At 63.8% G+C, this 57,671-nt stretch carries 45 protein-coding genes and 1 tRNA gene (1 of these 46 running past the window's edge); 17 read left to right on the top strand and 29 right to left on the bottom strand.

Going from position 1 to position 57,671, the window contains the following annotated elements; all coding sequences use genetic code 11:
* The 5 genes from ACN0X6_RS08805 to ACN0X6_RS08825 form a co-directional block, all read right to left on the bottom strand.
* Positions 1–2,334 (bottom strand): condensation domain-containing protein (locus tag ACN0X6_RS08805; protein WP_417703264.1); only part of this gene is annotated, 2,334 nt, incomplete at its 3' end.
* Positions 2,331–11,990, bottom strand: a complete 9,660-nt coding sequence (locus ACN0X6_RS08810) for an amino acid adenylation domain-containing protein (protein ID WP_417703576.1) — start codon at positions 11,988–11,990, stop codon at positions 2,331–2,333. The genes ACN0X6_RS08805 and ACN0X6_RS08810, both read right to left, overlap by 4 nt.
* Positions 11,991–12,088: 98 nt before the next feature.
* The gene (locus tag ACN0X6_RS08815) at positions 12,089–13,405 is read right to left on the bottom strand and encodes a lysine N(6)-hydroxylase/L-ornithine N(5)-oxygenase family protein (RefSeq protein WP_417703266.1); all 1,317 of its coding nucleotides are present in this window, start codon (positions 13,403–13,405) and stop codon (positions 12,089–12,091) included.
* 183 nt (positions 13,406–13,588) lie between these two features.
* Positions 13,589–15,265 carry a multidrug ABC transporter permease/ATP-binding protein gene (locus ACN0X6_RS08820; RefSeq protein WP_417703268.1) on the bottom strand — a complete coding sequence of 559 codons (1,677 nt, stop codon included), beginning with the start codon at positions 15,263–15,265 and terminating at the stop codon, positions 13,589–13,591.
* Positions 15,266–15,898 carry a sigma-70 family RNA polymerase sigma factor gene (locus tag ACN0X6_RS08825; protein WP_417703270.1) on the bottom strand — a complete coding sequence of 211 codons (633 nt, stop codon included), beginning with the start codon at positions 15,896–15,898 and terminating at the stop codon, positions 15,266–15,268.
* A gap of 37 nt (positions 15,899–15,935) precedes the next feature.
* Between ACN0X6_RS08825 and ACN0X6_RS08830 the strand changes: the two genes are divergently transcribed.
* The 3 genes from ACN0X6_RS08830 (at position 15,936) to ACN0X6_RS08840 (ending at position 17,270) form a co-directional block, all read left to right on the top strand.
* Positions 15,936–16,109 (top strand): hypothetical protein, encoded by a 174-nt coding sequence (locus ACN0X6_RS08830; RefSeq protein ID WP_417703271.1) that lies wholly within the window; start codon positions 15,936–15,938, stop codon positions 16,107–16,109.
* Between the two features lie 295 nt (positions 16,110–16,404).
* The gene (yecR, locus tag ACN0X6_RS08835) at positions 16,405–16,917 is read left to right on the top strand and encodes a YecR family lipoprotein (protein ID WP_417703273.1); all 513 of its coding nucleotides are present in this window, start codon (positions 16,405–16,407) and stop codon (positions 16,915–16,917) included.
* Positions 16,918–17,003: 86 nt separating this feature from the next.
* Entirely contained in the window at positions 17,004–17,270 is a 267-nt protein-coding gene (locus ACN0X6_RS08840; RefSeq protein WP_417703275.1) for a hypothetical protein, read from the top strand.
* Here ACN0X6_RS08840 and ACN0X6_RS08845 read toward each other — a convergent pair.
* The 21 genes from ACN0X6_RS08845 to ACN0X6_RS08945 form a co-directional block, all read right to left on the bottom strand.
* Positions 17,250–18,605, bottom strand: a complete 1,356-nt coding sequence (locus ACN0X6_RS08845) for a phage terminase large subunit (RefSeq protein ID WP_417703276.1) — start codon at positions 18,603–18,605, stop codon at positions 17,250–17,252. The two genes, ACN0X6_RS08840 and ACN0X6_RS08845, sit on opposite strands and share 21 nt — an antisense overlap.
* Positions 18,598–19,026: a hypothetical protein gene (locus ACN0X6_RS08850; protein WP_417703278.1), complete on the bottom strand. Its 429-nt coding sequence runs from the start codon at positions 19,024–19,026 to the stop codon at positions 18,598–18,600. Before ACN0X6_RS08850 ends, ACN0X6_RS08845 begins: the two co-directional genes overlap by 8 nt.
* Positions 19,026–19,646 carry a hypothetical protein gene (locus ACN0X6_RS08855; protein WP_417703279.1) on the bottom strand — a complete coding sequence of 207 codons (621 nt, stop codon included), beginning with the start codon at positions 19,644–19,646 and terminating at the stop codon, positions 19,026–19,028. The genes ACN0X6_RS08850 and ACN0X6_RS08855 overlap by 1 nt, the downstream gene beginning before the upstream one ends.
* The gene (locus ACN0X6_RS08860) at positions 19,643–19,867 is read right to left on the bottom strand and encodes a hypothetical protein (protein ID WP_417703281.1); all 225 of its coding nucleotides are present in this window, start codon (positions 19,865–19,867) and stop codon (positions 19,643–19,645) included. The genes ACN0X6_RS08855 and ACN0X6_RS08860 overlap by 4 nt, the downstream gene beginning before the upstream one ends.
* A gap of 3 nt (positions 19,868–19,870) precedes the next feature.
* Positions 19,871–20,215 carry a hypothetical protein gene (locus tag ACN0X6_RS08865; RefSeq protein ID WP_417703283.1) on the bottom strand — a complete coding sequence of 115 codons (345 nt, stop codon included), beginning with the start codon at positions 20,213–20,215 and terminating at the stop codon, positions 19,871–19,873.
* Positions 20,215–23,139 (bottom strand): phage tail tape measure protein, encoded by a 2,925-nt coding sequence (locus ACN0X6_RS08870; RefSeq protein ID WP_417703285.1) that lies wholly within the window; start codon positions 23,137–23,139, stop codon positions 20,215–20,217. The genes ACN0X6_RS08865 and ACN0X6_RS08870 overlap by 1 nt, the downstream gene beginning before the upstream one ends.
* Positions 23,140–23,152: 13 nt before the next feature.
* Positions 23,153–23,947: a hypothetical protein gene (locus ACN0X6_RS08875; RefSeq protein ID WP_417703287.1), complete on the bottom strand. Its 795-nt coding sequence runs from the start codon at positions 23,945–23,947 to the stop codon at positions 23,153–23,155.
* Positions 23,944–24,117: a hypothetical protein gene (locus tag ACN0X6_RS08880; protein ID WP_276486872.1), complete on the bottom strand. Its 174-nt coding sequence runs from the start codon at positions 24,115–24,117 to the stop codon at positions 23,944–23,946. Before ACN0X6_RS08880 ends, ACN0X6_RS08875 begins: the two co-directional genes overlap by 4 nt.
* Before the next feature lie 96 nt (positions 24,118–24,213).
* On the bottom strand, positions 24,214–24,504 hold the full coding sequence (locus ACN0X6_RS08885) for a hypothetical protein (protein ID WP_417703289.1): 291 nt from the start codon (positions 24,502–24,504) through the stop codon (positions 24,214–24,216).
* Positions 24,504–25,736, bottom strand: a complete 1,233-nt coding sequence (locus ACN0X6_RS08890) for an AAA family ATPase (protein ID WP_417703290.1) — start codon at positions 25,734–25,736, stop codon at positions 24,504–24,506. Before ACN0X6_RS08890 ends, ACN0X6_RS08885 begins: the two co-directional genes overlap by 1 nt.
* Positions 25,733–26,113 carry a virulence-associated protein E gene (locus ACN0X6_RS08895; RefSeq protein WP_417703292.1) on the bottom strand — a complete coding sequence of 127 codons (381 nt, stop codon included), beginning with the start codon at positions 26,111–26,113 and terminating at the stop codon, positions 25,733–25,735. The genes ACN0X6_RS08890 and ACN0X6_RS08895 overlap by 4 nt, the downstream gene beginning before the upstream one ends.
* Complete coding sequence (locus tag ACN0X6_RS08900; RefSeq protein WP_179527753.1) at positions 26,097–26,378, bottom strand: hypothetical protein; 282 nt, start codon at positions 26,376–26,378, stop codon at positions 26,097–26,099. Before ACN0X6_RS08900 ends, ACN0X6_RS08895 begins: the two co-directional genes overlap by 17 nt.
* 5 nt (positions 26,379–26,383) lie before the next feature.
* A complete protein-coding gene (locus tag ACN0X6_RS08905) occupies positions 26,384–26,686 on the bottom strand; it encodes a DUF3077 domain-containing protein (protein ID WP_417703293.1) in 303 nt (100 codons plus the stop codon).
* On the bottom strand, positions 26,683–27,009 hold the full coding sequence (locus tag ACN0X6_RS08910) for a hypothetical protein (protein WP_417703295.1): 327 nt from the start codon (positions 27,007–27,009) through the stop codon (positions 26,683–26,685). Before ACN0X6_RS08910 ends, ACN0X6_RS08905 begins: the two co-directional genes overlap by 4 nt.
* Entirely contained in the window at positions 27,006–27,455 is a 450-nt protein-coding gene (locus ACN0X6_RS08915; protein ID WP_417703297.1) for a hypothetical protein, read from the bottom strand. Before ACN0X6_RS08915 ends, ACN0X6_RS08910 begins: the two co-directional genes overlap by 4 nt.
* Positions 27,452–27,682: a helix-turn-helix transcriptional regulator gene (locus ACN0X6_RS08920; RefSeq protein WP_417703299.1), complete on the bottom strand. Its 231-nt coding sequence runs from the start codon at positions 27,680–27,682 to the stop codon at positions 27,452–27,454. Before ACN0X6_RS08920 ends, ACN0X6_RS08915 begins: the two co-directional genes overlap by 4 nt.
* 96 nt (positions 27,683–27,778) lie before the next feature.
* Positions 27,779–28,324, bottom strand: a complete 546-nt coding sequence (locus tag ACN0X6_RS08925) for a hypothetical protein (RefSeq protein WP_417703301.1) — start codon at positions 28,322–28,324, stop codon at positions 27,779–27,781.
* On the bottom strand, positions 28,321–29,634 hold the full coding sequence (locus ACN0X6_RS08930) for a tyrosine-type recombinase/integrase (RefSeq protein ID WP_417703303.1): 1,314 nt from the start codon (positions 29,632–29,634) through the stop codon (positions 28,321–28,323). The genes ACN0X6_RS08925 and ACN0X6_RS08930 overlap by 4 nt, the downstream gene beginning before the upstream one ends.
* Before the next feature lie 161 nt (positions 29,635–29,795).
* A tRNA-Arg gene (locus tag ACN0X6_RS08935) sits at positions 29,796–29,870 on the bottom strand.
* Positions 29,871–30,090: 220 nt separating this feature from the next.
* Complete coding sequence (locus ACN0X6_RS08940; RefSeq protein ID WP_417703305.1) at positions 30,091–31,203, bottom strand: Leu/Phe/Val dehydrogenase; 1,113 nt, start codon at positions 31,201–31,203, stop codon at positions 30,091–30,093.
* Between the two features lie 80 nt (positions 31,204–31,283).
* Entirely contained in the window at positions 31,284–34,751 is a 3,468-nt protein-coding gene (locus ACN0X6_RS08945) for an indolepyruvate ferredoxin oxidoreductase family protein (protein ID WP_417703307.1), read from the bottom strand.
* A gap of 198 nt (positions 34,752–34,949) precedes the next feature.
* Here ACN0X6_RS08945 and ACN0X6_RS08950 point away from each other — a divergent pair, with 198 nt between their 5' ends.
* On the top strand, positions 34,950–35,417 hold the full coding sequence (locus tag ACN0X6_RS08950) for an Lrp/AsnC family transcriptional regulator (protein ID WP_160017566.1): 468 nt from the start codon (positions 34,950–34,952) through the stop codon (positions 35,415–35,417).
* 164 nt (positions 35,418–35,581) lie between these two features.
* Here the strand turns inward: ACN0X6_RS08950 and ACN0X6_RS08955 are convergent, their stop codons facing one another.
* Positions 35,582–36,538, bottom strand: a complete 957-nt coding sequence (locus tag ACN0X6_RS08955; protein WP_417703310.1) for a DMT family transporter — start codon at positions 36,536–36,538, stop codon at positions 35,582–35,584.
* A gap of 279 nt (positions 36,539–36,817) precedes the next feature.
* Here ACN0X6_RS08955 and ACN0X6_RS08960 point away from each other — a divergent pair, with 279 nt between their 5' ends.
* Complete coding sequence (locus ACN0X6_RS08960; RefSeq protein ID WP_417703312.1) at positions 36,818–37,078, top strand: DUF6316 family protein; 261 nt, start codon at positions 36,818–36,820, stop codon at positions 37,076–37,078.
* 11 nt (positions 37,079–37,089) lie between these two features.
* Here ACN0X6_RS08960 and ACN0X6_RS08965 read toward each other — a convergent pair whose 3' ends face one another.
* Both ACN0X6_RS08965 and metE read right to left on the bottom strand, forming a co-directional pair.
* Positions 37,090–38,079 carry an alpha/beta fold hydrolase gene (locus tag ACN0X6_RS08965; protein WP_417703313.1) on the bottom strand — a complete coding sequence of 330 codons (990 nt, stop codon included), beginning with the start codon at positions 38,077–38,079 and terminating at the stop codon, positions 37,090–37,092.
* Between the two features lie 197 nt (positions 38,080–38,276).
* Positions 38,277–40,580 carry a 5-methyltetrahydropteroyltriglutamate--homocysteine S-methyltransferase gene (metE, locus tag ACN0X6_RS08970; protein ID WP_417703315.1) on the bottom strand — a complete coding sequence of 768 codons (2,304 nt, stop codon included), beginning with the start codon at positions 40,578–40,580 and terminating at the stop codon, positions 38,277–38,279.
* Between the two features lie 168 nt (positions 40,581–40,748).
* Here metE and metR point away from each other — a divergent pair, with 168 nt between their 5' ends.
* The 12 genes from metR to ACN0X6_RS09030 form a co-directional block, all read left to right on the top strand.
* Positions 40,749–41,666, top strand: a complete 918-nt coding sequence (metR, locus tag ACN0X6_RS08975; RefSeq protein WP_417703317.1) for a transcriptional regulator MetR — start codon at positions 40,749–40,751, stop codon at positions 41,664–41,666.
* A 204-nt stretch (positions 41,667–41,870) separates the two neighbouring features.
* A complete protein-coding gene (locus ACN0X6_RS08980; RefSeq protein ID WP_417703319.1) occupies positions 41,871–42,527 on the top strand; it encodes a TetR/AcrR family transcriptional regulator in 657 nt (218 codons plus the stop codon).
* 6 nt (positions 42,528–42,533) lie between these two features.
* Positions 42,534–43,616 carry an efflux RND transporter periplasmic adaptor subunit gene (locus tag ACN0X6_RS08985; RefSeq protein ID WP_417703321.1) on the top strand — a complete coding sequence of 361 codons (1,083 nt, stop codon included), beginning with the start codon at positions 42,534–42,536 and terminating at the stop codon, positions 43,614–43,616.
* 1 nt (position 43,617) lies between these two features.
* Complete coding sequence (locus ACN0X6_RS08990; RefSeq protein ID WP_417703322.1) at positions 43,618–46,773, top strand: efflux RND transporter permease subunit; 3,156 nt, start codon at positions 43,618–43,620, stop codon at positions 46,771–46,773.
* Positions 46,774–47,574: 801 nt separating this feature from the next.
* A complete protein-coding gene (algD, locus tag ACN0X6_RS08995; protein WP_160017557.1) occupies positions 47,575–48,885 on the top strand; it encodes a GDP-mannose 6-dehydrogenase in 1,311 nt (436 codons plus the stop codon).
* A gap of 113 nt (positions 48,886–48,998) precedes the next feature.
* A complete protein-coding gene (locus ACN0X6_RS09000) occupies positions 48,999–50,423 on the top strand; it encodes a mannose-1-phosphate guanylyltransferase/mannose-6-phosphate isomerase (protein WP_417703325.1) in 1,425 nt (474 codons plus the stop codon).
* Positions 50,424–50,484: 61 nt separating this feature from the next.
* Entirely contained in the window at positions 50,485–52,005 is a 1,521-nt protein-coding gene (locus ACN0X6_RS09005; RefSeq protein WP_192981893.1) for a glycosyltransferase, read from the top strand.
* Between the two features lie 17 nt (positions 52,006–52,022).
* Positions 52,023–53,168 (top strand): PilZ domain-containing protein, encoded by a 1,146-nt coding sequence (locus tag ACN0X6_RS09010; protein WP_417703327.1) that lies wholly within the window; start codon positions 52,023–52,025, stop codon positions 53,166–53,168.
* Positions 53,169–53,175: 7 nt separating this feature from the next.
* Positions 53,176–54,651 (top strand): sel1 repeat family protein, encoded by a 1,476-nt coding sequence (locus tag ACN0X6_RS09015; protein ID WP_417703328.1) that lies wholly within the window; start codon positions 53,176–53,178, stop codon positions 54,649–54,651.
* Positions 54,648–56,039 carry an alginate export family protein gene (locus tag ACN0X6_RS09020; RefSeq protein ID WP_417703330.1) on the top strand — a complete coding sequence of 464 codons (1,392 nt, stop codon included), beginning with the start codon at positions 54,648–54,650 and terminating at the stop codon, positions 56,037–56,039. The genes ACN0X6_RS09015 and ACN0X6_RS09020 overlap by 4 nt, the downstream gene beginning before the upstream one ends.
* Positions 56,040–56,056: 17 nt before the next feature.
* Positions 56,057–57,490: an MBOAT family O-acyltransferase gene (locus tag ACN0X6_RS09025; protein ID WP_417703332.1), complete on the top strand. Its 1,434-nt coding sequence runs from the start codon at positions 56,057–56,059 to the stop codon at positions 57,488–57,490.
* A 10-nt stretch (positions 57,491–57,500) separates the two neighbouring features.
* On the top strand, positions 57,501–57,671 hold the start of the coding sequence (locus tag ACN0X6_RS09030; protein WP_417703333.1) for an alginate O-acetyltransferase. 933 nt of this gene lie beyond the right edge of the window; the window shows 171 of its 1,104 coding nt (coding positions 1–171); the start codon lies at positions 57,501–57,503; its stop codon lies beyond the right edge, outside the window.

Here is a 57,671-nt window from a genome sequence, read left to right on the forward strand (position 1 = left end):
GCCGGCCAGTTCCGCCGGCAACGCTTCGCCACTGCAGACGATGTGGCGCAGGCTGTCGCAGCCGTGCAAGTCACCATGACCGACAAAGGCCGCCAGCATCGAGGGCACGAAGTGCAAGGTGCTGATGCGCTCGCGCTCGATCAGCTCGACCAGCTTGGCCGGGTCGCGGTGATCGCCCGGTTGCGCCATCACCAGGCGCGCACCGCTGATCAATGGCCAGAAGAACTCCCACACCGACACGTCGAAGCTGAACGGGGTTTTCTGCAGCACCCGGTCTTCAGCCGTGAGCTGGTAAGCCTCCTGCATCCAGGCCAGGCGGTTGTACAGCGCCGCATGGCTGTTGCCGGCGCCCTTGGGCTTGCCGGTGGAGCCGGAGGTGTAGATCAGGTAGGCCAGCTGCTCGGGGTGAATGTCCACCTCGGGCGCGGTCTGCGGCTCTTGAGAAAGATCCAGATGATCGAGGTTGAGCACCTGCACACCGCCCACCTGCGGCAGGCTGTCGATCACCGCGTCGTGGCTCAGCAGCAGGCTGACGCCGGCGTCGTCGAGCATGTAGCGCAGGCGTTCGGCCGGGTACTCCGGGTCCATCGGCACATAGGCGCCGCCGGCCTTGAGGATGGCGTACAGCGCTACCACCATCTCCACCGAACGCAGCGCCGCCACACCCACCAGGCTGTCGCGGTTCACGCCAAGTTTTTGCAGATGGTGAGCCAGCTGGTTGGCGCGCAGGTCCAGCTCGGCGTAGCTCAGACGCTGCTCGCCGCACACCAGGGCGATGGCCTGCGGCTGCGCCCGCACGCGCCGTTCGAACTGACGATGCACCGGCTCGACCGCGCCGTAATCGACGCGGGTAGCATTGAAGCTGGTCAGCGCCAGACGATCCTGATCATCGTCCAGGCGGTGCTCGCCGATGGCCAGTTGCGGTTGTTCCAGCAGCTGCTCCAGCAGGCGGATGAAGCGCTGGTGCAGACGCTCCACCGTGGCGGCTTCGAACAGGTCCAGAGCGTAGTTCCAGTTGCCGGCCAGCGCTTCGCCCGGGCCTTCCCAGGTGTGCAGCGCCAGATCGAACTGGGCGCTGCCGCTGTCCAGGGCGATCAGCTCGGCACGCAGGTCGGCGGTCAGTTGCAGGCTGTCCTGCGGGCGCTGCTGATGGTTGTAGAGCACCTGGAACAGCGGGTTATGGCTGAGACTGCGCTCGGGCGCCAGCGCCTCGACCAGTTGCTCGAAAGGCAGCGCCTGGTGCGCCTGTGCACCCTGCGCCGTGCGCAGCACCTGCGCCAGCAGCTGCTCGAAACTCTGCTCGCTGCTCAGCTCGCTGCGCAGCACCTGGGTGTTGACGAAGAAGCCGATCAGCCCCTGGGTTTCGCTCTGCGTACGCCCGGCGATGGGCACGCCGACGCGCAGGTCGCGCTGCCCGCTGGTGCGTTGCAACAGCACCTTGTAGGCCGCCAGCAACACGGTGAAAGGCGTGCAGCCCTGTTGCCGGGCCAGCTCGCGCACGCGCGCCGCCAGCGCGGGCTCCACGCGAAAGGCCAGGCGCGCGCCACGAAAGCTCTGCTGCGCCGGGCGCGGATGGTCGCAGGGCAGCTCCAGCAACGGCTGCTCGTCGCCCAGTTGTTCGCGCCAGTAGGCCAGTTGCCGCTCGCCTTCGCCGGCATCCAGGCAGGCGCGCTGCCACAGGGCATGGTCGGCGTAACTCAGCGGCAGCTCGGCAAGTGCGGCAGGTTCGCCCTGCACGCGCGCACGGTAGAGCTGCGCCAGTTCGGTCAACAGCAGCTGGATCGACCAACCGTCGGCGATGATGTGATGCAGACAGACCAGCAGCACATGCCGCTGCTCATCCTGGCGCAGCAAACCGATGCGCCACAGCGGCGCCTGCTCGAGATCGAACGGGCGCTGGGCGAACTCACGCGCCAGGGCGGCAAAGTCATCGCCCCGCAGCGGCTCCAGGCTCAGTGCCGGCGCTGCTTCGACGCACTGACGCGGGTTGCCGTCGGCATCGGCGAAGAAGCGCGTGCGCAGGCTCGGGTGACGCTGCGCCAGATCACCGAAGGCGCCCAGCAGCGCGGCCTCGTCCAATGGCCCCTGCAATTGCAGGGCGCCCGGCAGGTGATAGGCGCTGTTGCCCGGCTGCAGCTGTTCGAGGAACCACAGGCGCTGCTGCGCGTAGGACAGCACGCTACCCTCGGCATCGGCCGCACCCGGCGGGATCGGCAACGCCGAGGCGTCGAGCCCCTGATCGCGCAGCTTGTCGAGGAAGGCGCGGCGCTGCTGTGGCCCCAGGCCGAGAAAGCGACGCGACAGCAGCAGGGCTTTGTCATGCAACAGATTCACTGAATTTCCTCCAGAGCGCTCATCAGGTCGTCGAGCGCGTCCAGCCGTTCATCGTTGAGGGCCTGGCTTTCCAGGGTGCGGATCAGGCTGGCCATGGCGGCCACGGTGGTGGCCTCGAAGGCCTGCGCCAGCGGCACCGTGACGCCGCGCGTCTCGCGGATCAGCGCCAGCAGGCGGGTGGCCAGCAGCGAGTGGCCGCCGAGCTCGAAGAAGTGGTCGTGACGGCCGACCTGCTCCACCTTGAGCAGGTCGCGCCAGAGCTGCGCCAGGTGCTGTTCCAGCTCACCCTGTGGCGCCTCGAAACTGCGCACCTGCGCCTGTGGCGCCGGCAGCGCACGGCGATCCAGCTTGCCGTTGGCGTTGAGCGGCAGGCGCGGCAACAGCATGATCTGCGCCGGCACCATGAAGGCTGGCAGCTGCGCAGCCAGCTCCGCTCGCAAGGCTTGCTGATCGATGCTCTGGCCGGCTTCGGCCACGCCATAGGCGATCAGCTGCGTACCGGCTGCTCCCTCGTGGGCGACCACCACCGCCTGACGCAGCGGCGCACTGGCCAGCAGGCAGGCTTCGATCTCGCCCAGCTCGATGCGCTGGCCACGGATCTTCACCTGGAAGTCCACCCGGCCGACGTATTCGAGCTGGCCCCCGGCGTTCCAGCGCGCCAGGTCGCCACTGCGGTACAGGCGCTCACCCGGTGCGCCGAAGGGGTCGGGCACGAAGCGTTCGGCCGTCAGCCCCGGGCGCGCGGCATAGCCACGTCCCACGCCGGTGCCGCCGATGTACAGCTCGCCGACCACGCCAGCGGGCAGCAGCTCGAGGTCGCCGCCCAGTACGTACAGGCGGTTGTTGTCGGTCGGCTGGCCAATGGCGATGGACTGCCGACGGGCCGGCGCCGCATCCAGGCGGTACAGCGCCACGTCATCGGCGCACTCGGCCGGGCCGTAGGCGTTGATCATCGGCACCTGCGGGTAGCGGGCGAACCAGCGCGTGGCCAGCTCATGGCTCAGCGCCTCGCCGGTGGGCAACAGCCAGCGCAGTGCCGGCAGCGCCACTGGCGCAGCTTCGAGCATGCCGTCGATCACCGCCGGCACCGCCTCCAGCACGCTCACCCCGGTAGCAGCGACGCACGCGAGCAAGGCCTGCGGGTCATGGGTGATGGCATCGGGGATGATCTCCAGCGCGCCACCGAACAGCGGCGCGGTGAGCAGCTGCCAGACCGAGATATCGAAGCCGGTGGCGGCAGTCTGGGCGACCACGTCCGCTTCGCCGAGTTGCAGGTAAGGCACCTTGGCCAACTGGTTGTTGAGCATGCCGCGCTGGTTGACCATCACTCCCTTGGGCTCGCCGGTGGAGCCGGAGGTGTAGATCAGGTAGGCCAGGTGCTCGGGGCCGGCGTAGCGCCCGGGGTTGTCGCGGCGGCCATGCTCCAGCAGGTCTTCGTAGACCAGCACGCGCGGCGGCTGCGGCAGTTCGGCGAGCATCGCCTGAACCTGCGCCAGTTGCTCGCGCAGGGTGATCAGCACCGGCGCGGCGCTGCTGGCCAGCATGCGCGCGCTGCGCGCCGGCGGATGGCGCTCGTCCAGCGCCAGGTAGGCGGCACCGGCCTTGAAGGCGCCGACGATCAGGCTCAGCAGCGGCAGGCCACGGGGTGCATACAGCGCCACCACGTCATCGAACTGCACGCCGCACTCGATCAGGCCATGGCCGATACGGTTGGCCCGCTCGTTGAGTTCGAGGTAGGACAGCGTCTGCCCCTGGCAGCGAGCGACAGTGCGTGCGCCCTGCTGCTGCACCTGCGCCTCGAAACGCGCCAGGTAGCTCTGCGCATACCAGTGCGGCTGCATGGCGCCCTGGCCCAGCCGACACAGGGCGTCGCGCTCGTTTTCATCGAGCAGGCGCAGCTCGCTCAGCGCACGCTGCGGCGCCTCGCTCAGCTGCAACAGCAGACGACGGAAATGCTCCACCAGCACCTGCATGTCGGCCACGGCGAACTGCTGGGTGTCGAAGCTCAGTTGCAGGGTCAGGCTGGCACCCGGCAGCAGCACCACGGTCAAGGGATAGTTGGTGTGGGTGCGGTTGGCCAGCGGCGTAATGCGGTAGGTCTCGACCGCCTCTTGTACTTCGCCACCGAGCGGCACGTTCTCGAACACGAACAGGCTGTCGAACAGCGGCTGGCCGCGCGGCGTGTCGGCAAGGTTCTGCACCTCGGCCAGGGACAGTTGCTCATGCTGGCGCATGCCGGCGTTCTGCGCCTGCAGCGCCTGCAGCAGGTGCAGGCCAGTCACTGCCTCGCCCGGCACTCGAACGCGCAGCGGCAGGGTATTGATGAACAGCCCCAGCGCCTCTTCGATGCCCTCCAGCTCGGTGGGCCTGCCGGCTACGGTTACGCCGAACAGCACGTCGTCGCGCCCGCTGTAGCGCATCAGCAACAGCGCCCAGGCGGCCTGGACGAAGGTGTTGACGGTCAGTTGATGGCTACGCGCCTGCTCGGCCAGGGCGCGGGTCTGCCCGGCATCGAGCGCGAGACTGACGTCATGCATGCCCGCCTCGCCCTGCTGGCGGCGATAAGGCAGCGGCGTGACCGTGTCGAAGCCGGCCAGCGCATCGCGCCAGTAGCGGCGGCTGGCCGCCTCGTCCTGGCGTGCGAGCCAGGCGATGAAGTCGCGATAAGGCCGCGCCGGCGGCAGTTGCAGGCTGCGCCCGAGCAGGCGAGCGCGGTACTGGGCGAAGAACTCGGCCAGCATCAGGCCCCGGCACCAGGCGTCGATCAGGGCATGGTGATGGCTCTGCACGATGCGCAAATCGGCTTCGGCGAACTTCACCAGGCGCAGGCGCAGCAAAGGCGCCTGGGTGAAGTCGAAGCCACACTGACGCTCCTCGCGCAGGATCGCCTGCAACCTGGCCTCGGCTTCATCACGCGGCAGTTCGCTGAAGTCGAGGAACTGCACCGGCGACGGAACCTGACGCAGCACCAGCTGATGCGGCGTGCCGTCGAGGTTGCAGAAGGCCGTGCGCAGCGCCGGGTGACGCTGCACCACCTGTTGCCAGGCATGGGTGAAGGCCTCCACGTCCAGCGCGCTGGCCACGGCGTACTGGTCCTGCATCAGGTAGATGCCACTGCCCTGCTCCAGCTGGCTGTGCAGCAGAATGCCCTGCTGCATCGGTGCCAGCGGGAACAGGTCTTCGATCTGCTGCGGCGCATGAGGCAGCGTGTCGAGCTGCGCCTGGCCGAGCGTTGCCAGGGGGAAGTCGCAAGGCGTCAGGCCACCGGCACCAGGCGCGCAGCAATGCTCGATCAGTTGCCGCAGCGCCTGTTCGTAGAGGGCCAGCAGACGCTCGACGCTGCGCGTCTCGAAGCGCGCACGGCTGTAGGTCAGCGCCAGTTGCAGGCAACCGCCACGGACCTGGCCGTCGATGGCGAGGGCATTGGCCAGCGGGCCGCTGCCGTCGCGTGGCGCGCCGCTCGCTTCGTCGGCCAGACGCCAGCGTGCAGCGGCCTGATCATCGAAACGGCCCAGGTAGTTGAAGGTCAGCCCCTGGCCCGTCAGCTCCTCCAGCGGGGCCTTGGCCAGGTACTTGAGCACGCCGTAGCCGATGCCCTTGTCCGGCACCTGACGCAGCCCTTCCTTGACCTGCTTGAGGGTAGCGCCGAGGTCATCGCAGGCTTGCAGCGCGACCGGATAGAGACTGGTGAACCAGCCGAGCGTGCGGCTCAGGTCGAGCTGATCGCCTTCGCGGCCATGGCCCTCCAGGCTGATCACCGTGCGCCGGCGCCCGCTCCACTGCCACAAGGCCTGGGCCAGCGCCGCCAGCAGCACGTCGTTGATCTGCGTGCGGTAAGCCGCCGGCACCTCGCCGAGCAGGCGCGCGGTGGTGGCGGCATCGAGCTGCAAGTGCAACTGGCCAGCATCGGCGACCCTGGCACTGCCTTCGGGCCGGTCGCAGGGCAGGCCGGGTTCGGCCGCGCTGAAGCCCTGCCAGTACTCCAGTTGCGCCGCCAGGTCCGCACTGCCGGCCAGGGCCTGCAAATGCGCCGACCACTGCTGGAAGCTCGCGGCCACTGCTGCGAGGCTGACCACCTGTCCGGCCAGTCGCTGCGTGTAGGCCTGCTGCAGATCGTCGAGCAGCACGCGCCAGGACACGCCATCGACCGCCAGATGATGCACAGCCAGCAACAGGCGGTTGCGCCCGCCTGGCAACTGCGCCAATACCGCGCGCAGCAACGGGCCGCGTTCGATATCCAGGCTGCGCTGGGCTTCGTCGCACAGCGCCGGCAGGTCGTCGGCGGCAGCCACCTGGCAGACCCACAGCAGCTCCTGCGCCGGCTGCGCGTCGCGATAGCGCTGCTGCCAGTTGCCCTGCGCATCCTGCTGGAAACTCAGGCGCAGGCTGGCGTGATGACGCACCACGGCTTGCAGCGCCTCGGCCAGCGCACGGGCGTCGAGCGGCTCGTCCGCCGCCAGCAGCAAGGACTGGTTCCAGTGGCCGATACGCGCCGGGGGCTGGGCGAAGAAGCGCGCCTGGATCGGCGTCAGGGCGAAGCTGTGCGTCACCTCGGCGCTGGCACTTGCGGGTGCCACCGGCGTCTCTGCAACGACGGCGACCTGCGCCAGCTCGGCAATGCTCTGTTTCTCGAACAGTTGCTTGGGCGTCAGGCGAATGCCCTGGCGCCGCGCACGGGCGATGATCTGCAGGCTGAGAATGGAGTCGCCACCGAGGGCGAAGAAGTTGTCGCGACGACCGACACGTTCGACCTTCAGCACCTGCTGCCAGAGCGCCGCCAGTTGCGTCTCGACGCCCTCGTGCGGCGCCTCGAAGCCCTGCTCTGCCGCCTGCGGCTGCGGCAGCGCCTGACGGTCGAGCTTGCCATTGGCGGTCAACGGGAAGCGTTCGAGCAGCAGCACATGGCTCGGCAGCATGTAGTCCGGCAGGCGCTCGGCAAGCTGCGCCTGCACCTGTGCGGCGTCGAGAGAAGACTCTTGCACGACCACGTAGGCGAGCAACTGGCCGCGTTCGTCCAGCTGCACATGGGCATCGGCGATCCCCGCCAGGCCACGCAGCTGCGCCACGATCTCGCCGAGGGCAACGCGATAACCGCGCACCTTGACCTGATCATCGCCACGCCCGAGAAACTCGATACGCCCGTCGGCCAGCAGGCGCGCACGGTCGCCGGTGCGATACAGGCGCTCACCGCTGGCGAAGGGATCGGGCAGGAAACTCGCCGCCGTCAGCCCCGGACGCGCGAGATAGCCGCGCGCCAGGCCAGGCCCGCCCAGGTACAGCTCGCCGACCGCACCCTGCGGCAGCGGCGTCATGCCAGCGTCCAGCACCAGGGCGCGGACGTTGGGCAATGGCCGGCCAATCGGTACCACGCCGTCCAGCGCTGTCAGCTCGGCGTCCGTGACCTCGTGAGTCAGCACGCCGACCGTGGTTTCGCTGGGGCCGTAGTGGTTGATCACCCGGCACTGCGGGCGCAGGCGCTTGACCTCCTTCACCAGCTCGGCCGGCAGCGCTTCGCCGCCGAAGATCAGGGCATGAGCCGGGACGGCCCGCGCCCCCGCGCCAGCCTGCAGCAGGCCGGCCAGATGAGTCGGCACGATCTTGAGAATGCCGACCTGCTGCGCGCTCAGGTAGTCCGCCAGGCTATCGGCGTCGGCCACGCTTTCCGCGCTCAGCAGGTGCAGGGTCCGCCCGGACAGCAGCGCACCGAACAGCACGGTATGGCCGAGGTCGGCCGCCACGGTGGAGACCATCGCCATGCTCGCCTCAGGCGCCAGTGCCAGTTGTTCCAGCAAACCTTGTACGTAGTCGGCCAACGCCGCATGGCTGATCACCGCGCCCTTGGGCTGGCCGGTGGTGCCGGAGGTGTAGATCAGGTAGGCCGCCTGTAGCGGATGCACCGGCACCGTTGGCGCATCGCTGGGCTGCTGGCGCCACGGCGCGTCGGCGCTGAAGTCCAGCCGTGGGCCGGCGAAGAATTGCGCCGAGGCGTTTTCACAGAGTAATACGGCGCAGGCGCTGTCGGCCAGGACGAAGGCCTGTCGCTGCGCCGGCCAGGCCGGATCGAGCGGCACGAAAGCGGCGCCGACCTTGAGCGCGGCCAGCAGGCCGATGACAAAAGCCGGCGACCGCTGCAGGCACAGGCCGACGCGCTGCTCCGGCGCCACGCCGAGGGCGAGCAGATGCTGCGCCAGCTGATTGGCCTGGGCGTCCAACGTGGCGAAGCTGCAGGGCACGCCGTCGTGCATCAGTGCCACGGCCTCGCCATGCACCTGCGGCTGCCACAGATCGAGCACCTGCGCAACGGCGAACCTGCGCTCGACGCCCACGACCTGCGAAGGCTGTGCCGTCAGTTGCAGGCTGGCCAGCGGCGCTTGCGGCTGCGCCAGCAGTTGCTCCAGCAGATGTTCGAAATCGGCGGCGAAGGCGGCGATGCGCGGCGCTTCGAACAGATCCTGCGCATAGGTGAAGGCGGCCTCGATGCCTTCGGGCAGGTCGGTGATGTCCAGCCCCAGATCGAAGTGCGCGGCCTGCTCGTCCAGCTGGCGCGCGCTGAGGGTCACCTCGGGCAGGGCCAGGTCCTGGGCCAGGGCGAACTGCTGGGTGAACTTCACCTGGAACAGCGGGTTGTGGCTCAGGCTACGCTGCGGCGCCAGCGCATCGACCAGTTGCTCGAAGGGCAGCAACTGGTGATCCTGCGCGCCGAGGGCCGCCGTCCGCACCTGCGCCACGACATCGGCGAAGCGATGCTCGCCGCCGAACTCGCTGCGCAGCACCTGGGTGTTGACGAAGAAGCCGATCAGCGCCTCGGTTTCCCGGCATACGCGCCCGGCACTGGGCACGCCGACGCGGATGTCGCGCTGGCCACTGTAGCGCTGCAGCTGCACCTTGAAGGCGGCCAGCAGCAGCATGAACAGGGTGATGCCCTGGTCCGCGGCATGGGCGCGCAGACGCTGGCTCAGCGCCTCATCGAGACGAATGGCGTGGCGCGCGCCGCGATGGCTTTGCCGAGCCGGGCGCGGATGGTCGGCAGGCAGTTGCAGCAACGGCTGCTCATCGCCCAGCTGCTGCTTCCAATAAGTCAGCTGACGCTCGCCCTCGCCCGCCTGCAGCCAGCGCCGCTGCCAGATGGCGTAGTCGGCGTACTGCACCGGCAGTGCCGGCAGGCTCGCCGGCTGGCCGAGGACATGGGCGGCGTAGAGCTGGGCGAACTCACGGATCAGCACCTGGATCGACCAGCCGTCGCAGATGATGTGGTGCATCACCAACAGCAGGCGCTGATCGTCCTCCCCCATCCGCACCAGGGCGAGGTGCCACAAGGGGCCTTGCTGCAGATCCAGCGGCAGGTTCATTCGCTCATCGCGTAGGCGCGCCAGTGCTGCTTCGCTATCTACCTCGCCACGCAGGTCGAAACGTGTCAGGTCGACGGTAAATGGCGGATCGATGCACTGCAGCGGTACGCCATCCTCTTCGCCAGCGACGAAACGCGTGCGCAGGCTCTCGTGGCGACTGACCAGGTCATCGAAGCTGCGCTGCAGTGCCGTCTCGTCGAGCCGGCCCTGAAAGCGCAGTTCACCGCCCAGTCGGTAGGCGCTGGCGTCACCCTGCAAGCGCTCGAGAAACCACAGGCGCTGCTGCGCATAGGATTGCACGCACTGTGCGTCACGCGCCTCGCCCAGCAGTGCCGGCATCTGCCGCGTCGTACGCGGCTGCGCCGCGACCCAGGCACTGAATGCCCCCAGGCGCGGCCGCTCGAACAGGCTGTCGGCCTGCAACTCCAGCCCCAGCTCGGCGTTGAGACGCGCCAGCACCTGCATCACGCCCACCGAATCCCCGCCGCGCGCGAAGAAGTGATCGCCCGGCTCCAGGTCCGTGCAGCCCAGCACCTCCTGCCAGGCCTGCAGCACCTGCGGCAGCACGGCGCCGGCTTGCGGCGCCGGACTGGCCGCATCGGCCCCTTGCAGACGCCCCTTGTACCACTGCGCGAAGGTCGCCAGGCTGCCGTTCTGCCAACCGCTGCGGCAGGCCGAGCGCTGCAGCTTGCCGCTGGTGGTGCGTGGCAAGGTGCCCGGCTCGAGCAGCAGGATCAGCTGTGGCGCCAGCTGGAAACGCTCGCCCATGCCATCGGCGATACGCTGGCAGATCATCTCGGCGCTGATCAGCTTGCGCACGTTGCGGCTGATCTCCAGCGCCAGGCCGACACCCTCCAGCCCCTGCTCGTCGGTGACGGCGAACGCGGCGATACGCCCCTGGCGCAGCAGCTCGATGTCCTGCTCCAGGGCCTGCTCGATGTCCTGCGGGTAATGGTTCTGGCCATTGAGAATGATCAGGTCCTTCAGGCGCCCGGCGATGAACAGCTGACGCTCGCGCACCACGCCCAGGTCGCCGGTACGCAGCCAGCGCTGACCATCACGTTCGACGAAGGCCTCGGCGGTCGCTTCAGGGTTGCGCCAGTAACCCTGGGCGATGCTCGGCCCGGCGACCCAGATTTCGCCGACCTGATCGTCCCCCAGCACCTGAAGCGTCTGCGGCTCGACGATGCGCAGCGGGTGCTCGGCATCGCTCCAGCCACAGGCCGGCAGGCGGCTGTGCGCCTGGCCCGCTGTCGTGCCGGCGAACGCTTCCACTTGCGGTTCACGCTCGGCAGCATCGACGCACACATACAGCGTCGCTTCGGCCAGGCCGTAACTCGGCGCCAGCGCCTGGGTGCGGAACCCCGCTGCCGCGAAGCGCTGACTGAAGGCCTGCAGGGTGTCCAGACGGATCGGCTCGGAGCCGGAAAACGCCAGGCGCCAGCTGCTCAGATCGAGCGTTTCCAGGCTGCTCTGCGGCACGCGTTCGGTGCACAGGCGATAGGCGAAATCCGGCCCGCCGGAGAAGGTGCCGCCGTATTGGCTGATGGCCTGCAACCAGCGCGTCGGCCGGGCGAGGAAGAAGTTCGGCGCCATCAGCGTCAGGGTGCCGCCATGCAGGATCGGCAGCAGCAGCCCGGCCATCAGGCCCATGTCGTGATACAGCGGCAGCCAGCTGACCCAGGATTCCTCCCGGCCGGCGCTGAAGCCCCGGCTCATGCTGCGCTCGTTGGCGAGCAGGTTGGCGTGACTGACCATCACGCCCTTGGGCGCACGGGTGGAGCCCGAGGTGTATTGCAGGAAGGCCAGCGCATCGCTGGCGATCAGGCGTGGCTGGTAGCCGGCGCGGTCGCGGACATCGACATCCTCGATGGCGATCAGCGCCGCGCCATGCACGAGCAGTGGTTGCAGCGCCGCCTGGCAACGCAGGATCACCTCGCGCGGCGCCAGCACCACAGAGGGCTGAGCATCGAGCAGGATGCCGGTGAGGCGCTCGATGTGCATCTGCCGGTTGTTCTCCGGCGCAAAGGCCGGCACCGCTATCACGCCGGCATACAGGCAGCCGAAGAAGGCGGCGGCGTAATCGGCGCCGCTGGGCAGCATCAGCACGCAACGCTCGCCACCCTGACAGCCCATGCGCTGCTGCAACAGGCCGGCGACCGCCAGCGCCTGCTCACGCAGTTCGGCGTACGTCGTCAGCAGCGGCTCGCCCTGATCCGCCACGATATGCCGGATGGCCACACGGCCCGGCGCGCGCTCGGCGTGATAATCCAGAATATCGGCAAAATGCTGCGCCTGATCCACCATCGATCTCATCTCGTCACCCGTGAAAACTCGTGCCTGCGTACGGCCCGGCAGTGACTGCCGAACCGCTCGCGGAAGAAGGAAAAAACTGCGTCAGCCGACTAGCTGAGCGACCCTGCGGCCAGACGCAGCGAATCGCGCACCTGCGTGCCGGCGGACTCGACGAACATCGAGCCGACCAACTCCTCGGAGCGCATGGCCAGCACCGACAGCAGGGTGTCGCTGAGGCCATGACTGCCCTCGCAACCGCCTTGCAGGAATATCTGCGCCTGACAGTCGGCCCGCAGCGGCAGGCGGTACTGGCGGTCGACCGCATCGCCTTCGATGTAGTCGGCGAAACCCGCCAGCAGGGTGCGGTGATAGTCGCGGCGATAGCCGGTGGCGAGGATCACCGCATCGAAACGCTCGCTGTGCTGGTCGCCGTCCAGGCTGTTGCGCAGGCTCAGCTCCACAGCGTTGTCGTCGGCGGCAACGGCCGTGACTTCACGGTGAGTGAGCAAGCGGTGAGGGTGCTGACCACGAACCTTCTGCTGGTAGAACAGGTGGTAGATCTTCTCGATCAGCTCCAGGTCGACCACCGAATAGTTGGTGTTGCGGTACTCGTCGAGCATCTGCGCGCGCTGCACGGGGCTGTGGGCGAAGATGCGATCGGTGAAGTCGGCATTGAAGATCTCGTTGACGAACGGGCTGTCGTCAGACGGCTTGAGGCTGCCGCCGCGCACCAGCAGGCTGGCCTCGATCTGCGGGAAGCGGCACGCCAGGTCATGGAAAATTTCCGCAGCGCTCTGCCCGCCACCGATGACGGCGATACGTCGCGGGCGACTGCCATCGCCCAGCAGGGCATCGAGCGCGCCCAGGTAGCGCGAGGAATGCACGATGCGCGGGTCAGTCATGCCGGCGAAGGCCGCCGGAATCTGCGCCACGCCACCGATACCCAGCACCAGGTTGCGCGCGCGGCGCCGCGTGCTCTGCCCGTCGCTGCCGCGCGCGACCACCTCGACACCGGCACAGACACCGGCGCTGTAGAACGGCTCGATACTGGTCACCTCCTCGCCGTAATGCACCTGCCCGGCGAACGCATCGGCGGCCCAGCCGAGGTAGTCGTTGAACTCCTCACGGCTGGGGTAGAAGGTCTTCAGGTTGATGAAGTCCTCCAGGCGCCCGCATGCCTTGAGGTAGCTGATGAAGGTGAAGCGGCTGGCCGGATTGCGCAGCGTGGCAAGATCCTTGAGGAAGGAGATCTGCATGCTCGAGCCGTCGATCAGCATGCCTTCATGCCAGCTGAATGAAGGCTTGCGCTCGATGAAGCAGACGCTGGGCTCTCGCCCACTGCGCTGGGCGAACTCTTCGGTGGCGATGGCCAGTGCCAGGTTCGAGGGCCCGAAGCCAACCCCGATATAGTCATGAACGAGCCCCATAAATCCTCCCGATATCTGCGTGCTGAATGGGTGGTTCGCCAGCCGGAATGACTGGAAAACATTCTCATTAACACTGACGAACGAGAGGAAGGAATGTTTAGAGCAATGCTGTGCGGAAAGTGAAATCACTTCGCTAAAACGACTGCGCCCGCATGATGCGGGCGCAGTGAGGGTAGCCAGTGCTCAGGAATGGGCGCGGCCACCGATCTCCAGCAGGGCGTTGCGGCTGGCCCGGGCGCGCTGCTCGCCTTGCAGTTCGTGGAGCCGCCCGCCATCCATCTTCAGCAGGCGGTCGGCCTGGTCGAAGTAGTGATCGTCGTGACTGATGGCGAATACGGTCTTGCCTGCGGCCTTCAGCTGCGGCAGCAGCTCGCGATAGAACACCTGACGGAACAGCGGATCCTGATCGGCGGCCCACTCGTCGAGCAGCAGGATGTCGCGCGCTTCGAGCAGCGCCAGGAGCAAGGCCAGGCGCTTGCGCTGACCGGCGGACAGGCGCGTGTCGCGCAGGCGCCCCGCCGCCACCTGCACCTTGTGGCGAATGTGCAGGCTGCCGAGCCAGTGATCGAGCTCTTCATCGGACGCTGCCACGCCGTGCGGGCCAAGCAGCTGCGAGAACAGGTGGTAGTCGGTGAAGACCGATGCGAACAGCTGACGGTAGGCGGGCCACTCCTGCGGCCCGAGCACCCGGCCATCGATGCGGATCTCGCCGTGCTGCGGGATGTACAGGCCCGTCAGCAGACGCGCCAGGGTCGACTTGCCGCTGCCGTTGCCGCCGACCAGAAATACCGTCTCGCCACGTTGCAGGCGCAGGCTGACCGGCCCCACGTCGAAGCCGGGCTCACCGTCCTGCGCCGGATAGCGATACTCCACCTCGTGCAACTCCAGCACCTGCCACTGGCCGCTCAAAGGGTCGGCCGGATGCTCGAAGGTCTCCACATGCGGCGCCAGCGCCAGCGATTCGACCTTGTCCAGCGCCACGCGCCCAGCGATCTGCGCCGGGATCGCCGCGACCGCCGACACCAGCGGCGTGCGCATGAACAGAATGGTCAGCGCATAGGTCGAGGCCACCGCCGTGGATGCCCAACCCAGGCCGTTGGCCAGGTAGAACACCAGGCCGATGGTGCCCAGCACCATGATGTTGGCCCAGTTGCTGGCCAGGCCGTGGTAACGGTCGGCCAGGGTCACGTGATCGCGATAGGCGCGGGCGCTGAGGTCGAACTCGTCCTCGTACAGACGCTGCGCGCGGTCGCGGTTGAGGGTCAGCTCCTTGCGCCCGTCGATCACCGCCTGGTAATCGCCGTACAGACGGTCCTCGGACTCACGCAGCATACGCAGGTGATGATTGAGACGCCCGACCAGCAACCAGCCGACGCCGAGGGTAAAGCTCATCCACAGCAGCGTGGTGACGAACAGACCGGGCGACAGCCAGGCCAGGTAGGCGAAGGCCGCCAGCGTCAGCACGCTGCCGTAGATCAGCTCGGGCAGATGCACGAAGGCCAGGGTGATGTTGCGAATATCGCTGGACAGGCTGGCAATGATGGTCGAGCCACCGATGATCTCCAGGCGCTCGACGGCCGTGTCCAGCACCCGCTTCACCAGCGCCCTGCGCATGCGATAGACGAAGCGGTGACCCAGCGCCGTCAGCGACAGCTGCGCTGCCGAGGCCAGCACCAGCAGCAAGGCCAGCAAGGCGACGAACTGCCCCAGTGCCGCGCCCGGATTGCTCGCCGGCGTGAGCATGCGTTGATTGATGAAGGCGATCACCGCCACGCTGAGCAATGCGCTGCTCAGGCTGAGCCCCAGCACCAGCGCGATGGACCAGCGATATTCGTGGAAAACCAGACGCAGCAGCTTCATTCAGAACCTCTTGGCCAGGGGACAGTTGCGCGAACACTGCCCGTCGAGTCGAACACGGCAATGCCCTAGGGTATCGCGCAGGATCAGATTGATGAGCGCCGGTGACGCACCCAGTTGAGTCGCCACCTCACGCTGGGTGAGGCCATCGAGCTGACTGAGCTTGAATACCCGGCGCATGCGCGGGGTCAGTTCGGCCAGCGCAGCGAGCAACTGGCGCACCGCCTGCTGCCCGCCCACAGCTTGCTCCGGGGAGATTTCCGAAGGCTGCAGATCCGCCAGTTCGGCGGCAGCACCGTAGCGCTGCTCCAGCTGCAAACGGCGCAGATGGTCGATGGCCAGGTTACGCACCAGGCGACTCAGATAACGCTCGGGCGCCTCCACCCGGGAGAGATTGAGGCTGCCCTCCCACAGCTTGAGAAAGGCATCCTGCAGGACATCTTCGGCTCTGCTGCGACACCCCAGTACCCGCGTCGCCAGATTGAGCAACGCATGACGCTGAGCCTGATAGGCAGCCAGCAAGGCCTTGCGGTCGATGACCGCAACAGCATGGCCATAAGCAGGTGCATTGGCAGCAAAGGATGGTCGAAAACCTCTCCGACCCGAGGCCGGCAATGACTGTTGAGAACATTCCATGTGAGGTCAGGCTCTTGGCAAGGAGCGCCAATCCTGAATGCAAACACTTCTCATTGCAATAATGGCGAGACGCCTTGATATGGCGATCCTCTGCCGACAATTGAAATGGCCGCACGGCATCACGCCGCCGTGGCATCAGCGGATGGCCAACATGGCTGCAGGTGATCAAGGAGTAAGTGCAGAACAGCGCGTTGCGACGAGCGTTCGATGAACACGAGGGAGAGAAACGAAGATGGCCCCTGCTGGAATCGAACAAACCCATTGCAGGCCTTTAAATACTAGACAAAGTGATCTGAAAAGCAGAGCCGTATACCTAAACGTATACCTAAAACCGGAAGTACCCCCCGCTCACCCTGCAAAATCGATCACTTTTTGACCACCTTTTTTTAGCGTTCGTGGTCATCGTGAAAGCGCGCTTCAACGCCTCGTCAACATATCCCCTAGTCGTGTAGTCAGAGCGACCATCATGGTGGCACTATACAAACTTTTCAGGCATGGAGGTCAGAATGCATAACTCCCACCAGAACATCGCGTCAATCGCAACCAAGGCCCTTCTGGCGCTGATCGCAGCCATTACGATCACAGGCTGTGCAACCAAGAAAGACTTCTATGCGATGGGCGGTAGCCGCGCCGACGGTACGGTCGACATGGCCTATGACTTCCGCCAGTTCGAATCCCCAGTGGTGAACCCCGCTCAGGCCCAATCAATCGCAAAGTCGAAGTGCCGTGTTTGGGGCTATAGCGATGCCGAGGCCTTCGGCGGCATGACGCAGAACTGCCATCAGCGTGACGGATTCGGGACTTGCGTGGCCGGTCAGGTCGTCCACACCTACCAGTGCATCGGGAATCTCAACGAGGCTCAACAAGCTCAGCCTGTACGCACACAAGCCCCCTCCTCGCTATCAGGCGCTCTGTCAAAAGACCAATGGCAACAGCAGCAACTCCAGCAGCTTAAGAGCGAAACTGGCCTTTCTTACGAGGAATACCAGCGTCGGTATCAGCAGATCATGAGCCAGTGAAGCGGTTGCGCTACTTAAAAACCTGATCTCCCGTAATCAGGGGCCATTCCGACCTACCCGATGATGACCTGAGGCAGTAAGCCACCATGGAGCCTGAAATCATTCACGTACCAGAGCTGGCCAAGCTGCTCGGGCGAACTGAATCATCGATTCGCAGCGCTATTCAGGCTAAAGCGAGCTGGCTTCCCCCTCACTTCAAACAAGGCACACGAATTTGCTGGAGGCTGGAGAGCGTGCGCACGTTCCTGCGCGAGTACGAGGCGGGAGAGCACAAAGCTGCAAAGCTGGGGCGGCCCAGAAAAGAGCCGCCGAGGCTGGTGAGAAGTCCGGAGTCATATCCTGAGCGGCTGTGAAGTACAGGTCCTGGCGTGTCTTAAGCATCCATACCGCACAGCGTCGGCGCCATGGTCAGGGCCAGAGCTATCCACGTCCTCTATGCGCTTCTGATCGCGGGCAAGGGTTGGCAGCGTCTCCCAGAGGTAGCTGCAGGATCGGCTGATATAGAGACCTGGCTTATCGACCTGGCCGGCATCGGCAAGTAGCCGGCGCATGATGTTCCAGCCGGTGATACGGTCGGCCTTCTTGGCCGGGTCGAAGCGTACGCCGCAGCGGGAGAACTCGTCCGCAATCGAGCCGGCTGCGTGTCCTCCCTTCGCAAAGATCGCATCATCGGCAACGCCGGTGGGCTTGATCTGCCAGCGCTTGCACATCGAGATGATTTCCTCGGCCAGGATGGGCACCGTCCAGTTCAAACCGGCATTCGGGTTGTCTCGCTTGCAGGTCGCCAGCTCGTCGACCAGCACCAGGCTGTCGCGAGGGTAGAACTTGCCATCAGGCCCGACACTACCTGGCGACTTGGCAACCACATAGGTCGCGCTGGGCGCGCTGCTGCCGAAGTCGTGCGTGAGGTAAGTCGTCCACCCATGCGGTATGTGATCCCACGGGTCTACCGCGTTCCGGCTTTCGTCCAGCACACTCGCGAAGTAGGCGCCGCGGTTCACCGCCCAATCACCGGTTGACCATGCCCGCAGCAGCTCCGGGTCATCCGGGCACGCTGACTCCAGCTGGTCCTTGTACTGCTCGGTATCGATGAAGCGGTTGCTGTCGAAGGTCGACGGCGCATAGACCCACTGGCGCTTGCTCTTGGGCTCGAGGAAGGGTTTCCAGGGCGCTGTGGTGAAGACGTAGCGCTTGGCCAGCCAGTAATGCCCAGGACCGCCAGGGTTGGCTGCGATGATCATGCGAATCGGCATGTCCTTCGGGCCGCGCAGGTTCGAGCGCATCAGATCCAGCAAGTCAGGCGTCGGGTACTGGCCGGCCTCGTCCACCAGCAGCAGCGTGAAAGATCGGCCCTGGTACTTGGTGTAGTCGGCGTGGCTTTCGAGCTGGCCAAGCTCCAAGTAACCGCCATTCGGGAAGCGCCAGACGTGCTCGGCGGCGTTATAGCGTGCCGCAGTGCTGTAGACCGTCCCGAACAGCTCACGACAGACCAGCTCGAAATTGGCCAGGCCCTTGTAGGTGCGGCGCAGATACAAGATCCGCGCCTTTTCACCGTACTGTTCGACGTGACGTAAGCACAGCAGCGCCAGCCCATAGGACTTGCCACCTCCCCGGCCGCCGCCGCAGAAGACGTCGAGCTCCTCGGGCAGCAGCATCAAGCGCTCTTGGAAGCCATTGAACTCAATCATGCCCAAGCTCCCCACCGCGAGGTGTTACGTCTTTCGTGAAGTCCTCCAGTTTCATGGCGCCGGGCATCTCGAACACCACGCTGACACGGTTGGCGATTTCCGCCTGGTCACCCTCGCGATAGCCGTGACGGGCCTTCAGCAGGAATATCGCCGCAGCGACATTTCCGCCCTTGGTGGCACTGTCGAACAGAGCGGTGAACAGCGCGTTGTGCTCACGCTCCCTCCCCTCATCTATGGCCTGCTTCAGCTCAGGATAGAGTTCTAGCCATTTGTTCAGGGTCTCAACCGTGGTGCCCAGCCGATAGGCCAGTCCCTTCTTGTTGTACCCGGCCGCGGCCAGCTCGAGCAGCTTTTCAGCAGCATCGCGCGGCGGTTTCTTACGGGTTCCCGTGTACCCGCGAAGGTCTTTCTTCTCGCTCATCAGCCCACCTTTTCAGGTCGTGGCGGGAACTTGAAAGCCTGCACAATCGAGATGCTGCGGCGCTTCACTGAAGCGATGAAGTAGCGGCCGCCTGCTGCAAATCCTGGCTCTTGCTCACGGGCCATGCTGCTTTGACTGCGCGCAAGCATGCACAACCCATCACGATTATCAGGGAGCCCTGGAGGAACATGTTCGGCGCCCCAGTACGGCGCCATGAAACGGCTCTGTATTCGATCTACACGGATATCTTCGCTGCCTACATCCCTTCTGAACAAATGGCCCACTACGCTCCGTTCAGCCTGCGAGTAGCCGACGATTACCAGGTTAAGTCCAAGGTCATGCTCTTGGACTTGATAGTTTTTTCTCGCCGAGTCAATCGCAGCCTTAATTAAACCCGGCATGCCTTCCGCCATCCGCTCAACCTCCCCCCCAAAGCAATAGATTGAGGGACAGGCCATATCCAGTACGCGACTGTTGCCACGAAAGCCAACTACCGCATTAGCCGCAGGAGCAACGATAAGTTTCCCTTGCTCGTCAATGTATCCGTCTGGAAAGACAGCCTCGCTATCGACACCAATCAGGCCCTCTTCAGGTTTGATAAATACGTTGAGAATGCTCATGCCTGGCTAGCTCCTTTGCTCAGGTGCTTGAAAACAGCCTCCTGATCCAGTTGATCGAATGATGGGTCGAGGGCACCTGGAATGTCAGCGCTTATCTGGTATCCATAAAAAGCGCCCGCTGGCCCACCAGCGTATGCGCCAATGACAGCGCCAATAATCCCGCCAACTCTCTGGCCTGTTGTCTGGCCTGGTGCTGCAGCAACTCCGAATGCGGTGCTCATAGCTCATGCTCCTAGGTTGAAATGGCCCAGGTGCTTTTGCACCAGCAGCCGCAGAATCACGCCAAATGCGCTCATGAAAGGCACCGTCGCCTGAGACCGGACGTCCTCAACGACTCGATTGAACTCCTGCAGAATCGCGTCGTGCTGATCCTGCGTGAATCCATCCGGGATGCTGAAAGAGGTGTTCAGATCAGAGGCGCACTCGATCAGATACCCCTTCATCTCATCGAGGATGGATTTGATTTGCTGGTCTGCGATGCCGCAGCGCTTGAGCACTTTTCGATACTCCGGCTCCAGCATTCGCCAGCTACGGCGGTGATCAGTCGGCAACTCGATAACCTGGCCCATTAGCTGTACCTCGCAGACTGCTGTGCAACAGCGCTGAACTGGCGGGCTGCCGTAGCGGTTGCCTGTCGCGCCTCTTTTGCGTCGGTGATGCCGGGGAAGGAGAAGTAGTTGTTCTGGGTGTTGCTGCCTCCCATCCACCCATTGGCCGACGGCTTGGTGTGGTCGATAACGGTCTCCTGCGGGTGCATGATGGCTAGGAATCCGCCTTTGCCATCGATGCCACCAGAGCGCGGGGCGTTGCCGGTGTAGCCGCCACCGTCGAAGCCGAAAGCGCCCGTGTATCCGCCTCCAGCGCTGAACAGAGAAAGAAGGCCACCAGCCCCCCCGGAAGCGCCAGTGACAGACGATCCAGCGCTAGCCGCTGCGAGGCTTGCGGCAGCAGCCTGGATTGCAGCGGCGCCAGTAACGAGAGTGGCGCCGGCCGCAGAAAGCGTCGCAGCCGAAGCGGATACGGCAGCAGCACCCGTCGTCAGGCTGGCTGATTGATCGGCACCGGGCAGGAAGCTCATCAGCCCCTCAGACAGGTTTGCAGTGAGCTGGCGGGCGCCCATGCGCGCGATGTCAGCAACGAATGAGTCGACCAGATCCTTTACCGACGCCTTGCCAGTCAGAGCGAACTGAACAAAGGCATCTTCGGTGCTGGCCAAGGCATTCGAGAAGAGGTCATAGGTTTGACCGGAAACGTCCTGCGCGCTGGTCAGGTAGTCAGCGAATGCTGCCCGGGCACCGTTGCTCCATTCGCCGCGCGCCTCATCCATCGCCCGGAAGCTTTCACGCAGCAGGGCCTGGCGCTCGTCCAAGGCGCGTTGTAGCGCCTCGGTCTCTGCGTCGTACAAGCTCTGGCTGATGTCTCCTCGGTTGAATTGCTCCTGCAGGCGTGACTGCTGGCGGGAATACTGATTCTGCAGCCGCAGGCTTTCCTGCAAGCGTTCGGCCTGCTGACGCCCCAAGCCCAGCGTAGACAGCTGCAGCTGGTAGGCTTCTCGGGCGTTGGCGATCTGATCGGCCAGCGTCTGCTGGAATGCCGTCAGCTTCTTGGCCTCGTCGGCGATCTGAGCCCGAATGCGGACTTCTTCACTCAACGCTACGTTCTGATCGAGCTGCGCCTTAATCGCCTCCTGATTCACCAACAGCGACTTCTGGTCGGCGGTCAGGATTGCCTTGCCCTTCAAGTCAGCAATGAGCGACTCGAACTCGGCGCGCTTCTTCTGCGCATCGGTCAGTTTGGTTTCGCTGAGAAGTTGGGCCTGGTACTCCGCGGACTGTTGGCGCAGCGAGAGAAGCATTCTGGTAGCGGCATCGTCACGGAAAGCCGCTTGCCTTGGCTTCCTGTTCGCCCGCTCTTCTGCGTCGGCGATTTGCTTATTCAGCGCTGCGACGCTCTTTTCGTACTGCCCCTGGGCTTCTGCCGTCCATGATCGGTTACCAATGTTGAACGTCCGGGCTTCGCCAAGCTCGTTCAGGCGCTCGCGCAGCTTCTCGACGTTTGACCTGGCGGACTCCGCCTCTTTACCGATCAGCTCCAGCCCCAGGATGGCGCGTTTCTGGTTCTCGGCGCGCAAACCTTCGGCGGCTGCGTCCAAGCCTTCGCTCTGGATGCCCAGCAACAGGCGCTGCTCTTCGGCGTCAAAGCGCGAAGACTGCGAGTCGGTCAGAGATGGAAATGCCCTGTCACCGCGTGGCCCATATGCCGCCTCCACCCTCGCGCGGCGCAGCTGCTCCAGCTGATCCTGAAGAGTTGATTCACGACCCACGCCAAGCATCTCGTCCCAGGCCTCGGCAGCGACGTTCTTGATGCCTTTCCATGCCTGCTCGATCAGACCAAGGTTGCCCTCGATCTGATTGGCGCGCCTCTCCATAGCGTCGCCAAAGGTCTCGATGGCCAGTTCCTGGGCGCCCACGGCGTCGCCCTGAGCCTCAAGGGCTGCGATTTGGGCATACACCGACGCGGTCAGGTAGTTGTATTGCTCGTTCAGCTTGGCCGATGCCGCCGCAGGCTCGTCTGCCAGCTTCTTGAACTCGGCGATTGTCTCGGAGACCGCTTTGCCAGTGGCCTCTTCCATCGCAACCGCAGCAGTGGCCACGGCCTGTATCTGATCGGCAGCAAACTTGCCTGATCCAGCCACTTCAGCCAAGGCGGCAGCAGCCTGGCGCTGCGTGCCCACGGTGCCGTCGATGGCCTTGGCCATATCGCCAAGCTGGCCGGCCGTAGTGCCGGCGGCGTTACCGGTGAGGATTAGCGAGCGCTGATAAGCGGTGATTTCATCGCTGCCCTGCTTGTAGGCCAGCGCCAAGGCGCCAACCGCGACTGCAGCGACGGTGAAAGGGTTGACCAGCCCAAGAGCGTAACGTGCCGTCTCGGCCAGCGCAGGACCAACGCCGCCAAACGAGTCCTTGATCTGCGCGCCCTGCTGCAGGAATACCTGAAGCGGGCTCTGGCCGGCCTGCAGGGAAACGAAGATGTCGGAGAACTGGGCGGGGAGCTGGCGAATGGCCTGAGCGGTCTGCTTCGAGGTGTTGCCAGTGCGGAATAAAATGTCGTCGAACGCGGTAAGGCTTCTGCGCGAGAAGTCGATCTTGTTTTGGTACTCGTTGAACGACTCAAGCTCAATGACACCGGCCAACTTAAAGTTGCGGAGCTCCTTTTCCATGGCGTCGAGGTCGCCGAGCTTCTTGATTACCGGATCAATGCGGCCGAGCAGGTTGGTCAGTGCGTCCTGCTGCTGCCGTATGGCATCGGTTCCCCTTTGAAACTCACCGGCCGAGCCTGAAGCCTTCTTAGCCGCACCGCTCCAGGCAGTGCCGACGCCTTTGGCTGCTGCTTCTGTCTTGGCGCCTGCGTTGTTCAGGCCATCAAGCGCAGCCTCGGCGCGTGATACGTCGCTGGTGTCTATCGAGAAACCCAAAGAGGCAATATCTACCATCGCAGCAGCCTCCTTAGCGTCTCTGCTCTTTCGCCATGCGGTCGCGCATCAACGCAACCGACTTAGCGTCAAAGCCGAAAATGTCGAAGCCTTGGGTAACGGGTTCGAATGGTGAGTTGATCAGCGAACGCAGCAAGGCATCACCCTTGAAGCCGGCCACCTTGGAGGCAATGGCTGCGACGTGACCAAGACCACGGCGCGACGTTTCGACCAAGCGCCGGTCGTTGTCGATGGCGTGGGCAGTAACGGGATCTGCAGCGCGCTTTGCCTCTTTCCACGTCTCGGTCACGAACTTGGTTTGCCAATCGAGCAGAGACAGCGGCGCGGGCGCGCGCATTAGGGCGATCATCAGGCGTTCATGCTTGCCAGGATCGGCCTTAACCTCTTCCAGCATCTTGGTTTGCTCGCTGACCTTCATGGTTCGCCACCAGTCGCGAACCTCGCGGTCTTCGATGGCGGCAACGGCGTTGCCCGGGTCGATCGTAGGGAAGGCGTAAAGCCTGGCCTCCATGTTCGCGATGTTGCCTTCGAACATCCGCACCAAGCCGGCGGCAGCAGCAACACGGCCGACCGTTTCCGCTCTCAGGGGCTCGGTTTTTTGGTCAATACCCAAAGGCGAGAGCGTCTTGTCATCACGCACGGCCTTTAGCTTCGCGAAGTTCTCGGCGGCCAGGGCAATGGAACTGCTTAGGAGTTGGATCGGGTGCGATGCCAAGTCTTCGTCTGAAATGGCCGGCATGGTGAAACGGTGGCCGCCCTCGAATGCGACCTCGGTACCGTTGTCGTTTCGAACAATCTCAAAGCTCATGCGTAGGCTCCTGCAGGTGCGGGAAATAGCGGTTTGTTTTCGGCGAGCGCCACCAGCAAGGCCGTGGCCTGGATATCGCCTTGATCAGCAGCGGCACGTAGGCGTACCCAGGCTGCTTCCAGTTCGCGACGGGTTGGCCGGCATTGGCGCCCGCGTTGCGGTTTGTTCATCGTCGATATCTCCACTCGTGAAGATGGTGTTTCTGCCAGATTTGGCAAAATTAGCCTTAATTAGGCCTAATATGTATATCCATACAGTATCTGTCACTACCGTACGTCGGATTCAGGCCAGCGCCATTGGGCGGCCTCCAAGGCTTCTTGGCGGCTCATGGGTTCACCGATCATCACGCAGATGACCTTCCCCTCCAGGAACACGCGCCAGTTACTCGAGCGCATCTGGCCGTCATTGGCGGCCAGCTCTGCGAGCAGCTCCAGGCGGTGCAACTTGATGTATTGGCGGTCGTCTTCAGTCAGCTTGCTGGCCGGGGAAACGACCAGGCGCTTGCCGGATACGCGGGCGGAAAATCCGTGTTCGGTGAGGTAATCGATGGCAGCCATCACACTGCCTCCGAGTCGGATTCGTCGAAGGACGCAGCAGGAACGGCCCCGAAGGTGCTCACGTCTTCCCGAAGGTGCTCATACTTTTCAGTGAGCACCTTCGGAGTTTGTTGAGCACCTTCGGTAGCTAGGCGCCAAACCCACTGCTGCTTTTCACCCACAGTCGGGCTGCCCTCTTTCACCGCAACAGCGCCAATTGCCTTCTGAGCGCGCCGCACTGTTGCCCAGGACAGACCCGCATCACTTGCATCAGCCTTGATCTGTTTTGTGGGTACAGCGCCGTACTTCAGCAGGTCACGTAGGAAGTCACAGGCTTCATCCAGTTCGCTGCGCTGATCGTCATCAACATTGCTCTCGACTTCGGCTAGGATCTCTCGCGCGCTACCTTCGATCCTGTCGCCCCACAGCACCCGGGTCGTCTCGATACCATCACCGACGGTGCAAGGCTCGATCACATACCCCACACCGCCCTGGTCGTCGGCGATGTTGGATTTCGCCCGAGCCAGAACGCGAACGTCAGAGTCCTCCTGCTTGGCGGCCACCAGCACCGCACGAGCCAGTGCGCCAAACGCCTGGCTACCGATCACCCGATCTGCTGGTGAAGAAGCGCCACTGCCCTTGCTGAAGTGACTGATACCCAGCACGGCGCATTGATGAGCCTCGGCGAAGTCGACCACTGATTGCAGGGAGCGACGAACCTCATTGGCGCGGTGCATGTCGCCCTTCACCACGTTCACAACCGGATCGAGCAGCAGCAGAGAAGCTCCGCCGATTTGCTCCACGGCATCACGCAACAAGTCGAAGTCTGCGGCCGGGTCGAAGGGTTCTCGCTCGCCGGCAGAGTTCACACGCCCTTCGATGATGTGGACGCGGGCCAGGTCGGCACCCGCTGCCATCAGCCGCGGCACCAGGGTGTCGGCCGGATCATCCTCGGACGACCAGATCAGGGCGTTTCCGGGTTCTGAGCAGATCTCACCATCAGGCCAACGGCCGCAGTTGGTCACCGTGCCGATCAAGCCAATCGCCAAGGTCGTCTTGCCGCTACCGCCAGCACCAGCCAGGACGGTCAGCTTTCCTCGTGCGACCCACCCAGGCCAGAGCCAGCGAATGGCAACTGGCTTGATGGTCGATGCTGGTGTCAGTTCAGCTCGCCAGAGCCGCTTCATGGGTTCCGGTACCGGGAGGGTTGCAACGCCCTCCCACTCTTTGGCAAATCGATCGCCGCCACTCATGCAGTCACCCCCAGGCGCTGCTTGGCCAGCTCGAAGCGGGCCTGATCGTCAGCGCTGAGTCGACTGCCGCTCTGCTGCATCGACAGGCCGATCTGGTAAACGGTGCGCTCATGCTCAACCGCTGGCTTGCTCGGCCCTCGGCGAATGATCTTTTCACCAGGGAACAGATCACGCAGCTCGAGGCCGATGGCGGCGGTGATATCCGCAGAGTTGCAACCGGCCCAGCAGTGCAACAGCACCTTGCCGTCCTCAGCCTCGCGGATACTCAGGCTCGGGTCTTTGTCGTCATGGGCCGGGCAGCAAGCCTTCCACTTGTTGGCACCTGTAGGCCGCACCTTGTCGAGCCGAGGCAATAGCTGATCAATTGGATTGGCCATCTTCAGCCTCCAGCTGCTCGCGCAGGGTCGTCGTGACGTGAACGATTTCCTTGTTCTGCTCGTGGTACGCCTCGGCATCGATCAGGCCACTCAACAGCAGTGCATCCGCGCAGCCGGCGCCGACGTAGGCGGCAAGAACCAGGTCATCGAGCGTCTTCGCGGCGCCAATCTGCTTCAGGCTGCGACTGAAGATCTGGTTTGGAGTAAGCACTTTCTTAGGGCCGAGTTTGGCCACCGGCGCATTGGCGCCGTTTTTCGTAGTCATGTCGGTTACTCCTCGGCTTGAGCGGTCAGCAGCAGGCCTTTGGCATCGTCAATACCTTCCCAAGCTGCATCGAGAGCGGCCTTGGCTTGATCGACGAGGATAAGAATGGCGCTGCTTTGCACCTCATCCATGCCCTTACCATCTGCGGCGGACGTCAACATTCGCTGGACGGTGTAGAGAAGGCAGGAAGCGCTTTCGAGCGCCGAGTCGGCTGGCACACCGGCGTTCACCGAGAACAGTGGCATCTCCTTCGTGTCGCCTGCGAAAGCACAGAAGCGATTCTGGATAGTCGTTGCCTGGCCCATCATTCAACCCTCCCTTCCAACGATTTGCTTGCTGCGAGCTTCTCGAGTTCCTCGCCTCGCTCCCAAAGGGAGTAAGAGATCAGCTGCAGAGCGCTCAGGAGGCACCCGGTGCTGAACTCATTGAGGAAGTCATCACCGGTGCCTGACTCCTTGCGCAGTTGGTCTTCCTGCATCAACTGGGAGATGCCGCAGACGGCGTCGCCAGCTTGATTGATGAGCTTGCTGACGGATTCGATGTGGCCCTTCACGGCCGCGTTATAAAGCGGTTCTTTGAGCTGCGCGGCCTGGAAGGAGTCAAGGACGGCTTGGGGAGTGGCTGCGTTCATTTGGCACCTCCTACAGCTTCCAGTGCACGAGCGCGCTGCATGGCTTCGTTGTAGCGAGCCAGGCGGACAGACAGGGAGGAATTGCCGCGCAAAGCAGCGAAGGCACGAGCCTTCCAGGCAGCGGCATGAGATGTGGACGGATTGAGAGCGTGTTTCATGGGTGAGGCTCCAACTTGACTTGTGGAGCTGCCACGAACCGTCGCCAAACGATTATGGGTGGCAGCCGTGCGCAGGTTGGCGAACCGGGCAAGTTGGCACCCGGCAGACCCGAAGGTCTCCCACGCACGGCCACCATAGAGCGGCATTGCAGACACAAAAAATGCGCCAGCAATGGTCTTGGGGCGCATGTGCGCCAACTTGTAGTTCGGGTCGCCAAACCCGGCCACGGGACTTACCGTGACAGACAAACCATAGCCCTGCGGGCGAGGAAGTGCAAGCGTCATCATGCTGCATCCCTCTCGGCCAGCTTTGCATCTTGGTAAGCGGCAATCTCTGTAGCGACAAAGAAGGTACGGGCAGAACGAGCGCTGCCGTCTTTGACCGGTTTGGGAAAGTTGGGGTCGGATGCCATCAGCTTGTACAGCCCGGAGCGGGACTTTCGTAGCAAGCTGCATACCTCGCTGAAGGTCAGCAGTTGCGCCAGGCCGGCTGTCTGACGCTGGGGGTCTTGCATGGGAGTAGTTGTGTGCATCGCCATATCCTCAGTTGCTTGGCGATGCCTAAGTTATGCTCGGAAAACACCTAGGTCAGGTTAGATAAATCGGGGCATTTATCTAACCTGAGCATCGGGCCTCATCCACCATGGTGGGGATTCCTTTCCGTCTCGGACTCTTTTTTCGCAGCGTTTCAGTATCTCAAGCTGCTCTAGGTAAGCGGCTTGTATTGTTGCCTCCGCCTTAAAGGTTCCAGCTGCTTCAAGGTGCTTTTGCGCTAACTCATAGGCACCTACCCTGTCTTTAGACGAGCGCAACTGATACCCCTGTAGGTGGTAGAAACGCACCACTTCCGATATTGCGACCCTATCCATGTAAGCCTCGCCTGTTTTAGGGCGCTTACGCGGCACAGGCATTAGGGCGGAATCAGCGCTTTTGCCCTGCGCGATTGCATCCAGGGCATTGGCCAGGTGCTCTGCGAACAAGGGGTACTCGTATATCCGACCGGCACGCAGAAGCCCTGATATCTCGCGAATTACCCTGAATCTGTTTTCCTTGTCTGGATTAGCCAGCTGCATCAGCATCAACTGCTGAATAAACGCCCCCGCAGCCTGCGGAACGGTCACGCTGCCATTTGCATTTTCTTCGGCATCTTCGCTCATGCTCGCTTCATCCCTACCACGTTCACGCCCTTCTCTTCCGGGTGAGCGAAGTCATACGGCGTGATGTGCCGTTCCCGGTTGGCATCGAGATAGTCCGCCCACCACTGACACATAAGCCGGCGCTCCTGCAGATGCTCGGCCTTGTGGATGTAGGCGCCGCGCACCGTGTCGCGCTCCTGGTGGCTCATCTGCCGTTCGACGGCATCCTTCGACCACAGCCCTGACTCCACCAGCGCCGAACAGGCCATAGTGCGGAAGCCGTGGCCACACAGCTCTACCGTGGTGTCGTAGCCCATTCGACGCAGGGCCTTGTTGATGGTGTTCTCACTCATGGGCTTGTGGTGATAGTGGTCGCCAGGGAACACCAGATCGAACCGCCCGGAGAGCTGCCGTACATTTTCCAAAAGCTCCAGTGTCTGGCGGCTCAGCGGTACCAAGTGTGGGGTGCCCATCTTGGCGCCACGATGAGAGAACTTGACGCCCTCGATGGCCTTGCGTTGCCCGGGGATCTCCCACATGGCGCGATCAGTGTCGATCTCGCTCCAACGGGCGAAACGCAGCTCGCTGGAGCGGATAAACACGAGCAGGGCGAGCGATACCGCATAGCGGGTCAGTGGCCGCCCTGAGTCGGCCTCGATCCGCTGCAGCAGCTCGGGCAAGCGATCCAGCGGCAGGGCTGGTCGGTGGGTACTCTTGCGGGTCGCCGTGGCGCCCACTAGGTCATGGGCAGGATTGCTGTCGATCAACCCATGCTGTACGGCCATGCGCATTATGCCGGTGATGTACTGACGCAGCCGGCCGGCCAGCTCGAGGGTGCCGCGCTTCTCCACTGCCTTGAGCGGCGGCATCAGATCACGGGTTTTCAACTCGGCCAGCGGGCGCGCGCCCAGCGCCGGCAGCACATGCAACTCAAGGTTGCGCCAGACGGTAGCAGCGTGCCCTGACGACCACTTGAGCGCGCAGGCCGCATGCCATTCCTGGGCCATGGCCTGGAAGGTATTGGCTCTGGCATTGGCTGCTTCGAGCTTGGCGAGCCTGGCGACTTCCATCGGGTCTTGGCCATGGGCCAGCAGTTCAAGGGCCGAGGCACGTCGATCCCGTGCAGCCCTCAACCCCAGCGCCGGATAGTTGCCAAAGGTAGCCAGCCCTGCCCTGCCGTCAGGCCTGGTGTACTTGAAGCGCCAGACCTTGCCGCCATTGGCTTTGACCAGCAGGAACAGGCCCTGCCCATCGAACAGCGTGTAGTCCTTCTCGCGAGGCTTTGCTGCCTCGCACTTCGAATCGCTCAAGGGAGTTACGGTGCGTGCCATAGGTATACGATCCTCAATCGAACCGACGTATACCTAAACGTATACCCAAAATAGGTATATGTACAGACGCATGCGGGAACATACGGGCACAAAAAAACCGGCTACATAAGCCGGTTTACTTGGGTTTCAGAGGCATATGGGAACATCTGAAAACATGCTTTTGGCGTCCCCTGCTGGAATCGAACCAGCATCTAGCCCTTAGGAGGGGCTTATTCTATCCGTTGAACTAAGGGGACAGGGCCGTATTGGCAACGGCCGGGGCGCATCTTAGCGGCGGCGCGCACATTTGTCATGTCGCGCCCCACTCAGCGTCTAGCAGGCCGTTGAAAAACGTAGGCGAGGCAGGCAAGACAAGGCAAAAACAGCCGAAAAAGCGCAGTTTACGAGCTGTAAATGAGCATTTTGAGGCTGTTTTTAACGCAGTATTGCCAACGCAGGTAGTTTTTCAACAGCCTGCTAACGCTGCCAGCCCTGAGCCACAGACTTGGATGCGGTTGCCGCACGCACGGGCTGCAGGCCACCGCGCAAACGCTCCAACGCCATGCGGTCGGCAATCGCGGTGGTGGTCGCGCCTTCGCGTTCGGCGCGCTGGAAGATTTCCGTCAGCGTCGGGCCGATGCCTTCGATATGCGCCTTGAGGTCGGCGGCGCTGCCACCGGTGCGTTCGTAACAGACATCGATGATGCCGCCGGCATTGATCGCGTAATCCGGCGCGTACAGACACTCGCGGCGACGCAGCAGCTCGGCCAGGCTGGCGTCGGCCAGCTGGTTGTTGGCCGCACCGGCGATGATCGGCGCGCGCAGGGCTTCCAGCGTCTGCAGGTTGACGATCGCGCCCATCGCGCACGGTGCGAACACGTCCACATCGAGACGGTAGATGTCGTGCTGGCCGACCGCCGTGGCGCCAAGCTGGCTGACGGCGCGCTGCACGTTGCTCTCGACGATGTCCGTCACCCACAGCTGCGCGCCGGCCTCCTTGAGCAGCTTGGCCAGGCCGAAACCGACCTGCCCCACGCCCTGGATGGCCACGCGAACGCCATTGAGATCCTGGCGTCCCAGGCGATGCGCCACAGCCGCCTGAATACCGATGAATACACCATAAGCGGTCGAGGGCGACGGATCGCCGTCACGGCTGCCACCGCCGAATGCCTCGCGCTGCCCGGCGCCAGCCACGTGGCGGGTGCGCTCGGCCATGATGCGCATCTCGGCCACGCCGGTGCCCGAGTCCGCTGCGGTGACGTAGCGCCCGCCGAGGCTGTCGACGAAATCGCCCATGGCCTGGAACAGCGCCTCGCTCTTGCCGGTGTGCGGGTCGCCAATGATCACCGCCTTGCCGCCACCCAGCGGCAAGCGCGCCAGGGCCGATTTGTAGGTCATGCCGCGCGACAGGCGCAGCACGTCGCGCAGCGCCTCCTCGTCACTGCTGTAGTTCCACATGCGGCAACCGCCCAGCGCCGGGCCAAGGGTGCTGTCGTGAATGGCGATGATGGCTTTCAGGCCGCTGGCCTTGTCGTGGCCATGGACCACCTGTTCGTGCTGATCGAAGTCGACGTGAGTGAAGACGGACATCGGGTTACCTCGGTTATCGGGTCGTAAAAAGCCGCCCCTCTCCCGCACGGGAGAGGGTGGCAAAGGGGATCGGTTGAGGTTCAGGCAGCCGGTTCGAACAGCTGCACGGCGGCGATCTCACTGACGGTCAGGCGCGCCTTGAGCTGCGTCGCCTGCTCGCGCGCCTTGGCCAGCGCCGCCTCCTTGACGTGGCCGTAGCCGCGGATCTGCTCGGGAATCTCGGCCAGCGCCACCGCCGTGCGGTAGTTGCCGGTATTGAGCTCGGCGAGCAGGTAGGCCACGTTGGCTTCGTACTCCTCGATCAACTCGCGCTCCAGGCGACGTTCGGCACTGTGGCCGAACGGATCGAGGGCGCTGCCACGCAGGAACTTGAAGCGCGCCAGCACGCCGAACGCCTTGAGCATCCAGGGGCCGAAGCTGCGCTTGCGCGGCTGGCCGGTGACCGCATCGGGCTTGCTCAGCCAGCTCGGCGCCAGATGGAACTGCAACTGGTAGTCACCTTCGAACTGGGCTTCGAGCTGCTTGCGGAAGGTGGCATCGCTGTACAGCCGCGCCACTTCGTACTCGTCCTTGTAGGCCAGCAGTTTGAAGTAGTAGCGGGCCACGGCCTTGCTCAGGCGCAGCTCGGCATCGCTGTCGGCCTTGCGTACGCGCTCGACCAGCTCGCGATAGCGCTCGGCATAGGCCGCGTTCTGGTAGGCGGTCAGACGCTGCACGCGGTCGGATACGATCTCGTCGAGTGTGCTGCAATGCGGCGCTTCGACGACCTTGGGCGCGGCGAGTTTTTCCACCGCAGCCAGGTCATGCGCGGCGCGACGGCCCCAGAGGAAGGCCTGCTGATTGAGCTGAACCGCCACACCGTTGAGCTCGATGGCCTTGTTGATCGCTTCGGCCGATACCGGCACCAGGCCCTGCTGGTAGGCGTAGCCGAGCATGAACAGGTTGGTGGCGATGCTGTCACCAAGCAAACGAGTGGCCAGGCGAGTGGCATCGACGAAACGGGTCTTGCCCTCGCCCACCGCCTCACTGATCGCCTCACGCATGGCCGCGCCGGGCACCTGGGCGTCCGGGTTGCGGGTGAACTCGGCAGTAGCCGCTTCATGGCTGTTGATCACCGCATGGGCGATCTTGTCGTTGAGCTTGGCCAGTGACTCTTCGCTGGACGACACCACCAGGTCGCAGCCCAGCAGCAGGTCGGTTTCCCCGGCGGCAATACGCACGGCGTAGATATCGCTCTGCTGCGCGGCGATGCGGATATGGGTGATCACCGGGCCGAATTTCTGCGCCAGGCCGGCCTGGTCCAGCACGGTACAGCCCTTGCCTTCGATATGCGCGGCCATGCCCAGCAGCGCACCGACAGTGGTCACGCCGCTACCGCCAACGCCGGGCAGGAGAATGTTCCAGGGGCGACTCAGGGCCGGTAGCTTCGGCTCCGGCAAGGCGATGAACAGCGCGCTCAGACCAACGGCCTCAGGCTTGCGCAGGCTGCCGCCGTGGACGGTGACAAAGCTCGGGCAGAAACCTTCCAGGCAGCTGAAGTCCTTGTTGCAGGCACTCTGGTCGATCTCGCGTTTGCGCCCCAGTTCGGTTTCCAGCGGCAGCACCGACAGGCAATTGGATTTGACGCTGCAATCACCGCAGCCCTCGCATACCGCCGGGTTGATGAAGGCGCGCTTGGCCGGATCGACCAGCTTGCCGCGCTTGCGCCGACGGCGCTTCTCGGTGGCGCAGGTCTGGTCGTAGAGGATCACCGAGCAGCCTTTGACCTCGCGCAACTCACGCTGCACGGCGTCCAGCTCGCGACGGTGATGGAAGGTCACACCGGGTGCGAAGGTGGCGCGGGTCGGGTACTTGTCCGGCTCGTCGCTGACCAGGGCGATACGCTTGACGCCCTCAGCATGCACCTGCTGGCTGAGCTGGTCGATGCGCAGTTCACCGTCGATGGGCTGGCCGCCAGTCATGGCCACCGCGTCGTTGTAGAGAATCTTGTAGGTGATGTTGACCCCGGCTGCGACGGCTGCGCGCAGGGCCAGGTGGCCGGAGTGGAAGTAGGTGCCATCGCCGAGGTTCTGGAACACGTGCGGCGTGTCGGTGAACGGCGCCTGGCCGATCCAGGTCGCGCCCTCGCCGCCCATCTGGGTGAAGGTGTCAGTGCTGCGGTCCATCCACTGGGTCATGTAGTGGCAGCCGATGCCGCCGAGAGCGCGACTGCCTTCCGGCACCTTGGTCGAGCTGTTGTGCGGGCAGCCGGAGCAGAAATGCGGGGTGCGCACGGTCTTGTGCCTGGGCGCGGCCAGGGCCTTTTCCTTGGCATCGAGAAAGGCCAGGCGCTCTTCGATGGTCGGGCTGCTGTAGATCGGCGCCAGGCGCTTGGCGATCACCCGGGCGATCATCGCCGGCGTCAGCTCGCCCAGGTTCGGCAGCAACGAATTGCCCTGCTCGTCGAATTCGCCGACCACGCGCGGGCGCTTGCCCACCGGCCAGTTGTAGAGCTGACCGGTGAGCTGGTCTTCGATGATGCTGCGTTTTTCTTCCACTACCAGAATTTCGTCCAGGCCTTCGGCGAACTGGTGCACCGACACCGGCTCCAGCGGCCAGCTCATGCCGACCTTGAGCACGCGCAGGCCAACCTTGGCGCACAGCGCCTCGTCCAGGCCGAGGTCATCCAGGGCCTGGCGTACATCGAGGTAGGACTTGCCGGTGGTGATGATGCCGAGGCGCGGGTTGGGCGAATCGAGCTTGACCTGGTTGAGGTTGTTGGCCAGGGCGAAGGCGCGCGCGGCGTAGATCTTGTAGACGTTGAGGCGCTTTTCCTGCGCCAGGGGAGGATCGGGCCAACGGATGTGTACACCGTCTTCCGGCAGCTGGAAATCCTCGGGAATCTTGATCTGGATGCGTAGCGGGTCGACGTCCACCACGGCCGAGGAATCGACGTTCTCGGCGATGGTCTTCAGCGCCACCCAGCAGCCGCTGTAGCGCGACAGCTCCCAGCCGATGATGCCGTAGTCCAGCACTTCCTGGACGTTGGCCGGATTGAGCACCGGTATCGACGCGGCGATGAACGCATGCTCGCTCTGGTGGGCGATGGTCGAGGACTTGCAGCCGTGGTCGTCACCGGCCAGCAGCAGCACACCACCGTGTTTGGAGACACCGGCCGAGTTACCGTGCTTGAACACGTCGCCACTGCGATCGACGCCCGGCCCCTTGCCGTACCACATGGCGAACACGCCGTCGTAGCGCGCGCCAGGGAACAGGTTGGCTTGCTGGCTGCCCCATACCGCCGTCGCACCCAGCTCTTCGTTGACGCCGGGCTGGAAGTGGATGTGGTTTTCCTTGAGGTACTCGCGCGCGTCCCACAGGCTTTTGTCCAGACCGCCCAGGGGCGAGCCGCGATAGCCGGAAATGAAGCAGGCGGTATTGAGTCCGAAGGCGGCGTCACGCTGCTTCTGCAGCATGGGCAGGCGGGTGAGCGCCTGAGTGCCGGTCAGGTAGAGGTGACCCGTGGCGAGGCGGTATTTGTCATCCAGGCGGATTTCGGCCAGTGACATGGAGCGCTCCTTTTATTTTTATGGCGAGCACGAGGAGCGCGACGGTAAACACGCTCCGTTGGTTTCCACGGCAGGATCGCTGCTGTGAATTTGCCTAAATCATGACCGGAGGGTTCCGCTTTTTTCTTTCTATTTTCGAGTAGCGAAGGCGATACTCCGCATGATCCTTCCAACAATCACAATAAATTGGAAACAATCATGCAGGACAAGCTCAGCCCCATCGACCGCCGGATTCTCCGCCTGCTGCAGCACGATGCCGACCTCTCTGCCGCAGAGGTCGCCGAGAAAGTCGAGCTGTCGCAGTCGCCCTGCTGGCGACGCATTCATCGCATGCAGGAAGAAGGGCTGATCGAACGCAAGGTCGCCCTGCTCAATCACAAGCGCCTGGGCTTCGGCATCACGGTGTTCGTCGACATCAAGCTGTCGGCCCACGGTCGCGGCAATCTGGATGAGTTCGAGCAGGCCGTGGTCGGCTACCCGCAGGTGCTGGAGTGCTACAGCATGGCCGGCGGCTCGGACTACCTGCTCAAGGTCGTGGCCAAGGACATCGCCGATTACGAGCGCTTCCTGCGCGACCACCTGCTGCAACGCCCGCACGTGCACGAAGCGCACTCGCACATCGCCATGAGCGAGGTCAAACGCACCACCGAGCTGCCGCTGGATTGAACCCCGTAAGCCTAAATGCGTTACCTATGTCTCCCGACACCCGTTACCTATGTCCCCCGGCTGAACACCGTGCGCACCGAAATACCGGTGCGGCCCTCATTGGTGCGCATGGCGCACCCTACGAAGGCCTTCCGTGCCAAACATTACGCCTTATCTGATCGGCATCAGGCCATGCGCCTGCCCTTGCGCGCCCGCATTGCGGCCATCAGCGATGGGCCGAGCGCGGTGAGCGCCGAGCCCAGCACCACCACCACGGCGCCTGCGTAGGCGATCCAGTTGACCTGCTCGGGCAGCACGTGGTCCGGCCACCAGGTCGAGGCCAGGGCCACGGAGACGAAGGTCACCAGCGGCGTCAGCGCCAGGGTCGCGCTGACCCGCGAAGCCTCCCAATGCGCCAGCGCCTCGGCAAAGGCGCCGTAGGCGACCAGGGTGTTCAGGCAACAGGCCAGCAGCAGCCAGCCCTGCAGCGGGCTCAACGCCAGTGCCTGCATTGGCTGCGCCCAGGGCGTCAGCAGCAGCGCGCACGCCAGGTAGATGACCATCATCACCTGCACCGAATTCCACTTGGTCAGCAGTTGCTTCTGCGCCAGGCCGTAGAAGGTCCAGACGAAGGCAGCCGCCAGCACGGTCAGCACGCCGGTGGTATAGGCGGTCAGCGAGGTCAGCAGCTCACCCAGGCGCTGATTGAAGAACAGGCCGAAGCCCAGCAGCATGACCATCAGGCCAACCGCCTGGCCCAGGCTGAAGCGCTCGCGAAAGACGAACAGGCTGCTGATCAGCAGCAGTATCGGCGCCACCTGGATCACCAGTTGCGTGGTCCCGGGGCTGAGCAGGTTGAGCCCGACCAGATACAGCACGTAGTTGGCCGTCAGCCCGCCGATGGCCAGTGCCAGCAGCCAACCACCCTTGCGTCCCAGCGGCCGAAAACGCGGTAACCGGCGACTCGCAGCGAGATAGGCAAGTAGCAGAGAACCAGCCACGGCCAGGCGATACCAGGTGACCGTCACCGGGTCCATCACCTGCAGAACTTCTTTCAACTTGATGGGCAGGATGCCCCAGAGCACGGAAGTGATCAGGGCGAGCAGCAGGCCGTACATCCAACGGCCGGAGGAAATGTGCATGGCGACCTCTAGCGGGCGGCCAACAGAGCACGTCGACCGCAGCAGGCCATTCTAGGAGAGGCATACACACCTACACAGCAACAGTTCAGCCCGGTTGCCGAGCGAAACTGTACTGCTCAGCATCCGCAGGACGCCAGCCGACCGGCGCCAATAATCCATAAAAATCGCTAAAATCCGCTAACAGGAGGCCAAAATCTACCATCTGTCGTTTTGCCAAGCACGCCGTATTGGCCACAGTAGACTCAGGATTATCCAGAACCTGCAGATGGAGTTCTCGCCATGTTCGGCCAACGCGATATCGACCCCCAACCGGGCACGCATTACCGCAGCTCACGCCTGAGCGCCGTCAACGGCCAATACTTCTTCGCCACTCGCGAAGGCACGCTGGAAGGCCCCTTCATCTCCCGCCATGACGCCGAGCAGAGCATCACGCGCTATATCGAGCGCATGTCGATGGCCGACAAGCTGCTACGCCACAGCAGCGAGCACATCGACCATCTGCAGCGCCGCGAAGCGATCAAGCACAATCAGGAGCTCTGAGCGCTCGCCCCTTACAGATGCGCCAGGCCCAAATCCCCCCGATGCGCTGCGAGATGCGGCAACACCGCGGCCAGCAAAGGCTCCTTGAAGGCATCCTGAAAGCGATGCGCCAGGCCCGGAATCAACTTGAGCTCCGCGCCCTTGATATGCGCCGCCACGTGCACGCCATGCATCACCGGCAGTAACGGATCGGCCGTACCGTGCACCACCAGCGTCGGCACTGTCAGACGATTGAGTAGCTCGACCCGACTCGACTCGGCAAGAATCGCCAGCAACTGACGCTGTACGCCTTCGGGATTGAAGGCGCGGTCATAAGCCTGCTCGGCCTGATGCAGGAGCAAGGCACGGTCATCGTGTACCGCAGGGCTGCCGAGCGCCGCGAGCAAGTCGGCCTGCTGCTGCAACGCCGCTTCGCGACTCCCCGCCTCACGCCTCGCCAGCAGCGACACCAGCGCATCGCTGGGTGCAGGCAATCCCTGAGCACTCGAACTGGTCATCACCAGCGTCAGGCTGAGAACGCGCTGCGGCGCCAGATCGGCCAGGTGCTGGGCGATCATGCCGCCCATGCTCGCGCCCAGCACATGGAAGTTGTCGACGCCCAAGCGATCCATCAAGCCCAGGGCATCGCCCGCCATGTCGCGCAGGTGATAAGGCGCACCGAGCGACAGACCCAGGCGATAGCGCAGCACCTCGTAAGGCAGGTTGATGCTCGGCGCCGGCCGCCGCCAGGTGCTCAGCCCCACGTCACGATTGTCGAAGCGCACGACGCGAAAACCCTGCTGACACAGGCGCTCGACCACCTCGTCAGGCCAGTGGATCAACTGTCCGCCCAGCCCCATCACCAGCAGCAGAGCCGGATCGCGCTCGCTGCCGATGCTTTGATAAGCCAGGCGCACTTCACCGACATCCGCATAACGGGTCGGCTCGGACAGGTCGCAACGATTGGCCGCAAAAGACGGCAGGCCACAAAGCAACGCGGCCAGGAAAATTAATGCACGCATGGAAACACCAGAAACGCAGAACCCCATTGAAACGCGAGTCTGATGAAAGTCGTTCGATGGCGCTGCCACACATGCATGACAGTTTGATGAAGGAGGACGAACGGTTGCTCTGCAGGTGACCAGAAGCCCAGCCCAGAGCGTCGCGAACGCCCCTCCTGGTTAACCGCGGGAGGGGGTTCAACCGCGACTGGCGGGAATCAGGCCAGCTCGGCGCGCAACTGCCTGGCTGCGGCCACCATGTTCACCAGCGCGGCCTCGGTTTCCGGCCAGGCGCGGGTTTTCAGGCCGCAATCGGGGTTGACCCACAGGCGTTCGAGCGGGATACGCCGCGCCGCCTTGCGCAACAGCCCCGCCATCTCGGCGCTGTCGGGAACACGTGGCGAGTGGATGTCGTACACGCCCGGGCCGATCTCGTTGGGGTAGGCGAACGTCTCGAAGGCTTCCAGCAACTCCATGTCCGAACGCGAGGTTTCGATGGTGATCACGTCGGCATCCATCGCCGCGATGGACTCGATCACATCGTTGAACTCGCTATAGCACATGTGGGTGTGGATCTGCGTTTCGTCACGCACGCCGCTGGCGGTCAGGCGGAAGGCCTCGCTGGCCCAGTCCAGGTAGTGCTGCCAGGCGGCCTGGCGCAGCGGCAACCCTTCGCGGAACGCGGCTTCGTCGATCTGGATGATCTTGATGCCGGCCGCTTCCAGGTCCACCACCTCGTCACGAATCGCCAGCGCCAGTTGCCTGGCCTGCACTTCACGGGAAACATCCTCGCGCGGGAACGACCACATCAGCATGGTCACCGGGCCGGTCAGCATGCCCTTCATCACCTTGTCGGTCAGGCCCTGCGCGTAGGTGATCCACTCCACGGTCATGGCCTTGGGCCGACTGAGGTCACCGACGATCACCGCCGGTTTGACGCAGCGTGAGCCGTAGCTCTGCACCCAGCCGAAGCGGGTGAAGGCGTAGCCGTCGAGTTGCTCGGCGAAGTACTCGACCATGTCGTTGCGCTCGGCCTCGCCATGCACCAGCACGTCCAGGCCCAGGCGTTCCTGCACCTGCACCGCATGGCGAATTTCGCTGTGCATGGCCTCGGTATACTCGGCAGCGCTCAGCTTGCCCTGCCTGAACGATTGCCGCGCCAGGCGAATCGCCGAGGTCTGCGGGAATGAGCCGATTGTGGTGGTCGGCAGCAACGGCAGTTGCAGGCACTCACGCTGCTGCTCGATGCGCTCGGCGAATGGCGACTGGCGCTGGGCATGACGCGGACGGGTCGCTGCCAGGCGCGCCTGCACCTCGGGTTTGTGGATGCGCGTCGATGCAGCGCGAGCAGCCTGCACCGCCCGGCTCGCTTGCAAGGCGGCTTGCACAGAGGCATCTTCCGGCGCCTCCAGGGCCTTACCGAGCAACGCGACCTCCTGGCATTTCTGCACGGCGAAGGCCAGCCAGCCTTTCAGCTCGGCATCGAGTTTGTCTTCGCGCGTCAGATCCACCGGGCTGTGCAGCAGCGAGCAGGATGGCGCCACCCACAGCCGCTCGCCCAGGCGTTCGTGAGCGTGACGCAGCAGCTCGAGCACCTTCTGCAGATCGCAACGCCAGACGTTGCGCCCATTGACCACGCCCAGCGACAGCACTTTATAGGCGGGCAGGCGGTCGAGGATAGTCGGATACTGCTCCGGCGCACGCACCAGGTCGATATGCAGGCCGTCCACCGGCAGGTTGGCGGCCAGGCCCAAGTTATCTTCCAGGCCGCCGAAATAGGTAGCGATCAGCTTCTTGCAGGGTTCGCGCTGGATCAGGTTGTAGGCGCGCTCGAAGGCGTTCTTCCACGCCTGCGGCAGGTCGAGCACCAGAATCGGCTCGTCGATCTGCACCCACTCCACGCCCTGCGCGGCCAGGCGCTGGAAGATCTCGCCATAGACCGGCAGCAGGCTTTCAAGCAACTCAAGCGTGTCAAAGTCGCCACCCTTGGCCTTGCCCAGCCACAGATAAGTCAGCGGACCGATCAGCACGGGCTTGACGCTGTGCCCGAGGGCATGCGCTTCATCCACCTCCTCGAACAACTGCTCCCAGCTCAGGGCGAACTGCTGGTCCGCGCTGAATTCCGGCACCAGGTAGTGGTAGTTGGTGTCAAACCACTTGGTCATTTCCTGGGCGTGGGCACCTCCGCAACAAGTGCCACTGCTCTTGCTTGCAACGGCCCCACGGGCCATGGCGAACAGGGTATCCAGCGTCGGCTTGCCATCGGCCGGGCGAAAACGCTCGGGAATCACACCGAAGGCCAGGGAATGACCGAGCACCTGGTCGTACCAGGCGAAGTCGCCTACCGGCAGCAGATCGATGCCCGCATCCTTCTGCAGTTGCCAGTGTTCGGCGCGCAGGCGCTGGCCAACGGTGCGCAGGCCGGCTTCGTCCAACTCACCTTTCCAGTGGGCTTCGAGGGCTTTTTTCAGTTCGCGGTCGCGGCCAATGCGCGGGAAACCGAGGGAATGGGACAGGGCCATGTCGTGACGCTCCAGAATCAATCGAGATGGCGCCATTCTCGGCACCGACAACGAATGAGACAAACTCAAGATTTTCGCCTTGATCTATAGATTTACTCATGTAGTCTGCATGAACCATCTTCATCCAGTTCTGGCATTGGATGAGTGAAACCTTCGCAGAGACCCGCCATGCTCGAGCTACGCCACCTGAAAACCCTGCACGCCCTGCGCGAAACCGACAGCCTGGTGGAGGCCGCCGAGCGCCTGCACCTGACCCAGTCGGCGCTGTCGCACCAGTTCAAGGAACTGGAAGAACGCCTCGGCCTGCAGCTGTTCGTGCGCAAGACCAAGCCGGTGCGCTTCACCAGCGCCGGCCTGCGCCTGCTGCAACTGGCCGATGCCGCCCTGCCCCTGCTGCGCGGCGCCGAACGCGACCTGGCGCGCCTGGCCGGTGGCACGGCCGGTCGCCTGCACATGGCCATCGAATGCCACAGCTGCTTCCAGTGGCTGATGCCGACCATCGACCAGTTCCGCGATGCCTGGCCGGAGGTGGAGCTGGACCTGGCCTCGGGCTTCTCCTTCGCCCCGCTGCCCGCCCTGGCCCGAGGCGATCTGGACCTGGTGGTGACCTCGGACCCCATCGAGCTGGCCGGTATCACCTATGTGCCGCTGTTCACCTACGAGGCCATGCTGGCTGTCGCCAACCAGCACCGTCTGGCGCACAAGGCCTGCATCCAGCCACAGGATCTGGCCACGGAAACCCTGATCACCTACCCGGTGGAACGCGACCGCCTGGACATCTTCACGCGCTTTCTCGAGCCCAACGATATCGAGCCGGCCCAGGTGCGCACCTCCGAGCTGACGGTGATGATGATGCAGCTGGTCGCCAGCGGTCGTGGCGTGTGCGGCCTGCCCAACTGGGCGCTGCACGAGTACAGCTCGCGCGGTTACGTCAGCGCCAAGCGCCTGGGCGAAAAAGGGCTGTTCGCCACGCTCTACGCGGCGATCCGCACCGACATGCTCGACGCGCCGTTCATGCGTGACTTCCTGCTCACCGCCAAGGACACCTCCTTCGCCAGCCTCGAAGGCGTCAGCGTGGCGCGCTGACGGCCGCACGCAGGGTGCGCCGTGCGCACCAACAATTCACCGCCGCCGGCCCCGGTGCGCACGGCGCACCCTACGACCACCTCTCCAATCGCCAACGCCAGGGCGAACGCCCGTCCACGCCAATTGACTTGTTACAACTCCCGTCTTGCTGCGTCGTGACCAACAGTCATAGCATGACCACCGGTCACGAAACCCGGAACCGTCATGCGCTACCAGGATCAACTCTTCCAGCAGCGGGAAAACGCCCTGCTGCAATCCGCTCGCCAGCTGTTTCAGGAGCAATCCTGGGATCGCGTCACCATCGCCGAGGTGGCCCGTCACGCCGGCATTGGCAAGGGCACGGTGTACAAGCACTTCTCCAGCAAAGAGGCGCTCTACGCGCGCCTGGTGCTGGACTGCTCGCGCCAGCATCTGAGCGAACTGCGTGAGACCGCGAACCAGGCTCCGCCTCGCGAAGCCATGCGCCGTGTGATTCGCCGCGCCTTCGAACAACTGCTGGCCGACCCACTGCAAGCCCAGCTCTGCCTGCTGTGCGACCGCCCCGCCTTCCAGGAACGCCTGGACGCGCCCTACCGTGAGCAGTTCCTCGAGCTGGAAGGTCAGTACATGGCCCTGTTCAACCAACTGCTGCAGGGCAGCTTCGGCGAACTGACACTCTCCCCCACGGATTGCCAGCACCTGCTCTGGGGCGTGGAGGCTTGCGTCAATGGCGTGATGGCACGCATCGCCTCCGGCGGCTTCGCCCATTGGGCCGAACCCATCGAGCTGAACGCCTATTTCCAGCGCGTCACCGATTTCATCATTGCCGGCCTGCAAGGCCAGGCCGCCGCGCTGCACGCAGCGCCTGCACTCAGCGAGTAACCCCACATGTTCGCCCAACTCAGCAAGCGTCCCTGGATCATCGCCATCGTCATCGCAGTCCTGCTGCTGGCCTGGCTGTTCAGCGGCGAGCGTTTCGTCGCTCGCGACGAGGTCGAGCCCGACCAACCCGTCACCAGCAACGAGCTGGCGCGCGTCGAAATTCAATGGCTGCAAGCCCAACTCATGCAGCGCGAGCATGTGGTGCAGGGGCAGGTCGAAGCCTGGCGCCGAGTGGAACTGCGCGCCCAGGTCAGTGGCAGCGTGCAGAACCTGGATCAGGACAAGGGCAGCCGCGTCGCAGCCGATCAATTGCTGCTGAGCATCTCGCCAGACGACCGCCCGGCCCAGGTCGCACGCAGCGAGGCCGATGTGCGCCAGCGTCAGAGCGACGTCAGCGCCGCCAAGCGTCTGCGCGAACGCAGCCTGGTCTCGGCCAACGAGCTGATGCGCCTGGAAAGCGAGCTGGCCAAGGCCCGCGCCGAACTCGACAGTGCCCGTCTGCAACTGCGCAACACCAAGATCAAGGCGCCGTTTGCCGGCATCTATGACCAGCGCATGGTCGAGCTGGGCGATTTCGTCCAGCCCGGCCAGAGCCTGCTGACCCTGGTGGATATCGACCGCCTCAAGGTCAGCGCACAGATTGCCCAGCAGCAGGTCACCCAGCTGGAACTGGGCCAACCGGTAAAAGTGGAACTGCTCGATGGCCGCACACTGCAAGGCGAACTGCACTTTATCGCCGCAGCTGCCGACCCCGGCTCGCGCAGTTTCCGCATCGAGGTCAAGGTGGACAACCCGGACAGCCTGCGCCTGGCCGGCGCCAGCGCCACCCTGCACATCCAGACCGGCGAAGCCATGGCCCATCGCCTGTCCCCTGCCCTGCTCAGCCTCGATGAGAGCGGCCGCCACGGCGTCAAGTGGGTCAACGAGGCGCAGCGCGTGGAGTTCACCCCGGTGCAACTGATCAGCGTCGACAACCAGGGTGCCTGGGTCAGCGGCCTGCCGCCGAAGGTGGCGTTGATCACCCTCGGCCAGGGCTTCGTCCAGCCCGGCCAGCAGGTCCGCACGCAACTCGCGGCCGAGGGCAGTTGAGATGCACGCACTGATCGCTGCCGCACTCGACCGTAGCCGCACCACCATCCTGATCCTGCTGTTCCTGCTCGGCGGCGGGCTGGTGGCCTACATCGCCATGCCCAAGGAATCCAACCCGGACGTGGTCATTCCCATCATCTACGTTTCGGTGACCCTCGAAGGCATCAGCCCGGAAGACGGCGAACGCCTGCTGGTACGCCCCCTGGAGCAGGAGTTGCGCAGCCTCGAGGGCGTCAAGGAAATGCGCTCGGTGTCCAGCGAAGGGCACGCCTCGGTGACCCTGGAGTTCGACGCCGGCTTCGACGCCAAGGTGGCGCTGGCCGACGTGCGCGAGAAGGTCGATACCGCGCGCAGCAAGCTGCCTGAAGAGGCCGACGAGCCGACCGTCAACGAAGTCAACGTGGCACTGTTCCCGGTGCTGTCGGTGGGCCTGTCCGGGCCGATTGCCGAGACCGAGCTGGTGTACATCGCCCGGCGCCTGAAGGAGAACATCGAAGGCATCGCCGAAGTGCTGTCGGTGGAGATCGGCGGCGACCGCGAGGACCTGCTGGAAATCGTCGTCGACCCGCAGGTGCTCGACAGCTACGGCATCGACTATAACGAGCTGTTCAACCTGGTCAGCCGCAACAACCGCCTGGTCGCCGCCGGCAGCCTGGATACCGGCGCAGGCCGCATGAGCATGAAGGTGCCCGGCGTCATCGAAGACCTCGAAGACGTGATGCGCATGCCGATCAAGGTGGTCGGTGACAGCGTGGTCACCTTCGCCGACGTCGCCACCATCCGCCGCACCTTCAAGGACCCCACCGGCTTCGCCCGCATCAACGGCCAGCCGGCCATCGTGCTGGAAGTGGCCAAGCGCAGCGGCGCCAACATCATCGAGACCATCGACCAGGTCAAGGCGCTGATGGAGCAGGCCAAACCCCTGCTGCCGCCGGGCGTTGAAGTCAGCTACATCATGGATCAGTCGCAGGAAGTGCAGAGCATGCTCGGCGACCTGCTCAACAACGTGCTCACCGCCATCGTCCTGGTGCTGATCCTGGTGGTGGCGAGCATGGGCATGCGTTCGGCGCTGCTGGTCGGCCTGACCATTCCCGGCGCTTTCCTGACCGGCATCCTGCTGATCTGGATGCTCGGTTTCACCCTCAATATCGTCGTGCTGTTCAGCCTGATTCTGGTGGCCGGGATGCTGGTGGACGGCGCCATCGTCGTCTCCGAGCTGGCCGACCGCTACCTGCAGCAGGGCCAGACGCCTCGTCAGGCCTGGGCCAATGCCGCAACGCGAATGGCTTGGCCGGTGATCGCCTCCACTGCCACCACCCTGGTGGTGTTCCTGCCGCTGCTGTTCTGGCCGGGCGTGGTCGGGCAGTTCATGAAGTACCTGCCGGCCACGGTGATTCTCTGCCTGCTGGCGTCGCTGGCCATGGCCCTGGTGTTTCTGCCGGTGCTCGGCGCCGTCACCGGCGGCCAGGCACGGCCGCAGGCACAGAGCGCCAGCCGCGCGGGCAGTGCTTATCGCCGCCTGCTGGAAAAACTGCTCAAGCGCCCCGGCCTGACCCTGCTCGGCATGCTCGCGCTGATCGCGCTGATCTACGTCGGCTACGGCCGCTTCAACCATGGCGTGGAGTTCTTCCCCGACGTCGAGCCGGAAAGCGCGCAGATCTGGCTGCGCGCACGCGGCGACCTGTCGGTGCAGGAGAAGGACGCCCTGCTCCAGCAGGTGGAAAAGCAGGTGATCGGCATGCGCGAGGTCAAGGCACTGTATGCACGCTCCCTGGCCCAGCCGGAAGGCCAGCAGGGCCAGCTCGGCGCCGACGTGATCGGCACCCTGCAGTTCCAGTTCGTCGACTGGCATCAGCGCCGCCCGGCCAAGGACATCCTCGCCGAAATGAGCCAGCGCACCGCCGGTATTCCCGGCGTGGTGCTGGAGTTCCGCAAGCAGGAACAAGGCCCCACCGACGGCAAGCCTGTGAAGCTGCAGATCAGCTCGCTGGACCCGGCACTGGGCGAGCAGTGGGTCGAGCGTATCCGCGGGGAAATGCAGAAGCTCGGCGGCTTCGCCGATATCGAGGACGACCGCGCCCTGCCCGGCATCGAATGGCGAATCAAGGTCGACCGCGAGGCCGCTGCGCGCTTCGGCGCGGACGTGCTCAGCGTCGGCAACGCCGTGCAGATGATCACCAACGGCCTGAAACTGGCGACCTACCGTCCCGAAGATGCCACCGACGAAGTGGACATCCGCGTGCGCCTGCCCGGCAACTGGCGCTCGCTCGACCAGCTCGGCCGCCTGACCCTCAATACAACGGCCGGCCAGGTACCGCTGAGCAACTTCGTCGACCTGCAGCCCGCGCCCAAGGTCGGCACCCTGCGCCGCGTCGATGGCGACCGCACCATCACCCTGCAGGCCGACCTGGCCGAAGGCGCGCGCCTGGACGAACGCCTCAAGGCATTGCGCGAAGCACTCGGCGAGGTGCCGGCCGAGGTCAAGGTGAAGTTCGCCGGCGAGGATGCCGACCAGCGCGAGGCGGCCACCTTCCTGATGACCGCCTTCGTCGTCGCCATCTTCCTCATGGCGATCATTCTGGTAACCCAGTTCAACAGCCTCTACCAGGCGGCGCTGGTGCTGTCGGCCATCGTCCTGTCCACTGCCGGCGTGCTGATGGGCCTGCTGATCAACGGTCAGTCGTTCGGCATCGTCATGGTCGGCATGGGCCTGATCGCCCTGGCCGGCATCGTGGTGAACAACAACATCATCCTCATCGACACCTACAACCAGTTGCGCCGCCAGGGCCTGGAGCCGCGCGAAGCGGCGCTGGAAACCGGCAGCCTGCGCCTGCGTCCGGTGCTGCTCACTGCGGTGACCACCATCCTCGGGCTGATGCCCATGGTGCTCAGCATCAACGTCGACCTGCTCACCCCGAGCCTTGGTTTCGGCGCGCCCTCGACGCAGTGGTGGACGCAACTGTCCAGCGCCATCGCCGGCGGCCTGGCCTTCGCCACCGTGCTGACGCTGCTGCTCACACCCTGCCTGCTGGTACTCGGCGCCCGCTTCGAGCGCCGCCCGCCTCCGCTGGAGACCTACGACACCGACCTGCTCGACCTGCCGGAACACCTGATCGCCGCCAAACCCGACAGGGCGCAGGTGCAGCGCACCAGCTGACGCCTAACCTCCCTGGAATACATGGCAAAACGCCAGATATCGCCTAGGCTGACCAGCAACGATGCTTAGGGCGGGAATGGAAAGGCAGCAGGGATGCTCTTGACAGGCAGCAGACGCGCAAGGCGTCTTGCAGAAACGACAAAGCCCTCTCTCGGAGGGCTTTGCTTTTCCACTCGCTGCACATTGCTCAGCGGAAAGGATTACCGAGCTAACGAAGTGTATGGGGTCGGCATCCTGCCTGTTGGCCACTTCGTTAGCCCGGTGACCGGAGAGTAGTCCAGGCAGTGGCACTGTGCCAAGCCTCAATTACGTGGCATGACGCACAGAGCGGAGCAGCTCTCCAACGCACGCTGTCGCCCTTCGAAATCCCCCTGCCTGTTCGCATGACGGCTAATCAGCATTCCCGCGCCCAGCGTCGAACACGGCACAGCGCACTCATGCACAACTTCCGAGCAGAGCCTTAGTGCGGTGCAATACAACTAAGCACAACAAGCAATGTTTTTATGGCGCCATAAAAATAACACACTAAAAAGCTGCAACTATTTTTTGGCGCCTAAAAAACAGCAAATATAAGTAATTGTTTTTATTAATAAAAATTTTAACGCATAGCAATAAAAAACAATTCATAACTTTTGGTTCAGGTTTTGCTTGAAATGCCAAAACAGCCAACTTAGTATCCGCGCCAATTCGAGCACCCCTCTTCGATTGCAGTAACCATTACGCAATCTTGGTGGCGTACTTAATGAACACGGATGTTGGCCAATTCAAACCGGCTAACTCATTTATATGAGAGAGGGACCTATGCGAATCAGCATCTTTGGATTGGGCTATGTTGGCGCCGTCTGCGCCGGTTGCTTGTCGGCTCGCGGCCATGAGGTCATTGGCGTCGACGTCTCGCAAACCAAGATCGACCTGATCAATCAAGGCAAGTCCCCCATCGTCGAACCCGGCCTCGCCGAACTGCTCGAAGCCGGCGTCAACTCCGGCCTGCTGCGTGGCACCACCGATGTGGGTGCCGCAGTGCTGGCCAGCGAACTGTCCTTCATCGCCGTGGGCACGCCGAGCAAGCGCAATGGCGACCTCGATCTCGGCTACATGGAATCGGTGTGCAAGCAGATCGGCACCGCCCTGCGCGACAAGCAGGAACGCCACACCGTGGTCGTGCGCAGCACGGTCCTGCCGGGCACGGTAAAGAACGTGGTGATCCCCCTGATCGAAGCAGCGTCCGGCAAGAAAGCCGGTGTCGATTTCGGCGTGGCCACCAACCCGGAATTCCTGCGTGAAAGCACGGCGATCAAGGATTACGACTTCCCGGCCATGACCGTGATCGGCGAACTGGACGAACAGTCCGGCGATCTTCTGCAAGAGCTGTACAGCGAGCTGGACGCCCCGATCATCCGCAAGTCCATCGAAGTGGCGGAGATGATCAAGTACACCTGCAACGTCTGGCACGCGGCCAAGGTCACCTTCGCCAACGAGATCGGCAACATCGCCAAGGCCGCCGGCGTCGACGGCCGCGAGGTGATGGACGTGGTCTGCCAGGATCACAAGCTCAACCTCTCCAAGTACTACATGAAGCCCGGCTTCGCCTTCGGCGGCTCGTGCCTGCCCAAGGATGTGCGCGCCCTCTCCTACCGCGCCGGCAGCCTGGACGTGGAAACGCCGCTGATCGGCTCGCTGATGCGAAGCAACGCCGCCCAGGTGAAGAAAGCCTTCGACATCGTCACCCACTACGACAAGCGCCGCATCGGCCTGCTGGGCCTGAGTTTCAAGGCCGGCACCGATGACCTGCGCGAAAGCCCCCTGGTCGAGCTGGCTGAAATGCTCATCGGCAAAGGCTACGAGCTGCGCATTTTCGACAGCAACGTCGAGTACGCCCGGGTCTTCGGTGCGAACAAGGAATACATCGAATCGAAGATCCCCCACGTTTCCTCGCTGCTGTGCAAGGAGCTCGACGAGGTGGTCGCGCAATCCGACGTGCTGATCATCGGCAATGGCGAACAGCGCTTCGCCGAGGTCATGAACAGCGTCGGCGACGACAAACAGATCGTCGATCTCGTGGGGTTCATGGCGCATGCCACCCAGGCCAACAAGGAAGGTATCTGCTGGTAGCAGCAAGCTAACAAGAACAGAGGCGGCACCGGTCAGGTGCCGCTTGGTTGGTTATGGCGTGTCGCCCGTTCACTGCCCATACGATCCGAATCGATGTTTACAGGAGTGACAGCATGATTCCTCTGATTTTGTCCGGCGGCAGTGGCTCCAGACTCTGGCCGCTCTCGCGCAAGCTGTATCCCAAGCAGTTCCTGGCCCTCACTGGCAGCGAGACCCTGTTTCAGCAGACGCTCGGCCGCCTGGCAATCGAGGGCATCAGCAAGCCCATCGTGGTGTGCAACGAGGAACATCGCTTCATCGTCAGCGAACAACTTGCCGCTATCGGCAACGAGGCGCAGACCATTCTGCTCGAGCCGTTCGGCCGCAACACCGCGCCGGCCGTGGCCATTGCCGCCATGCACCTGCTCGCCGCCGGCCGTGACGAGCTGCTCCTGGTGCTTCCGGCCGATCACGTGATCGAAGACTTGCCGGTATTCCACAGCGCACTCGGCGTGGCTCGCAAGGCTGCCGAACAGGGCGAGATGGTGCTGTTCGGCATCCCCGCCGAGCGCCCTGAAACCGGTTACGGCTATATCAGGACCGGCGAGCGCTCCGGGCTGCCGGGTGGTGTTCTGTCAGTCGAGCAGTTCGTCGAGAAACCCGACCTGGCCACCGCCAGCGCGTTCGTGGCGCAGGGCGACTACGTCTGGAACAGCGGCATGTTCCTGTTCCGCTGCAGCCGCTACCTGGAAGAGCTGCAACGCCACGATCAGGACATCTACGACACCTGCCAGCTGGCGCTCAGCCGCAGCAAGAGCGACCTGCAGTTCATCCGTATCGACCCCAGCGCCTTCGAGTGCTGCCCGGACAACTCCATCGACTACGCGGTGATGGAAAAGACCGATCGCGCCTGCGTGGTGCCGCTCGCGGCAGGCTGGAACGATGTCGGTTCCTGGTCCGCACTGTGGGACGTCCGGGCCAAGGACGACCAGGGCAACAGCCGCTCTGGCGACGTGGTGATCCACGACAGCCAGGACTGCCTGGCCCACAGCCAGAGCAAGCTGGTGACCCTGGTCGGCCTGAAGGACGTGGTGGTGGTCGAGACCAAGGACGCCGTGATGGTCGCCCACAAGGACCGCGTGCAGGACGTCAAGCAACTGGTCAACACCCTCACCTGCGACGGGCGCGCCGAGGCGCAGAACCATTGCCAGGTCTATCGCCCGTGGGGCAGCTACGACTCCATCGACAGTGGCAACCGCTTTCAGGTCAAGCGCATCGTGGTCAAGCCAGGCGCCAGCCTGTCGCTGCAAAAGCACCACCACCGCGCCGAGCACTGGATCGTGGTCTCCGGCACCGCGCGGGTGACCTGTGACGACAAGACCTTCCTGCTCTGGGAGAACCAGTCGACCTACATCCCCATCGCCGCCGTTCACCGCCTGGCCAACCCCGGCAAGATTCCTCTGGAGATCATCGAGGTCCAGTCCGGCAGCTATCTGGGTGAGGACGACATCGAGCGCTTCGAGGATGTCTACGGCCGCACCGACGCCACGGTCAGCTAGCGACTTTCAGCGTCACCGCGCCTGACGCTCGTACAGGGCTTCACTGGAGGAAGCACGTCACATGCCTAGGTTATTCAATGGGGTCGACACCTCATCCGGTTTCGGCAAGCTGTGCGGTTGGCTATGCCTGATCGCCTTGCTCGCACTTGCCTCGGAAATGGTCGACCCGAGCTACCTCGACCCGTCGCATCAGAAATTCATTTTTCTGATCGGCGCACTGGGCATGTGGCGTTATGGCAACGCCGCCACTCACTATCTGCGCGGCATGTACTTCCTGCACTGGCGCTTCCCACGCATGCGCAAGGCCGTCGAACGCATGGGGGCCGCGGCACTGCCCGAACACATGTTCATGGTGGTGACCAGCTTCCGCATCCCGACCCACACCACCTTCAAGGTGTACCAGTCGGTGTTTCAGGAAGTGCAGCGGATGCCGGTGCCCTGCACCGTCATCGCCTCGATCGTGGAGAAAGGCGACGAGAACTTCATCAAGGACATCATGCGTCAGGAAGTCCGCGACCGCGACGACATCAAGCTGATCATCATACGCGCACGCGGCACCGGCAAACGCGACGGCCTGGCGCATGCCTTCCGCGCGCTGTCCCGGCAGATGCCGCTGGAAAACGCCGTGGTCGGTGTGGTCGATGGCGACACCATGATGCTGCCCGGCTGCGTCGAGCGCGCCGTCAGCATGTTCGCCTATCTGCCCAGCGTCGGCGGCATCACCACCAACGAGTTCTGCGAGGTGGAAGGCAGCCGGCTGATGCAGGAATGGCACACCATGCGCTTCGTCCAGCGGCACATCAACATGTGCTCGATGGCGCTGAGCAAGCGCGTGCTGACCATGACCGGGCGCCTGTCGTTCTTCCGCGCCAGCGTGATGACCAACCCGGAATTCATCAAGGACGTGGAAGCCGACTTCCTCGATCACTGGCGGCTGGGGCGCTTCCAGTTCCTCACCGGCGACGACAAGTCCTCCTGGTTCAGCCTCATGCGCGCCGGCTGGGACACCTTTTACGTGCCCGACAGCCACACCCTGACGGTGGAGCATCCACCCGACAACAGCTTCCTGCGCGCGACCCGGCAACTGATGTACCGCTGGTATGGCAACTCGCTGCGGCAGAACTTCCGCGCTACCCGACTGCTGGGCCTCGACCGTCTGGGCCTGTTCACCATGTACGTGCTGTACGACCAGCGCGTGTCCATGTGGACCTGCCTGATGGGTCTGAGCGCCTCGGTGGTGGCCGGCCTGCTGTTCGGCATCCAGTACCTGTTGCTGTACCTGTTCTGGGTGCTGTTGTCGCGCACCCTGGTAACGCTGTTGTTCTTCTTCGCCAAGCACCCGGTGCATCCGATGTACCCCTTCGTTCTGTATTACAACCAGATCGTCGGCTCGGTGATGAAGGTTTACACCATGTTCCACATGGACCAGCAGAGCTGGACCCGGCAAAAGACCACGCTCAGCAATGGCAGCGTCAGTTTCGATGCGGCCCTTAATCGATGGACGTCGAAGACGATGTTGTTGTCCTCCATTGCCATCTTCTTCGGGGTCATTTCGGTCCTGCTAGAACTCACGCAACCTTAAGTAAAGGCGCGAATGCTATGAGTAGCACCACTGTCTTACCTGCAAACGTTGTTCACGAAGCGATCGATGAGCGCCAGTTCGTCCGCGCCAAGATTCCCGCCCGCATCAGCCTGCAAGGTCACGGCCTGAACGGCGTGGAATGCGAGATCCTGGACATCTCCCTGGGCGGTATCGGTCTGTCCCACGAGCAGCCGCTGAAGCTCGGCAGCCTGTTCCAGGGCTCGATCAAGCTGAAGCTGAACAGGGTCGACCTGAACATCGACACCAAGCTGAAGATCGTCTCCCAGCGCGGCCATGAAGTGGGCGCCGAGTTCGTCGAGCTGGATCGGCAGAAGCGCGACATCCTGCGCTACATCATCTCGGCCTACATGTCCGGCGACATCGCCGACATCAACGGCCTGTTCAACGTGATGCAGCGCGAGAACTACATCAAGGAGCGCAAGACCAAACAGGCCAGTTCGCGCACGCCCACGGAACGCCTGAAGGCGGCGCTGGGTTCGATGCTGTTCCTCGGCGCCGGCCTGGCGGCACTGAGCCTGATCCTCTACAAGAGCTACCTGCTGTTCTTCCAGATGCCGGCCGCACAGGCGGTGGTCAGCGCCAACGCCTACGTGGTGAGCATGCCGGAGAACGGCAACCTCAAGTACCTGATCGGCCCCGAGCAGACCAGCGTGAGCACCGGCCAGCCGCTGGCCAGCGTGTCCACGCAACTGGCCAGCAGCCTGACCAGCCCGACCGACATCGCCGCCCTGGCCAGCCTTTCCGAGCAGGATGCAGCCGCCCTGCTCGGCCGCGTGACCGTCGAGACGGTGATCGCCAGCCCCTGCGACTGCAGCCTGTACTTCCCCCGCCCGCGCATGGACGGCTTCGCCTACAAGCAGGAGCAACTGGTGCATCTGCTGCCGCAGGATCAGCCGCTGAACGTCAAGGCCAGCGTGCCGTTCGAGCGCATGGACAAGATCGAGCGCGTGCGAGCGGTCGAGATGCGTGTGCTGGGTAGCGACGCCCTCTACAGCGGCGAAATCGTCGCCAGCCGCGTTGACGACCAACGGCAGATGGTCGAGCTGACCATCAAGCCTGATCAGGCGTTGCCGCGCAGCGCCTATCAGTTGCCGACGGCCGTCGACTTCAAGCTCGGCCTGCCCCTGCGCTGGACGTTCTGAGGTCGCCATGCCGGTCAGATACCTTCTTTGCACAACCGCCCTGACGCTGGTGCTCGCCAGCTCGGCGCATGCGGCGCGCAGCCTCGAGCAGGTCCGTTATGCGCTGTTTCAGGACAGCCAGGCGGAGGTCGAAGAAGACCTGCGCCATCTGGCCGCGCGTGGCGACCTGGGCGCAACGCGCCTGCTCGGCGAAGTGCTGGCCGGCCGCAGCCCGGCGAATACCACGCAGGCCATCGACCTGTTCAAGCAGGCCTTTGCCGATGGCCGCGGTGACATCGGCGCGCTGATCCCCCTGGCCCGGCTGGTGGACAACAAGCCGCGCTGGCGCGAAGCCAATCGCGCATACATGCGCCAGGCACTCAGCCGCTTTACCGCTGGACGAGACTTCATCGCCGTCGACACGCGCCTGGAAGTATTTCTGGTCTACCCCGAGCTGTTCACCCAGGACGAGGTTACCCGCCTGATCGAGCTCTATGACCGCGCCTGCCTGATCTACTGCCACGCGCCGCTGTACCGGGCGGTGGCGGCAGCCCGCTACGGTGAAAGAAGCGAAGCCGAGAAGTGGTTCCAGCTGGCCGTGGAAAGCGACCCGCGCGCCGTGCAGCGCTACTACGAGTTTCTTGGCGAGCAGCGCAACCTGCTGTTTCGCGCCTTCGCCGAACGCCTGGCGCCGCGCATCAACGCCCTGCCGGTCGACCTGGTGCACCGCATCGCCCAGCAGGTGGCGAACATCCGCAACATCGAGATCAGCACCTTCAACAACAACCGCCCGACCACTCGCGCGCAGAACGACGAAGAAAAGCAGGCCCGCGAAGTCAAGGCGAAGGCCCATGCCAGCCTGGTCGAACAGCTCGACCGGGAAGTGCTGCAGTGGCTGGACAACGCCATCGAGCGTGATTTCGGCCCGGCCATGCTGAGCAAGGCCAGCTTTCTCATGACCGCACCGGACCGCTACAGCCCGGAGCCGGTGCTGGCCCTGATCCAACGGCTGGAACAACGCCAGGGCGAGAGCCTGACCCTGAGCATGGCCGAACGGGAAAACCCGATCACCCCGCAGCGCATCAAGGCACTGCGCGCCAGCCTGCACATGGTGCTGTGGCGCACCCTCGATCCGCAGTTGAGCCAACGCCTGATCGCCGAGCTGCAGGCCGAGCAGTACCCCGAAGCACAGCTGCTCGAAGGCGACCTGTACAGCCAGGGCGGGCTGGACGAACCCGATCAGGATCGCGCCCTGACCCTGTACATGGCAGAGGCTCGCCAGGGCTCGGCGAACGCCCTGCTGCGCATCGCCCGCCTTTATACCTACGGCCGCGCCATCTGCCGCGATAACGGCAAGGCCTACAGCTTCGCCTATGCCGCCCACGAGCTGGGCGACCAGCGCGCCACCGACCTGATGCACTCGCTCAGCACCCGGCTCACGCCTGAACAGCGCGACATAGCCGCCGCCGAAGGCAACCGTCTTATCGAGGAATCCATACTGTGAGCGCTCCTAGTTCCCTTGGCCGCGCAGCCCTGCTGCTCGCGTGCCTGCCGCTCGGTCTGCTGCACGCAGACGAAACCAGCATCGCCTCGCCCGAGCTGGAGCCGGTCACTTCGCTGCTGACGCACAAGCTGTTCCTGCGCACCGGCTACGGGCCGGACGAAACGCGCCTGGGCGAAGACCGCCGCAGCTTCTTCAGCCTGCGCTACGAACCGTCCTACCGCTGGTACTCCCCCGAACAACGCTGGGCCAAGTGGGAAGCCTTCGGCCGCCTGTGGCTCAACTACGACACCGATCCGAATGCCCTGCAAAGCGACGAGGGCAACGACGAGAACCTGTCGAGCCGGCGCCATGCCTACAGCGAAGCCCGCGAGTTCTATGTACGCCGCAACCTGCTGGGCGACGACCCGCGTTTTTCCGCGACCTTCGGCCGCCAGCGCTTCAGCGATCGTTTCGGCATCTGGTGGGACGACAGCATCGAAGCCCTGCGCCTGGACTACAACGACAGCTTCGGCAAAGGCTTCGTCGCCATCGCCGAGAAGTTCTACTACTACAACTCCGACGACAACCGCCTCGACCCGCGCGACAAGAAAATTCGCTACCTGATGGCCGAGTACGCCTGGCGCTGGCATGCCGATCACTGGATCGGCGCGCGACTGCTGCACGAGGACGACTACTCGGGCAGCTCGCCCGATGATCGCCAGGACTTCGACGGCCTGCGTTACGGCGTATTCCTGCATGGTGACACCCGCCACCTGACCTCGCTGGTCAGCGACTATCACCTGGAAGTCGCGGCACTCGACGGCAGGCAGGAAACCACGCAGAACAATGGCCTGCGCGACAGCGGCGACAAGACCGGCTGGGCCGTGGTAGCGGATGTCGGCAAGCGCTTCGAAACGCTGCCATGGACACCGCGCGTGGGCATCAGTGGTGGTATCACCGATCGCCCGGACGACAGCGGCAGCGACGGTTTCACCCTCAACCGCATCCAGTCCGACCGGCGCAACGATCCGCTGAGCTACAGCAGTCGCCTGGTCAGCAACCTGGTCAGCGTCAACCTGAGCAACCTGGCCTTCTACGGCATCGTGCTGGAAACCCAGCCCACCGACCGCACGGCGCTGGATCTGCGCATCAGCGATCTGCATCTGCGCAACCGTTCGGCGCAGCTGCCCCTGCGCACCACCACCGAAGGCGTGGTGCGCGATACCGGCTCGTCCCATCTGGGCCAGGTGCTGGACATCAACCACTACTGGCGCATGTTCCCGCTGGCCTACGACGGCAAGCGGGTACAGCTCAACACCCTGGCCAGCCTGAGCTATTTCAAGGCCGGCAGTGCGCTGGAAATCGGTGATGACTATCAATTGACGCTGGGCATAACCCTGACTTACTGACCGAGAGCAGCGCTAGCATGATCTTCGCCTCCAACGTCTTCCTGTTCCTGTTCCTGCCGGTGTTCCTGCTTTGTTACTACATAGCCAAGGACCACTGGCGCTCGTACGTGATCGTGCTCGGCAGCTACCTGTTCTACGCCTGGTGGCGTCCGGACTTCCTGCTGCTGTTCGTCGCCATCTCGTACTGGAACTACTGGTTCGGCCTGCGCATCAAGGCGCGGATCGATGCCGGCGAGAAGAAGATCGCCTTTCGCCTGCTGACCGTCGGCGTGATCGGCAACCTGGCCACACTCGGTTACTTCAAGTACGCGAACTTCGGTGCCGACGTGCTGGTGGCGGTGCTGGAACCGCTGGGCATCAATACCTTCACCCTGGAACACATCATCCTGCCGCTGGGCATCTCCTTCTATGTGTTCCAGGCGCTGAGCTACATCGTCGACATCTATCGACGCAATGCCGAACCCACCCATCGCTTCGTCGATTTCGCCGCCTATATCGCCCTCTTCCCGCAACTGATCGCCGGGCCGATCTTGCGCTACAGCCTGATCGACAAGCAGCTGAAGAACCGCACCCACTCGCTGGAGCTGTTTTCCTTAGGGGCCTGCCGCTTCATGCTCGGTTTCATCAAGAAGGTGCTGATCGCCGACTCCCTGGCACCGATGAATACCCTGTTCATTGGCGGCGGTGGCGAACTGCAGATGGCCGACGCCTGGTTCGGTCTGCTGATCTCCGCCCTGCAGCTGTACTTCGACTTCTCCGGCTACAGCGACATGGCCATCGGCCTGGGCATGATGATGGGCTTTCGCTTCGCCGAGAACTTCAACCAGCCCTATATCGCGCAGAGCATCACCGAGTTCTGGCAGCGCTGGCACATGACCCTGGCCGACTTCCTGCGCGACTACGTGTACATGCCGCTGGTACGCAAGCGCCTGACCGGCATGCTCGTCGGGCTGGTCATCACCATGGTGCTGTCCGGGCTCTGGCACGGGCCGAGCTTCGCCTTCATCTTCTGGGGGCTGTTCTTCGGCATCGCCATGGTGGTCGAGCGCAAGCTGGGCATCGCCACCAAGGTCAACACGCCCTATAACTTCTGGCGCAACGCCCGCTGCATGTTCGTGCTGGCCTCCTGCATGCCGCTGTTCTTCACCGGCAACCTGCCGCACGCGCTGCAGGTCTATCAGGCGCTGATCGGCCTCAACGGCATCGGCTCGCTGGACCTTTACTGGTTCGGCACCTCCGCCATGACCATGACCTTCACCCTGATCGCCCTGCTGTGGATCGTCATCGCCGGCGGCATCAACATTCGCTACTACGCCGGCACGCACAAGGACCAGTACTTCATGCAGCACGTCAGCGGTTTCAGCGCCCTGCTGCTGTGGGTCGGCTTCCTGCTGACGCTGACCCGCCTGGCCGCGAACTCCTTCTCACCCTTCCTGTACTTCCAGTTCTGAGGATGCCCCCATGTTTCCGGTGATGAACTCGGCCAGCAAGATCAACGGGATTCTTTTCTGCGTGATGCTGTGCGCCATGTTCCTGTATTCGCTGCCGACGGTGTTCGCCTTCGCCGGCACGCAGACCCAGGCTGTGTCGCTGTTTCTCGACGGCAAACTGGTGCGCAAGTTCGAGCAGTTC

This window comes from Pseudomonas sp. (assembly GCF_048269965.1).
Classification (GTDB): Bacteria; Pseudomonadota; Gammaproteobacteria; order Pseudomonadales; family Pseudomonadaceae; genus Aquipseudomonas.

Excerpts from the sequence above, each read along its gene's own strand:
- ACN0X6_RS08810 (WP_417703576.1), bottom strand. The coding sequence starts at position 11,990 with ATGGTGGATCAGGCGCAGCATTTTGCCGATATTCTGGATTATCACGCC.
- ACN0X6_RS08815 (WP_417703266.1), bottom strand. The coding sequence starts at position 13,405 with ATGGGGCTCGTTCATGACTATATCGGGGTTGGCTTCGGGCCCTCGAAC.
- ACN0X6_RS08820 (WP_417703268.1), bottom strand. The coding sequence starts at position 15,265 with ATGAAGCTGCTGCGTCTGGTTTTCCACGAATATCGCTGGTCCATCGCG.
- ACN0X6_RS08825 (WP_417703270.1), bottom strand. The coding sequence starts at position 15,898 with ATGGAATGTTCTCAACAGTCATTGCCGGCCTCGGGTCGGAGAGGTTTT.
- ACN0X6_RS08830 (WP_417703271.1), top strand. The coding sequence starts at position 15,936 with ATGCAAACACTTCTCATTGCAATAATGGCGAGACGCCTTGATATGGCG.
- yecR (WP_417703273.1), top strand. The coding sequence starts at position 16,405 with ATGCATAACTCCCACCAGAACATCGCGTCAATCGCAACCAAGGCCCTT.
- ACN0X6_RS08840 (WP_417703275.1), top strand. The coding sequence starts at position 17,004 with ATGGAGCCTGAAATCATTCACGTACCAGAGCTGGCCAAGCTGCTCGGG.
- ACN0X6_RS08845 (WP_417703276.1), bottom strand. The coding sequence starts at position 18,605 with ATGATTGAGTTCAATGGCTTCCAAGAGCGCTTGATGCTGCTGCCCGAG.
- ACN0X6_RS08850 (WP_417703278.1), bottom strand. The coding sequence starts at position 19,026 with ATGAGCGAGAAGAAAGACCTTCGCGGGTACACGGGAACCCGTAAGAAA.
- ACN0X6_RS08855 (WP_417703279.1), bottom strand. The coding sequence starts at position 19,646 with ATGAGCATTCTCAACGTATTTATCAAACCTGAAGAGGGCCTGATTGGT.
- ACN0X6_RS08860 (WP_417703281.1), bottom strand. The coding sequence starts at position 19,867 with ATGAGCACCGCATTCGGAGTTGCTGCAGCACCAGGCCAGACAACAGGC.
- ACN0X6_RS08865 (WP_417703283.1), bottom strand. The coding sequence starts at position 20,215 with ATGGGCCAGGTTATCGAGTTGCCGACTGATCACCGCCGTAGCTGGCGA.
- ACN0X6_RS08870 (WP_417703285.1), bottom strand. The coding sequence starts at position 23,139 with ATGGTAGATATTGCCTCTTTGGGTTTCTCGATAGACACCAGCGACGTA.
- ACN0X6_RS08875 (WP_417703287.1), bottom strand. The coding sequence starts at position 23,947 with ATGAGCTTTGAGATTGTTCGAAACGACAACGGTACCGAGGTCGCATTC.
- ACN0X6_RS08880 (WP_276486872.1), bottom strand. The coding sequence starts at position 24,117 with ATGAACAAACCGCAACGCGGGCGCCAATGCCGGCCAACCCGTCGCGAA.
- ACN0X6_RS08885 (WP_417703289.1), bottom strand. The coding sequence starts at position 24,504 with ATGGCTGCCATCGATTACCTCACCGAACACGGATTTTCCGCCCGCGTA.
- ACN0X6_RS08890 (WP_417703290.1), bottom strand. The coding sequence starts at position 25,736 with ATGAGTGGCGGCGATCGATTTGCCAAAGAGTGGGAGGGCGTTGCAACC.
- ACN0X6_RS08895 (WP_417703292.1), bottom strand. The coding sequence starts at position 26,113 with ATGGCCAATCCAATTGATCAGCTATTGCCTCGGCTCGACAAGGTGCGG.
- ACN0X6_RS08900 (WP_179527753.1), bottom strand. The coding sequence starts at position 26,378 with ATGACTACGAAAAACGGCGCCAATGCGCCGGTGGCCAAACTCGGCCCT.
- ACN0X6_RS08905 (WP_417703293.1), bottom strand. The coding sequence starts at position 26,686 with ATGATGGGCCAGGCAACGACTATCCAGAATCGCTTCTGTGCTTTCGCA.
- ACN0X6_RS08910 (WP_417703295.1), bottom strand. The coding sequence starts at position 27,009 with ATGAACGCAGCCACTCCCCAAGCCGTCCTTGACTCCTTCCAGGCCGCG.
- ACN0X6_RS08915 (WP_417703297.1), bottom strand. The coding sequence starts at position 27,455 with ATGATGACGCTTGCACTTCCTCGCCCGCAGGGCTATGGTTTGTCTGTC.
- ACN0X6_RS08920 (WP_417703299.1), bottom strand. The coding sequence starts at position 27,682 with ATGCAAGACCCCCAGCGTCAGACAGCCGGCCTGGCGCAACTGCTGACC.
- ACN0X6_RS08925 (WP_417703301.1), bottom strand. The coding sequence starts at position 28,324 with ATGAGCGAAGATGCCGAAGAAAATGCAAATGGCAGCGTGACCGTTCCG.
- ACN0X6_RS08930 (WP_417703303.1), bottom strand. The coding sequence starts at position 29,634 with ATGGCACGCACCGTAACTCCCTTGAGCGATTCGAAGTGCGAGGCAGCA.
- ACN0X6_RS08940 (WP_417703305.1), bottom strand. The coding sequence starts at position 31,203 with ATGTCCGTCTTCACTCACGTCGACTTCGATCAGCACGAACAGGTGGTC.
- ACN0X6_RS08945 (WP_417703307.1), bottom strand. The coding sequence starts at position 34,751 with ATGTCACTGGCCGAAATCCGCCTGGATGACAAATACCGCCTCGCCACG.
- ACN0X6_RS08950 (WP_160017566.1), top strand. The coding sequence starts at position 34,950 with ATGCAGGACAAGCTCAGCCCCATCGACCGCCGGATTCTCCGCCTGCTG.
- ACN0X6_RS08955 (WP_417703310.1), bottom strand. The coding sequence starts at position 36,538 with ATGCACATTTCCTCCGGCCGTTGGATGTACGGCCTGCTGCTCGCCCTG.
- ACN0X6_RS08960 (WP_417703312.1), top strand. The coding sequence starts at position 36,818 with ATGTTCGGCCAACGCGATATCGACCCCCAACCGGGCACGCATTACCGC.
- ACN0X6_RS08965 (WP_417703313.1), bottom strand. The coding sequence starts at position 38,079 with ATGCGTGCATTAATTTTCCTGGCCGCGTTGCTTTGTGGCCTGCCGTCT.
- metE (WP_417703315.1), bottom strand. The coding sequence starts at position 40,580 with ATGGCCCTGTCCCATTCCCTCGGTTTCCCGCGCATTGGCCGCGACCGC.
- metR (WP_417703317.1), top strand. The coding sequence starts at position 40,749 with ATGCTCGAGCTACGCCACCTGAAAACCCTGCACGCCCTGCGCGAAACC.
- ACN0X6_RS08980 (WP_417703319.1), top strand. The coding sequence starts at position 41,871 with ATGCGCTACCAGGATCAACTCTTCCAGCAGCGGGAAAACGCCCTGCTG.
- ACN0X6_RS08985 (WP_417703321.1), top strand. The coding sequence starts at position 42,534 with ATGTTCGCCCAACTCAGCAAGCGTCCCTGGATCATCGCCATCGTCATC.
- ACN0X6_RS08990 (WP_417703322.1), top strand. The coding sequence starts at position 43,618 with ATGCACGCACTGATCGCTGCCGCACTCGACCGTAGCCGCACCACCATC.
- algD (WP_160017557.1), top strand. The coding sequence starts at position 47,575 with ATGCGAATCAGCATCTTTGGATTGGGCTATGTTGGCGCCGTCTGCGCC.
- ACN0X6_RS09000 (WP_417703325.1), top strand. The coding sequence starts at position 48,999 with ATGATTCCTCTGATTTTGTCCGGCGGCAGTGGCTCCAGACTCTGGCCG.
- ACN0X6_RS09005 (WP_192981893.1), top strand. The coding sequence starts at position 50,485 with ATGCCTAGGTTATTCAATGGGGTCGACACCTCATCCGGTTTCGGCAAG.
- ACN0X6_RS09010 (WP_417703327.1), top strand. The coding sequence starts at position 52,023 with ATGAGTAGCACCACTGTCTTACCTGCAAACGTTGTTCACGAAGCGATC.
- ACN0X6_RS09015 (WP_417703328.1), top strand. The coding sequence starts at position 53,176 with ATGCCGGTCAGATACCTTCTTTGCACAACCGCCCTGACGCTGGTGCTC.
- ACN0X6_RS09025 (WP_417703332.1), top strand. The coding sequence starts at position 56,057 with ATGATCTTCGCCTCCAACGTCTTCCTGTTCCTGTTCCTGCCGGTGTTC.